Source organism: Sphingomonas bacterium (assembly GCF_028289855.1).
Classification (GTDB): domain Bacteria; phylum Pseudomonadota; class Alphaproteobacteria; order Sphingomonadales; family Sphingomonadaceae; genus Sphingomonas.
In genome coordinates, this window is sequence record NZ_JAQGKZ010000074.1 from 1 (window position 1) to 45,743 (window position 45,743).

At 65.6% G+C, this 45,743-nt stretch carries 47 protein-coding genes; 25 read left to right on the forward strand and 22 right to left on the reverse strand.

The window, feature by feature from the left end:
• Together JWM94_RS08335 and JWM94_RS08340 are read left to right on the forward strand one after the other, a co-directional pair.
• Positions 1-376: BRCT domain-containing protein (locus tag JWM94_RS08335; RefSeq protein ID WP_367185873.1), on the forward strand; the 376-nt coding region annotated here is incomplete at its 5' end.
• Between the two features lie 159 nt (positions 377-535).
• Positions 536-3,346, forward strand: a complete 2,811-nt coding sequence (locus JWM94_RS08340; protein WP_299424886.1) for a TonB-dependent receptor — start codon at positions 536-538, stop codon at positions 3,344-3,346.
• Between the two features lie 201 nt (positions 3,347-3,547).
• Here JWM94_RS08340 and JWM94_RS08345 read toward each other — a convergent pair whose 3' ends face one another.
• Positions 3,548-5,785: a TonB-dependent receptor gene (locus JWM94_RS08345; protein WP_299424889.1), complete on the reverse strand. Its 2,238-nt coding sequence runs from the start codon at positions 5,783-5,785 to the stop codon at positions 3,548-3,550.
• 51 nt (positions 5,786-5,836) lie between these two features.
• The gene (locus JWM94_RS08350; RefSeq protein WP_299424892.1) at positions 5,837-6,244 is read right to left on the reverse strand and encodes a hypothetical protein; all 408 of its coding nucleotides are present in this window, start codon (positions 6,242-6,244) and stop codon (positions 5,837-5,839) included.
• A gap of 92 nt (positions 6,245-6,336) precedes the next feature.
• On the opposite strand from JWM94_RS08350, the gene JWM94_RS08355 reads away from it, so the two are divergent.
• The 3 genes from JWM94_RS08355 to JWM94_RS08365 are packed head-to-tail and all read left to right on the forward strand — an operon-like array spanning position 6,337 to position 9,055.
• On the forward strand, positions 6,337-7,488 hold the full coding sequence (locus JWM94_RS08355; protein ID WP_299424895.1) for a sensor histidine kinase: 1,152 nt from the start codon (positions 6,337-6,339) through the stop codon (positions 7,486-7,488).
• Positions 7,485-8,285 (forward strand): LytTR family DNA-binding domain-containing protein, encoded by an 801-nt coding sequence (locus JWM94_RS08360; protein WP_299424898.1) that lies wholly within the window; start codon positions 7,485-7,487, stop codon positions 8,283-8,285. The genes JWM94_RS08355 and JWM94_RS08360 overlap by 4 nt, the downstream gene beginning before the upstream one ends.
• Before the next feature lie 17 nt (positions 8,286-8,302).
• Positions 8,303-9,055, forward strand: coding sequence for an isocitrate lyase/phosphoenolpyruvate mutase family protein (locus JWM94_RS08365; RefSeq protein WP_299424901.1), 753 nt, complete (start codon positions 8,303-8,305; stop codon positions 9,053-9,055).
• Between the two features lie 193 nt (positions 9,056-9,248).
• Here JWM94_RS08365 and pyrE read toward each other — a convergent pair whose 3' ends face one another.
• From pyrE to hisG, 9 genes are all read right to left on the reverse strand, one after another.
• Positions 9,249-9,842 (reverse strand): orotate phosphoribosyltransferase, encoded by a 594-nt coding sequence (gene pyrE, locus JWM94_RS08370; protein WP_299424904.1) that lies wholly within the window; start codon positions 9,840-9,842, stop codon positions 9,249-9,251.
• Positions 9,843-9,882: 40 nt separating this feature from the next.
• Positions 9,883-11,817 (reverse strand): prolyl oligopeptidase family serine peptidase, encoded by a 1,935-nt coding sequence (locus JWM94_RS08375; RefSeq protein WP_299424907.1) that lies wholly within the window; start codon positions 11,815-11,817, stop codon positions 9,883-9,885.
• A gap of 110 nt (positions 11,818-11,927) precedes the next feature.
• Complete coding sequence (locus JWM94_RS08380; protein ID WP_299424910.1) at positions 11,928-13,940, reverse strand: alpha/beta fold hydrolase; 2,013 nt, start codon at positions 13,938-13,940, stop codon at positions 11,928-11,930.
• A 116-nt stretch (positions 13,941-14,056) separates the two neighbouring features.
• A complete protein-coding gene (locus JWM94_RS08385; protein ID WP_299424913.1) occupies positions 14,057-16,171 on the reverse strand; it encodes a sodium-translocating pyrophosphatase in 2,115 nt (704 codons plus the stop codon).
• A 103-nt stretch (positions 16,172-16,274) separates the two neighbouring features.
• A complete protein-coding gene (gene thiL / locus JWM94_RS08390; protein WP_299424916.1) occupies positions 16,275-17,168 on the reverse strand; it encodes a thiamine-phosphate kinase in 894 nt (297 codons plus the stop codon).
• A complete protein-coding gene (locus JWM94_RS08395) occupies positions 17,165-18,013 on the reverse strand; it encodes a cupin-like domain-containing protein (RefSeq protein ID WP_299424918.1) in 849 nt (282 codons plus the stop codon). The genes thiL and JWM94_RS08395 overlap by 4 nt, the downstream gene beginning before the upstream one ends.
• A gap of 27 nt (positions 18,014-18,040) precedes the next feature.
• A complete protein-coding gene (gene nusB / locus JWM94_RS08400; protein ID WP_299424921.1) occupies positions 18,041-18,499 on the reverse strand; it encodes a transcription antitermination factor NusB in 459 nt (152 codons plus the stop codon).
• Between the two features lie 17 nt (positions 18,500-18,516).
• Complete coding sequence (gene hisD / locus JWM94_RS08405) at positions 18,517-19,809, reverse strand: histidinol dehydrogenase (protein WP_299424923.1); 1,293 nt, start codon at positions 19,807-19,809, stop codon at positions 18,517-18,519.
• 16 nt (positions 19,810-19,825) lie between these two features.
• Positions 19,826-20,476, reverse strand: a complete 651-nt coding sequence (gene hisG, locus JWM94_RS08410; protein ID WP_299424925.1) for an ATP phosphoribosyltransferase — start codon at positions 20,474-20,476, stop codon at positions 19,826-19,828.
• A gap of 58 nt (positions 20,477-20,534) precedes the next feature.
• On the opposite strand from hisG, the gene JWM94_RS08415 reads away from it, so the two are divergent.
• Entirely contained in the window at positions 20,535-21,638 is a 1,104-nt protein-coding gene (locus JWM94_RS08415; protein ID WP_299424928.1) for a DUF2332 family protein, read from the forward strand.
• Here JWM94_RS08415 and JWM94_RS08420 read toward each other — a convergent pair.
• Positions 21,635-22,531, reverse strand: a complete 897-nt coding sequence (locus JWM94_RS08420) for an alpha/beta fold hydrolase (RefSeq protein WP_299424930.1) — start codon at positions 22,529-22,531, stop codon at positions 21,635-21,637. The genes JWM94_RS08415 and JWM94_RS08420 overlap by 4 nt on opposite strands.
• A 183-nt stretch (positions 22,532-22,714) precedes the next feature.
• Here JWM94_RS08420 and JWM94_RS08425 point away from each other — a divergent pair, with 183 nt between their 5' ends.
• Positions 22,715-23,140: a DUF5990 family protein gene (locus JWM94_RS08425; RefSeq protein WP_299424933.1), complete on the forward strand. Its 426-nt coding sequence runs from the start codon at positions 22,715-22,717 to the stop codon at positions 23,138-23,140.
• A gap of 14 nt (positions 23,141-23,154) precedes the next feature.
• On the opposite strand, the gene JWM94_RS08430 is transcribed toward JWM94_RS08425, so the two are convergent.
• The 4 genes from JWM94_RS08430 to JWM94_RS08445 all read right to left on the reverse strand — a co-directional run bounded on the left by JWM94_RS08430 (position 23,155) and on the right by JWM94_RS08445 (position 25,656).
• Positions 23,155-23,964, reverse strand: a complete 810-nt coding sequence (locus tag JWM94_RS08430) for a putative phage abortive infection protein (protein WP_299424936.1) — start codon at positions 23,962-23,964, stop codon at positions 23,155-23,157.
• 71 nt (positions 23,965-24,035) lie between these two features.
• Entirely contained in the window at positions 24,036-24,938 is a 903-nt protein-coding gene (locus JWM94_RS08435) for a pirin family protein (protein WP_299424939.1), read from the reverse strand.
• A complete protein-coding gene (locus JWM94_RS08440; protein WP_299424941.1) occupies positions 24,935-25,375 on the reverse strand; it encodes an NUDIX domain-containing protein in 441 nt (146 codons plus the stop codon). Before JWM94_RS08440 ends, JWM94_RS08435 begins: the two co-directional genes overlap by 4 nt.
• Positions 25,372-25,656, reverse strand: coding sequence for a BolA family transcriptional regulator (locus JWM94_RS08445; protein ID WP_299424944.1), 285 nt, complete (start codon positions 25,654-25,656; stop codon positions 25,372-25,374). Before JWM94_RS08445 ends, JWM94_RS08440 begins: the two co-directional genes overlap by 4 nt.
• Before the next feature lie 35 nt (positions 25,657-25,691).
• Here JWM94_RS08445 and JWM94_RS08450 point away from each other — a divergent pair, with 35 nt between their 5' ends.
• From JWM94_RS08450 to JWM94_RS08485, 8 genes are all read left to right on the forward strand, one after another.
• The gene (locus JWM94_RS08450; RefSeq protein ID WP_299424946.1) at positions 25,692-26,297 is read left to right on the forward strand and encodes a J domain-containing protein; all 606 of its coding nucleotides are present in this window, start codon (positions 25,692-25,694) and stop codon (positions 26,295-26,297) included.
• A 52-nt stretch (positions 26,298-26,349) separates the two neighbouring features.
• Entirely contained in the window at positions 26,350-27,558 is a 1,209-nt protein-coding gene (locus JWM94_RS08455; RefSeq protein ID WP_299424949.1) for an aminotransferase class I/II-fold pyridoxal phosphate-dependent enzyme, read from the forward strand.
• Positions 27,559-27,563: 5 nt separating this feature from the next.
• Positions 27,564-27,962 (forward strand): Co2+/Mg2+ efflux protein ApaG, encoded by a 399-nt coding sequence (gene apaG / locus JWM94_RS08460; protein ID WP_299425011.1) that lies wholly within the window; start codon positions 27,564-27,566, stop codon positions 27,960-27,962.
• A gap of 15 nt (positions 27,963-27,977) precedes the next feature.
• Complete coding sequence (locus JWM94_RS08465; protein ID WP_299424952.1) at positions 27,978-28,769, forward strand: LysR family transcriptional regulator; 792 nt, start codon at positions 27,978-27,980, stop codon at positions 28,767-28,769.
• Positions 28,766-29,317, forward strand: a complete 552-nt coding sequence (locus JWM94_RS08470; RefSeq protein WP_367185874.1) for a GNAT family N-acetyltransferase — start codon at positions 28,766-28,768, stop codon at positions 29,315-29,317. The genes JWM94_RS08465 and JWM94_RS08470 overlap by 4 nt, the downstream gene beginning before the upstream one ends.
• Positions 29,281-30,495, forward strand: a complete 1,215-nt coding sequence (locus JWM94_RS08475) for a hypothetical protein (protein ID WP_299424955.1) — start codon at positions 29,281-29,283, stop codon at positions 30,493-30,495. Before JWM94_RS08470 ends, JWM94_RS08475 begins: the two co-directional genes overlap by 37 nt.
• 92 nt (positions 30,496-30,587) lie before the next feature.
• Positions 30,588-31,145 carry a phage tail protein gene (locus JWM94_RS08480; RefSeq protein WP_299424958.1) on the forward strand — a complete coding sequence of 186 codons (558 nt, stop codon included), beginning with the start codon at positions 30,588-30,590 and terminating at the stop codon, positions 31,143-31,145.
• Between the two features lie 113 nt (positions 31,146-31,258).
• Positions 31,259-31,816, forward strand: coding sequence for a phage tail protein (locus JWM94_RS08485; RefSeq protein WP_299424961.1), 558 nt, complete (start codon positions 31,259-31,261; stop codon positions 31,814-31,816).
• 36 nt (positions 31,817-31,852) lie between these two features.
• Here the strand turns inward: JWM94_RS08485 and JWM94_RS08490 are convergent, their stop codons facing one another.
• On the reverse strand, positions 31,853-32,170 hold the full coding sequence (locus JWM94_RS08490) for a hypothetical protein (protein WP_299424964.1): 318 nt from the start codon (positions 32,168-32,170) through the stop codon (positions 31,853-31,855).
• A 74-nt stretch (positions 32,171-32,244) separates the two neighbouring features.
• Here JWM94_RS08490 and JWM94_RS08495 point away from each other — a divergent pair, with 74 nt between their 5' ends.
• On the forward strand, positions 32,245-32,775 hold the full coding sequence (locus JWM94_RS08495; RefSeq protein WP_299424967.1) for a GNAT family N-acetyltransferase: 531 nt from the start codon (positions 32,245-32,247) through the stop codon (positions 32,773-32,775).
• On the opposite strand, the gene JWM94_RS08500 is transcribed toward JWM94_RS08495, so the two are convergent.
• Positions 32,772-34,079: a serine hydrolase gene (locus JWM94_RS08500; protein ID WP_299424970.1), complete on the reverse strand. Its 1,308-nt coding sequence runs from the start codon at positions 34,077-34,079 to the stop codon at positions 32,772-32,774. The two genes, JWM94_RS08495 and JWM94_RS08500, sit on opposite strands and share 4 nt — an antisense overlap.
• A gap of 144 nt (positions 34,080-34,223) precedes the next feature.
• Between JWM94_RS08500 and JWM94_RS08505 the strand changes: the two genes are divergently transcribed.
• Positions 34,224-34,781 carry a phage tail protein gene (locus JWM94_RS08505; protein ID WP_299424973.1) on the forward strand — a complete coding sequence of 186 codons (558 nt, stop codon included), beginning with the start codon at positions 34,224-34,226 and terminating at the stop codon, positions 34,779-34,781.
• 84 nt (positions 34,782-34,865) lie between these two features.
• Here the strand turns inward: JWM94_RS08505 and parE are convergent, their stop codons facing one another.
• Together parE and JWM94_RS08515 are read right to left on the reverse strand one after the other, a co-directional pair.
• Positions 34,866-36,848 carry a DNA topoisomerase IV subunit B gene (parE, locus tag JWM94_RS08510; RefSeq protein WP_299424976.1) on the reverse strand — a complete coding sequence of 661 codons (1,983 nt, stop codon included), beginning with the start codon at positions 36,846-36,848 and terminating at the stop codon, positions 34,866-34,868.
• A 59-nt stretch (positions 36,849-36,907) separates the two neighbouring features.
• A complete protein-coding gene (locus JWM94_RS08515; protein ID WP_299424979.1) occupies positions 36,908-37,570 on the reverse strand; it encodes a GcrA family cell cycle regulator in 663 nt (220 codons plus the stop codon).
• Between the two features lie 71 nt (positions 37,571-37,641).
• Here JWM94_RS08515 and JWM94_RS08520 point away from each other — a divergent pair, with 71 nt between their 5' ends.
• From JWM94_RS08520 to queE, 8 genes are all read left to right on the forward strand, one after another.
• On the forward strand, positions 37,642-38,490 hold the full coding sequence (locus JWM94_RS08520; RefSeq protein ID WP_299424982.1) for an ABC transporter permease: 849 nt from the start codon (positions 37,642-37,644) through the stop codon (positions 38,488-38,490).
• A gap of 94 nt (positions 38,491-38,584) precedes the next feature.
• A complete protein-coding gene (locus JWM94_RS08525) occupies positions 38,585-39,022 on the forward strand; it encodes a hypothetical protein (RefSeq protein WP_299424985.1) in 438 nt (145 codons plus the stop codon).
• A 138-nt stretch (positions 39,023-39,160) separates the two neighbouring features.
• Positions 39,161-40,357 (forward strand): aspartate aminotransferase family protein, encoded by a 1,197-nt coding sequence (locus JWM94_RS08530; protein WP_299424988.1) that lies wholly within the window; start codon positions 39,161-39,163, stop codon positions 40,355-40,357.
• On the forward strand, positions 40,350-41,279 hold the full coding sequence (argF, locus tag JWM94_RS08535; protein ID WP_299424991.1) for an ornithine carbamoyltransferase: 930 nt from the start codon (positions 40,350-40,352) through the stop codon (positions 41,277-41,279). Before JWM94_RS08530 ends, argF begins: the two co-directional genes overlap by 8 nt.
• Positions 41,280-41,438: 159 nt before the next feature.
• Complete coding sequence (locus tag JWM94_RS08540; protein WP_299424994.1) at positions 41,439-42,344, forward strand: Hsp33 family molecular chaperone HslO; 906 nt, start codon at positions 41,439-41,441, stop codon at positions 42,342-42,344.
• A 44-nt stretch (positions 42,345-42,388) separates the two neighbouring features.
• Positions 42,389-42,799 carry a hypothetical protein gene (locus JWM94_RS08545; RefSeq protein ID WP_299424997.1) on the forward strand — a complete coding sequence of 137 codons (411 nt, stop codon included), beginning with the start codon at positions 42,389-42,391 and terminating at the stop codon, positions 42,797-42,799.
• Positions 42,800-42,967: 168 nt separating this feature from the next.
• Entirely contained in the window at positions 42,968-43,654 is a 687-nt protein-coding gene (gene queC / locus JWM94_RS08550; RefSeq protein ID WP_299424999.1) for a 7-cyano-7-deazaguanine synthase QueC, read from the forward strand.
• Positions 43,651-44,292 (forward strand): 7-carboxy-7-deazaguanine synthase, encoded by a 642-nt coding sequence (queE, locus tag JWM94_RS08555; protein ID WP_299425002.1) that lies wholly within the window; start codon positions 43,651-43,653, stop codon positions 44,290-44,292. Before queC ends, queE begins: the two co-directional genes overlap by 4 nt.
• 266 nt (positions 44,293-44,558) lie before the next feature.
• Here queE and JWM94_RS08560 read toward each other — a convergent pair whose 3' ends face one another.
• Together JWM94_RS08560 and JWM94_RS08565 are read right to left on the reverse strand one after the other, a co-directional pair.
• Positions 44,559-45,233: a hypothetical protein gene (locus tag JWM94_RS08560; RefSeq protein ID WP_299425005.1), complete on the reverse strand. Its 675-nt coding sequence runs from the start codon at positions 45,231-45,233 to the stop codon at positions 44,559-44,561.
• A gap of 178 nt (positions 45,234-45,411) precedes the next feature.
• On the reverse strand, positions 45,412-45,648 hold the full coding sequence (locus JWM94_RS08565; RefSeq protein WP_299425008.1) for a hypothetical protein: 237 nt from the start codon (positions 45,646-45,648) through the stop codon (positions 45,412-45,414).
• Between the last annotated feature and the right edge of the window lie 95 nt (positions 45,649-45,743).

Here is a 45,743-nt window from a genome sequence, read left to right on the forward strand (position 1 = left end):
CTTCGCGTTGATCGACGGCGTTGGCCCGGTGGTGGTCGAGGCGCTGGGCGATTTCTTCCACGAGCCGCACAACCAGCAGGTCTGGGACGATCTGCTCGCCCAAGTCTCGCCCGCGCCATTCGTCGTCGAAACGCGCGAGTCGCGCGTCAGCGGCAAGACCATCGTCTTCACCGGCAGCCTCGAGACGCTGAGCAGCGACGAGGCCAAGGCGCAGGCCGAAGCGCTCGGCGCGCGCGTCGCGGGATCGGTGTCGGCCAAGACCGATCTGGTGGTCGCCGGGCCGGGCGCCGGATCGAAGCTGAAAAAGGCCGCGGAACTTGAAATCGAGGTCATCGACGAAGCTGGCTGGGCCGCCATCGTCGCGGCTGCGGGCTAACCCGACAGTGATGCTTTTTTGCAACGCAACATGATGATTCCGAAGCTGTCCACAGCCCCGGCTTGCACTGTCATCTAAGCGACATATTGTGCCGTCATTGGCGCGGGGAAGGTGTGCGGATTCGGCGCATCGAGCGAACGGCGCTCAAAGGGGAATACCATGCGAACTCAATTGCTTATCGGCGCGGCAGTGGCTGCGATCATGCTCCCGGGCGCAGCTTACGCTCAGTCGAGCGGATCGACCGACTTCGACAATACCGACATCATCATCACATCGACGAAGGCGCAGGGTGTCGGCGGCGTCCAGATTCCCGACAGCAGCAAGGCGAAGGGCGTCCTGACGCAGGAGTTCATTTCGCGCCAGACCCCGGGCAACTCGATCCTCGATACGATCAACTCGCTGCCGGGCGTCAGCTTCCAGAACAACGATCCGTTCGGTTCGGCCGGCGGCACGCTGACGATTCGCGGCTTCGACGCGTCGCGCATCGGCCTGACGTTCGACGGCGTTCCGCTCAACGACACCGGCAACTACGCGCTCTATTCTAACCAGCAGCTCGACCCCGAGCTGATCCAGCAGGTCAACGTCAGCTACGGCTCGACCGACGTCGACAGCCCGACCGCCGCGGCGTCGGGTTCGACCGTCAACTATACGACGATCGTCCCGACCGATAAGTTCGGCGTGCGCCTGCAGGGCTCGGTCGGCGACTATAATTTCTTCCGCGTGTTCGGCCTGCTCAATACCGGCACGTTCACGCCGTGGGGCACCAAAGCGTGGATTTCGGCGAGCAACGCCAACAACGACGTCGTGTTCAACAACTTCGGCAAGATCCGCAAGTCGCAGTACAACGCCCGCATCTATCAGCCGATCGGGTCGAACGGCGACTTCATCTCGCTGGCGGGCAACTACAACGTCAACCGCAACAACTTCTTCGGCTCGGCGCCGCTGCGTCTCGACAGCAACGTGTTCTCGCAGACCGGCACCGGCACCGGGCCGGCCGCCGGCACGGTAAACAATCCTATTCTGAATACGGGTGCGGTGCGCGTGGCGGGTACCGGTACGCCGAACCGTTTCCCGCTCGGCCGCGACGAGCTGCCCTATCCGATCGCGCGTTGCCTGACGACGGCGGGCGTGAACGGCACTGCTCAGACGCCCGGCACGGTCAGCGCAGCCGGCGCGTCGAACAACGGCCTTGCCTGCGGGAGCAGCTTCGACGAGCGCTACAACCCGTCGAACACCGGCAGCATCCGCTTCGGGTCACGCTTTACGCTGGCGAAGGGTCTCGTGTTCACCGCCGACGCCAGCTTCCAGTACGTCAAGGCGAATGGCGGCGGCACCGTGACGGGCCGTGAAACCGTTGGCTACACGCAGACCGCGAACGCGACGCGCGGTGCGATCACCACGCCGCTCTATGGCTTCGTCGGCGGCACGTATTTCTTTGGCCGCGACCTGAACGGTGACGGTGACACGCTCGACCAGGTCACCCTGCTCGCGCCGAGCCAGACGGTCACGCACCGCTACGGCCTCATCACCTCGTTGCGCTACGATATCGACAGCAACAACACGCTGCGTATCGCCTATTCGCACGATTACGGTCGCCATCGGCAGACCGGCGAGGTCAACCAACTGGCGCCGGATGGTTATCCGACCGACGTGTTCCCGATCAACAATCCGCTACGCGACACGAACGGCTTCGTCGTCGAGAAGCGCGATCGCCTGTCGTTCGCGATCCTCGACCAGGTGGCCGGCGAATATCGCGGCACGTTCGGCAATTTGACCGCCAGCATCGGCGTGCGTGCGCCGTTCTTCGTTCGCAAGCTGAACAACTTCTGCTTCACGACCAGCGCGAGCGGTTTCCTCGATTGCTTCGGTCGCGGCAACGCGGCGGCGAACGCCACCTACGCGACGGCCAACCCTTACACGTATACTCCGGCGTCGGGCAGCACGGCGGCGAGCGTTATCGGTTTCGCGCCACCGCAATCTCGGACGTATCGCTACAACCGCGTGCTGCCGAACGTGGGCTTCACCTACAAGTTCGGTGGCGGTGCCACGGCGTACATCAACTATTCGAAGGGCCTGCAGGTCCCGGGTACCGACAATCTGTACAACGCCTTCTTCTACCCGGTCGGGTCGCCGCAGGCGAAGCCGGTGCCGGAAACCTCGGACAATTTCGATGCCGGTTTCCGTTACACGACCAGCAAGATCCAGGCGTTCGTGGGTCCGTGGTACACCCGGTTCACCAACCGTCTGGCCAGCTCGTTCGATCCGGACACGCAGACCACCTTCTACCGCAACCTGGGTCGGGTCGATAAGTACGGCATCGACGGCAGCCTGTCGTACAAGCCGATCCCCGAAGTCGTGGCCTATATCTACGGCTCGTACATGAAGTCGGAGATCAAGAATAACATCGTGCTCGGCAATTGCACGGTCGCGACGACGAGCAATTGTTCGACCGTCGGGGCACCGGTCTATGCGTTTACGGCCGGCAAGCGCGAATCGGGCGCACCGGTCTATACGTTCGGTGCACGTCTGCAGGGCACGTTCGGCCCGGTCGCCTTGGCGATCCAGGCCAAGCGCACCGGTCCGCGCTACCTGAACGATCAGAACGTGCCGAACCTGCAGTGCACCGCGGCGGTCGTGAACCAGATCTGCCCGACCGCGGCGGCCACCACGCCGACGACGTTTACGGGTAATACGCCGACCGGCGGTTACCTCGGTACGCGCGGGTTCGAATACCAGGTGTATGGGGCCAAGACGCCGGCCTATACTACGGTCGATCTCGACATGCGCGTGAGCCTGGAATGGGCGGGTCTCAACAAGACCACCTACTTCCAATTCAACGTGCAGAACGTGTTCAACGAATTCTACGTCGGTGGTTTCTCGGGTGGTTCGACCAGCCAGTATACCTCGCCGCTGTTCACGCAGATCGGCAGCCCGCGGGCATTCATCGGGACGCTCAACGTTCAGTTCTGATCGATCTCGACGCGTAAGAAATCGGCCGCCGCCCCACCCGGGACGGCGGCCTTTTTCTTGGTTCGCCGGAACGAAATAGCGTCGCTCTTTCATTCCCGGCCGCAAACCCGGCCAGCATCGCGTGAGCGATGACCGGCGATGCGGCCCTTCGACTGCCTGCGAGGCAGGCGCTCAGGACATGCTTCGCCGCGTCGCCCTCCGCTACAACCGCAGCGTCAGGTCGGCGTGGAACGTGCGCTGCGGGAACGGGTGAAACAGGAAATAGCGGTCGTTGGTGACGTTATCGACGCCGATCCCGAGCGTGTATTTCTTCCCCACCGCGAATTGCGCGCGCAGATCGACGACCAGGAATTTGTAGAACCCCTGATAGGTGTTGCCGACCACATCGCTGTTGTCGAGCGTCCCGTAAAGGCGGCTCGAATAGCGTCCCGCCGCGGTCAGCGCGACGCCATCCACCGGACGCCAGGTCGCGACTGCGGTCGCCTTCCAGCGCGGCACGGTGGGGATCAGTTTGCCCACCGACGCCGGCAGCGCCGCGTTGGCGCGCGTGGTCGCGTCAGCATAGGTGACGCTGCCCGACAGGTCGAACCGCGGGATCAGGTCGTTGCGCACCACCGCCAGTTCGACGCCGCGCGCGCGGGTACGATCGACGTTCTGGACGAAGGTCGCCAGCGCCGGCCCGCCATTGAGCGGCCCGGTCTGCGAAATAAGCGCGTCGGTCACCACTTCGTTGAATAGTGACAGCCGGATCGATCCCCGCTTGCCGGTGCGTTCGATCGACACTTCGGTCGATCGCGCGCGTTCGGGGCGAAGGTCGGGGTTGGGCACCGCCGCAACCGGCGTCGTGACGATCTGGTAGAGTTCGCCGACGGTGGGAAAACGCCACGCCTGGCCGAACGCCAGCTGCGCTTTCCACCCCGCAGCTGGCTCCCACGCCAGCGCTGCCTTGGGCGAGAATTTCGCCGCCGATCGCTCGGGCTGGTTGACCGCAATCGCGGGGGACAGCGAGAAATTGACCCCGTCATAGGCGCGCCACCATTCGTAGCGCCCGCCCAAAGTCAGCGTGACCGATGGAAGGATTTTCCACGCATCCTGCACCCACAATGCCGCTGTACGGGTCTTGCCCAAAGATTGCAGGTTAAGCGCGCCCGCGCTGCCGGCGACCCAGTCGGTCGTTGTGAAGCGGTTGCTGGCGATCCTGAACCGGTCCCAATGCGCGCCGAAGCTCAATGCGCTGGGACCGGAGCGCCAAACCGCCTTGGCGTCGAGCGTGATCCAGCCGGTACCGTCGAGCCGCGTGATCGTCCCCGCACCGCCGGTCGCCGCCGCGGGCAAGGCGGTGGCCGCAATCCGCTGTTCGTCGCGATCGACGATGTAGCGTGTGCCGATGACCTGCCAGTCGAACGCCTTGCCCGACCCGCCAAGCGACAGCGCGTGCGACCAGTGGCGCTGATCGGTGCGGTACACACCGGCGCTCAGCGCGAGCGGCCAGTTGGGCGCGCCCGTCGCGATCGTCGTGAGATACGTCTGTGACGACGAATCGGTGCGATTGAGGAACAGCCCGCCGACATAGGTCAGCCGCAGCGACGACGTCAGATCGATCGCTGCCTTGAGCTTGAGCCGGTCCTGGCCCTGATCCTCTATCCCGGTCGCGCCGAGTACGCGGAGCGGTTGCCCCACGCGATTGACGTCGGCGGGTCCGCCTTCGGTACCGGCGGGTGCCGTGGTCGCGGTGGCGAACCCGAGCGGCTGGCCCCGGCTCTTCACATGGTCGTAACTGGCGAACAGCGCGAGCGGCCCGAACCGGTCGCCGACGGTGGCGCCGACCTGATACGCCGCAAAGGTGTCGTTGCGCCCGTACAAATCGGAGGTCTGGACGCTCGTGCCCGCGCTCAGCGTCGCTTCTAATGCGTCTGGCAAGCGCGTGGTGATATTGACCACCGCGCCGATCGAATTGCCCGGATAGGCGGCCGAGAACGGGCCATACAGCACGTCGATCCGCGCGATCTCCTGCGGCGACACCGCGCTCCAGCGGGGGCTGGCCGAGGTGTTGTTGTTGCCGATCAACGCCGACAGCAACGCGCCATCGGCGTAGATCAGACTGCGCGCGCTGGCGCCCAGCCCCGAGGTTCGCGTCGCGAGCGGCGCTTGCGTGTCGCCAATGTGACGTTTGCGGACGATCAGGCTGGGCAGATACTTGACCGTATCCTCGACGTTCATCGCGTTGACGGTGCGCGCGATTCGGTCGGCATCGACCGACGCTGCGGCATTGGGGGTATTCTCGATCGTCTGCTTCTGCCGCTGCGCGACGATCAATATGTCGTCCTTGCCCGGATCGGTGTCCGGGACGGAGTCGTCGGCAGCCCAGGCGGGCATGGCGGCGGTGCTCGCGAGCACGGCGAGCGAAGCGCGCAGCAGTGCGCGCGTGGAGATGGTCATGAAGGAATTTCCTTGCTCAAACACGATTGGCCGCGCGGACGCGGCAATGGTTCAGGCCAGGGTAGGAGGTCCGGTTGCGGGCGGCGGCGGTGCGGCGAGGCCACGGCCGGGGACGGTGGCCGCGGCCGGGCGGTCCGGTGCGACGGTAAAGGTACGCGCCGGCGCAAGGATTGCCGGCAAGGGCGGCGGCGCATCGGCGATGCCGACTCCGGCAAAGGCACAGGGATGGTCGCCAGCTTGTCCGTTGGCCGGCGCCTTACGATGCAGCTTACCGTCGAACGTCAGCACCATCACGTCGTCGGGCCCGTGGCCGTTGCACAGCGCAATCTCGATCCCGCCCGCCGCATTGGCGACCGGCATCCATCCCTCGGGCGCCAGGCCGCGCACAAGCAAGGCCCCGACCAGAAGCATCAGCCACGCAAAGCGATGGCGCGGCAGGGCGGACGAGCGGAACGGCATTGCGGCTTTCCCTAGTCGAGGCGCCGTGCCGAGGCCATCCCAAACCCCGCGCCTTTTCGCGCGGCGCTCAGCGGGTATAAGGGCGCCGCTCCATGCCCAACCTTCCCGTCCCCGCCGATCCGCCCGAAGCGGTTGCCACGCGCCGCTTCTGGCGCCCGGCGATCTTCTCGCGCCCGTTCTTCGAGGACAAGGGCAAGGCGTTCTGGCGGCTGCAGGCGGCGGGGTGGACCGGATATCTGCTGCTGCGCTCGGTCTCGGCGATCTCGAACAATCAACCGGCCTCGGCGCTGATCTCCGTGATCATCGAATCGATCATCGGCTATTGCATCACGCTGCTGCTCTCGACGCTGTACGGCTATTACCGACGGCTGCCGCGGATCAGCGGCGTCGTCATGACGATCGTCACGCTGGCCGGCGCGACCTTGCTCGGATCGGTGCTCAACGCTTTCTCGTTCAGTTTCATGAAGCTCGACAATCCCGGCATCAACCTGACGCTGGTGCTGGGTCAATTGTTCCTGATCTTCACCGTGCTGGCGGGCTGGTCGGCACTCTATTTCGGGATCAATTTCTACCTGATCGTCGAGGAGCAGAACGACCAGCTGGAGACGCTGGGCAACCAGGCGTCGACCGCGCAGCTGGCGATGTTGCGCTATCAGCTCAACCCGCACTTCCTGTTCAACACGCTCAATTCGATCTCGACGCTGGTGCTACTCAAGGAAACCGAGCGCGCCAATGCGATGCTGTCGCGGCTGGCCGATTTCCTACGTTTCACGCTGATCTACGAGCCCACCGCGCACGTCACGCTGGCGCAGGAAGTGCAGACGCTCAAACTCTATCTCGAGATCGAGAAGATGCGCTTCGAAAGCCGGTTGCGCCCGGTATTCGAGATCGATCCGCGCGCCGAACGCGCGCGATTGCCGTCGCTGCTGCTGCAACCGCTCGTCGAAAACGCGATCAAATACGCCGTTACGCCGAGCGAGGAGGGGGCGGAAATCGCGGTTTCGGCACGGCTCGTCGGCGAACGCGTGCGGATCGCCGTGTCCGACACCGGTCCCGGCTTGATCGAGAACAAGTTAGGTCCAAGCCTTTCAACCGGCGTGGGGCTCGCCAATATAAGAGACCGGCTGGTTCAGGCGTACGGGCCCGACCACCGATTCGACAGTCGATCGACGCCAGGGGGCGGCTTTGTCGTGGAGATCGAGATTCCGTACCAATTGGACGATCCGAATAGAGAGGCCGCATGACGATCAGAACGATTTTGGTGGATGACGAGACCTTGGCGATCCAGGGGCTCGAGCTTCGCCTGCAAGCGCATGACGATGTCGAGATCATCGACCGTTGCGCCAACGGCCGCGAGGCGATCCGCAGCATCAAGACCAACAAGCCCGACCTCGTCTTTCTCGACATCCAGATGCCGGGGTTCGACGGCTTTTCGGTGGTGCAGGGGCTGATGGAGGTCGAACCGCCGCTGTTCGTGTTCGTGACGGCCTATTCGGAGCATGCGTTGCGGGCGTTCGAGGCGCAGGCGGTCGATTATCTGGTCAAGCCGGTCGAGGAATCGCGCCTCGCCGATACGCTCGAACGCGTCCGCCAGCGGCTGAGCGAGAAACGCGGCGCCGAGGAAGTCGAGAAATACAGGGAAGCGCTCGCCGAGGTTTCGCCCGAAGCGGCCGAGGAGATTTCCGACGGCGGCGGCGATCATTCGTCGAACCGCTTCGAAAAACTCATCAACATCAAGGATCGCGGCAAGATTTTCCGCGTCGATGTCGACACGATCGAGGTGGTCGAAGCGGCCGGCGATTACATGTGCATCAAGACCGGCGACAACACGCTGATCCTGCGCCAGACGATGAAGGACCTCGAGAAGCGCCTCGACCCGCGCCGGTTTCAGCGCGTTCACCGCTCGACGATCGTCAACCTCGACCTCGTGCGTCAGGTCAAGCCGCACACCAATGGCGAGTGCTTCCTGGTGCTCGATTCGGGCGGGCAGGTGAAGGTCAGCCGGAGTTATCGCGACGTGGTGGCGCGGTTCGTTCACTAAACGCCGGGGAGGGCGCGATGAGCAGCAACTACGAAACCTTCGCCGCGCTGCATGTCCCCGGCGACCCGCTGATCATCTATAATTGCTGGGATCCCGGCAGCGCCGTCGCGATCGCCAAGGCCGGCGCGAAGGCGATTGCGACGGGGAGCCACGGCGCCGCCGAATCGCTCGGATTTCATGATGGCGAAGAACTCCCGCTCGACCTCGCGCTCGACAATGCGCGGCGGATCATGGGCGTCGTCGACCTGCCCGTGTCGATCGATTTCGAAAGTGGCTACGCGTCCGATCCCGAGGGCGTCGCTGCGAACCATGCCAAGCTCGCCGCGACTGGCGCGGTCGGATGCAATTTCGAGGATTCGGTAATCGGCGGCGAGGGGGTTTACGGCCTCGCGCAGCAGGCCGACCGCGTCGCGGCGGCGCGCAAGGGCGCGGGCGATGCCTTTTACATCAACGCGCGGGTCGATCTGTATTTGCGCACGCCCAAGGATCGCCACGACGCGTCGCTGGTCGACCAGACCGTCGAGCGCGCGCAGGCCTATATGGCGGCGGGCGCGAGCGGCATCTTCGTTCCCGGCCTGCGCGACGTCGCGGCGATCGCCGATATCGTCAAGCGCACCGGCGCGCGGATTAACATAATCCCGGGCGCGACTCAGCTTGCCCGTGAATTCGCCGACGCTGGCGTGGCGCGGGTCAGCTACGGCGGCGGGCCATGGTTCGCGGCGATGGCGTGGCTGGAGGAGCAAGCGCGCCCGGCGATCAACTGGCGCTAGGGCAAGGTGATGGGCAAGCGCAGCGGCGTAGCCGACCACGAGGCTGACTTGGCGAAGCTGAGTTGGGCGAATTGGACGCCGAAATAGGTCGCTGTCGGATGCGTCTTTCAATCGCCGCGAATACTCGTCAGCGAAAAGACTTCTAAAGCCGCATCCATCGGCTCGAGCGATTTAGAGCCCGTCGGATCGACAACTAGTCGAGCGGCCTGCGATCCTCGTCGGTCACGCCGAGGTCGGTCGCGGTGAACAACGTATGCAGCGTGATCCCGCGCTCGGCCAGCATCTCGCTCGCGCCCTGCTCGCGGTCGAGGATGACGATCGCGTCGGTCATCACGCCCCCCGCTTCGGCGATCTGGTCGGCCGCCTTCAGGATCGACCCGCCGCTCGTCGCGACATCGTCGATCAGCACGACGCGCTTACCCGCCAGCGTCTCGCCGCCAGTATCGTCGAGCCCTTCGACCATCAGCGACGTGCCATGAGCCTTCGCCGCTTTCCGTACGAACACCGCGCCGATCGGGCGCCCGGCGTCCCAGCTCGCCGCGGCGATCCCGCCGAGCAACGGCACCGCGCCCATCTCCAGCCCGGCGACGTAATCCGCCTGCAGCCCGTCGAGCACCGACAGCAGCCCGCGCGCGCATTGCGCTGCGCCTTCGGGGGTCATCATCGTCGCCTTCATGTTGAAATAGATCCGGCTGCGCTTGCCCGACACGAGCAGGAATTCGCCCCGCTTGAAGGTGCGGGCGGCGAGCAAAGCGCGCAGCGCCTCGCGGTCGTACGATCCGGTCATGGCGGCTCTTTCGGTCAGCGCCGCCGGAGCGTCAACCGCGCTACGACGGATTATATTTGGTCAGGAACGCTTCGAGTTCCTGCAGGAATTGCAGCCGGTCGGCCTCGCGCGTGAAATGATGGTCGCCCAGCGGCTGTTCGACGTAGCGATAGACGGCCTTCACCGCCTTCAGCCGCTCGACCATCTCGCGCGATTGCCTGACCGGCACGGTCTGGTCGGCCTTGCCGTGCATGATCAGGATCGGGGTCGAGAAGTCGCTCGCATAGTTGATCGGCGAGACCGCTTTCAGGTCGGGCGCCTGGAGCCGCAGATAATCCTTGGATCGTCCGCCGTTGAGGAACGACGAATCGTACCGCACCATCGCGGTCATGTCCGACACGCCAGCATAGGAGACCGCGCAGCGATACACCCCCTTGTCGCGTTGCGCCGCGCGGAACGCGGCATAGCCGCCATACGACGCGCCGACGATGCACACGCGTGCCGGGTCGACGATGCCCTGCTTCGCCGCCCAGCCGACCGCGTCGGTCAGGTCGTCCTGCATCTTGAGGCCCCATTGCCCTTCGCCGAGCTTGCCGAACTTGGTGCCGAACCCCGACGATCCGCGATAATTGGGCTGGAGCACGGCATAGCCGCGGCTGGCCAGGAACTGAACCCACCAGTCCCATTCCTCGTCGTCGCGCGCGAACGGGCCGCCGTGCGGCATCAGGATCAGCGGCAGGCTCTTGGCCTCGCGTCCCATGGGCAAGGTAAGCACGCCCGACATTTCGGTCCCATCGCGCGCGGTATACGTGATCGTCTTGACCGCAGCGTAGCGCTTCAGACCCAGATCGGCGTTCTGTGTGGCGAACAGCGACATGCGCCCATCGGCGGGGCGATAGATGTAATAGCCGCCCGGGCTGTCCGCCGCGCCGACATGGACGATCAGCACCGACAGATCCTTGCTCCACGACACGATATCGGGCCAGCGGTCGCCGATCGCCTTGTCGAGCTCGTCCTGGACCTGCGCGAGCTTCGGGTCGGTCCATTTGGTCCGCGACCGCGTGTCGGTATAGGTATAGCCGAGCAATCCAGTGCCCGCCGGGTCGGTGATCGCGCCGCCGATATCATAGCCCGGCGACCCGAACATCCTGGCGCCGACCTTCATCGCGTCGAGGTCGAAATCATAGACCGCGTCGTATCCGTCGGTGTCGTCGATCGCGATCGCCTTGCCCGATTGCGGCAGGATCAGCGCGGGGAGCGTCGCGAGCGAATCGCCCTTGCGCGCCCGCGCGATGGTGCGGAACGACGAATTCGCGTCGCCGCGATACAGCGCGCGATAGGACCGGCTCGAATCGTCATATGCGATGCCGAGCCGGACCACGCCCGCGGTGTCGGCATACCAGTCCATCACGCCCGCCGACGGCCCCTGTACGCGCACGCTCTTGCCGGTCGATACGTCCCAGTCGCGGATTTCGGGCCAGAAAGCGACATTGTCAGAATAGATCGAACCCTGTGCGGCGATCAGCACATGCGGCCGGCCGTCGCGCGCGACCCACAGGACATCGTCGGCGTTCTGCCCGGTGTCGGGGGTCGCCAGCGCGTTGATCTTGGCGCCATCGGCGCTGACCCCGAACGTGCGGCGCACGTACCAGCTATCGCCCTCGACCGGCTGCGTGTTGCCCGCGGTGACGACCAGCCATTGGTCATTGACCCACGACCAGCTGTTGAGCTCGAAATTGCCGGGATCGATCAGCGCGGTCTTGCTCATGTCGCCGATCGTGATGATCGCGAGCCGCGATTTGCCCTGAACCGCGACGCGGGTCGCGACGCGGGTGCCGTCGGGCGACAGTTTCGGGCCTTCGAGGAAGGGCAGTTTCGCAAACGCCGTTATCGGCGGGGGAGCGGTGCGCGCCGCGGCCGGCTTCGCGTCCTGCGCGGCGGCGGTGATGGCAATCGGCAACAGCGCGACGACGACCGCCGCAATAAGGCTACGCATGAACAGACCCCCCGTTACGCATCAACCTAGCGCGAGGGACGGACGAAGCAAGCACCCAACGGAGGCTTTATGCCCCAAAGGCAATGCGATAGGCCGAACGGCGGATTGGCTCAGGCCGGATTGAAGCGGGTCAGGAACTTGGTCACTTCCTGCATCAGCTGGACGCGATCGGCCTCGCGCAGCAGATTGTGCGTGTTGAGCGGCTGTTCGAGATAGAAGAAGTCCTTGCCTTCGACTTTGCCAACCCTCTTGAACCGGGCGACCAGATCACGTGCCTGCGATGGCGGGACGCGAACGTCTTTCGCGCCCTGCACGATCAGGATCGGTATAGTGTATTTTTCCGGGTGCAGGCCGGGCGACGCATCGACCAAATCGCCGCTGGCGGTGCCCATACCCATCTTCGCGCCATAGCGGCCAAGATAGCCCTTGTCGTATCGCATCATGGCCGGGAGATCGTGGACGCCGGCGCCCGAGATCGCGCAGCGATATTTGTCGCCGTCGCGCTCCGCCGCGCGGCTGGCGGCGTAACCGCCGTACGACCAGCCGAACATGCACACGCGCTTGGGATCGACAATGCCCTGGCCGGCGAGCCACGGGATCGCGTCATTCAAATCGTCCTGCATGCGATAGCCCCACGCTTTTTCGGACGCTTTTTCCCAATCGCTGCCGTAACCGGTCGAGCCGCGATAATTGGGCTGGATCACGACATAGCCCAGCTCGGCAAGCGATTGCGCCCAGCCATAGGCATCCCAATCCATATCGTCGCGCGCCCATGGGCCACCATGCGGCAGCACGACGAGCGGCAGGTTATTTTCCCCGGCGCGGTGTCTCGGCATCGTCAGGATCGCCTCGATCGACTTGCCGTCGGACGCCGGATAGCGGACCGCCGACACCGGGTTGAGCATCGCGTTCTTCAGCGTTTCGTTGCCATAGGCGAAATGCCCGATGCCGCCTGATTTGGTGTCGAACACGTACCACGCTTCGGCTTGACCGGGCTTGGCGACGCGGAACAGGATCGTCTCGCGTGCGGCATCGGCGGTGGCGATCAGCACGTTGCCCTTGCCGTACGATTCCTCGAGGACCTGCTGGATTTCCTTCATCCGCGCATCGAAATAGGCCCAGTGCGTGCGGTCGCTGGTATAGACGACGCCGAGCAGCGCGCTGCGATCCGACGTCAGCGCGGCATCGTCCACGTCGTAGCCGGGCGTACCGAACACCTTCTTTCCCAGCTTCATGGTCGTCAAATCATATTCGAACAGTGCGCGATAGCCGTCTTGGCGGCCAAAGGCATAGGCTTTCGTCCCCCCCGACAAAAACAGCGACGGCATGGAGATATCGGCATACCGGTCGGGGATGCCGTCATAGATTTTCTTGACCAGCTTATCGGCACTGGGCCGGTAAAACACCTGGACGCGGCCGGTATCGGCGTCGCCCGACGTGCCGAGCCGCACGACACCGTCCGAATCGGCCGTCCAGCTGGTCACACCCGAATTCTGCGCCTTGACCTTGACGTATTTGCCGGTGTCGAGATCGATATCGATCACCTCCGGATTCCGGATCATTTCGGTGTCCGATGTCCGCGCATAGCGCGGATCGTACGGAACGCGCTGCAACAGCATGTGCGGCCTGCCCGACACCGACGACCACAGTTCGCGGGTCGGGCCAAACGCCACATCCCAACCCATCGGGACGATGGTTTTGGTCGCGCTATTGTACGCCGCGTAGCGGATGTTATCGAACCAGTCGCCGTAGAAATTGTCGCGGGACGAGAACGCGATCACCAGATGATCGGAATCGGCCCAATGGTATCCGACAATCTGGCGAGCGCCCTGTTTATTGGTCGCTGCCTCTTCATTGCGCGCGACGATAACCGTTTTGCCATCGGCCGGATGGACGGGGACGATCGCCAGCATCTGCCCGCCATTCGCGCGAATGCGCGTCGCGACCCACTTGCCGTCGGGGCTGAGCCGCGGCTGGCTGATCATCGGGAATTGAGCGAAAATCTCGATCGGAACTGGCTTGCTCGCCCAATCGGAAGCAGCGGGCTGTTCCGCCTCTCCTCCCCCTGCGGTCGCCAGAAGCGTTGCGCCGGCCAGCGCCATCAACCAAAACCGTAACGTCATCGTCCGCCCCCAAACGGTTATCTGACCAGTCTATCGCGGGCGGCGGTCAGGGCAAAGGAAAACCCCGCCCGGCGACGAGCCGGACGGGGCTTTCCCACCACAGTCGATATTCTGTGTCAGCCGGCGGCGTGCTGCGCCGCCAGCGCCGCGAGCAACAGCAGCGCGACGATGTTGGTGATCTTGATCATCGGGTTGACCGCGGGACCCGCCGTATCCTTGTACGGATCGCCCACGGTGTCGCCGGTGACCGCGGCCTTGTGCGCCTCGGATCCCTTGCCGCCGTAATTGCCGTCCTCGATATACTTCTTGGCATTGTCCCATGCGCCGCCGCCCGAGGTCATCGAGATGGCGACGAACAGGCCCGAGACGATCACGCCGAGCAGCATCGCGCCCAAGGTCGCGAAGCCTTCGTCACGCCCGGCGACCGCCTGGATGATGAAGAACACCGCGACGGGGCTGAGCACGGGGAGCAGCGACGGCACGATCATTTCCTTGATCGCCGCCTTGGTCACGATGTCGACCGTGCGCGCATAGTTCGGGCGGCTGGTGCCGGCCATGATGCCGGGATCGTCGCGGAACTGCGCGCGGACGTCCTCGACCACCGATCCCGCCGCCCGGCCGACCGCGGTCATGCCGAACGCGCCGAACAAATAAGGCAGGAGCGCGCCGAGCAGCAGCCCGACGATGACGTATGGATTGCTCAGCGAGAAATCGACCACGCCGATCCCGAGCTCGGTCGCATAGCGCGTGAGGTCGGTGGTGTAGGCGCCGAACAGCACGAGTGCCGCCAGCGCCGCCGAGCCGATCGCATAGCCTTTGGTCACCGCCTTGGTGGTGTTGCCGACCGCGTCGAGCGCGTCGGTGCGGTGGCGGACGTCGTCGGGCAGGCCCGCCATTTCGGCGATGCCGCCGGCGTTGTCGGTGACCGGGCCGTAGGCGTCGAGCGCGACCACCATGCCGGCCAGCGCAAGCAGCGAGGTCGCGGCGAACGCCACGCCGATGATGCCCGCGAGCTGGAACGTCGCGATCACCGCGATGACGATCACGAGCGTCGGCAACGCGGTCGATTCGAGGCTGATCGCCAGCCCCTGGATGACGTTGGTGCCGTGCCCGGTGGTCGACGCCTTGGCGATCGACTTGACCGGGCGATAGTTGGTGCCGGTGTAATATTCGGTGATCCACACCAGCAGCCCGGTGACGACCAGACCGATCATCATGCACCAGAACAATTTGGCGCCGGTGAAGGTCTTGGCGGTGGTCACGATCGGCGCGGCCATGTCGCCGAGCACATATTGCGTGGCGAAGAAGATCGCCGGGACCGACAGAATGACGGTGGTCCAGAACCCCTTGTACATCGCGCCCATGATGTTCTGGCTCTTGCCGAGACGGACCATGTAGGTGCCGATGATCGAGGTGACGATGCACACGCCGCCGACGATCAGCGGCAGCGTCATCAGCTGGAGCAGGTTGCTGGCGTCGGGCAGCAGCAACGCGATCGACACCATCGTCAGGCCGATCGTCACGACATAGGTTTCGAACAGATCGGCCGCCATGCCGGCGCAGTCGCCGACATTGTCGCCGACGTTGTCGGCGATGGTCGCGGGGTTGCGGGGGTCGTCCTCGGGAATGCCCGCCTCGACCTTGCCGACCAGGTCGGCGCCGACGTCGGCCGCCTTGGTGAAGATGCCGCCGCCGAGACGCGCGAAGATCGAAATGAGCGATGCGCCGAATGCCAGCGCGGTCAGCGCGGCGACGATCTGGTGGTCGCCGGGAGCGAGGCCTTTATGGCCGACGAGATACCAGAAGATGCCCGAGATCGAGAGCAGGCCAAGCCCCGCCACCAGCATGCCGGTGATCGCGCCCGAGCGGAACGCGAGCGTCAGGCCACCTTGAAGTGAAGTGCGCGCGGCCTCGGCGGTGCGCACGTTGGCGCGGACCGAGATGTTCATGCCGATATAGCCGGCAATGCCCGACAGGATTGCACCGATCAGGAACGACACGGTCGACAACGCGCCGAGCGTGAAGAACACGACGGCCGCGACGACGACGCCGACGATCGCGATGGTGGTGTATTGCCGGCCCAGATAGGCCTTGGCGCCTTCCTGAATGGCGGACGCGATGTCCTGCATCTTTTCGTTGCCGGCGGGTGCGCGAAGCACTTGCTGGCTGGTGATGATGCCATAGAGTACGGCGATCAGGCCGCAGACGATGGCCGCATACACGATCGTCATTATTTCTTCCCCTGCATATTTATTGCCCGGACTTGCCGCCCGTGCGCTTCCCTAGGTGGCGCTTGCCTATAAAGACGCGGGCGCGGCGCGCAAGCGCCTCACATCAGTGCTGAAAGCCCAGTCTGGACGGCAGGTCGATCGAACGGCCATTGTCGGTCAGCGTCAAACCACTGCCCTCGGCGAACGACCCGACCCGCGTCACCGGGACCGGAGACGCGAAGTCGGCGGGAGCGGCGAACAACAATTGATAGTCGTCGCCGGCGGTCGCCGCCTCGATCCGCGCCCATCGGTCCTCGCCGACATAGGCGCGATAGCTGGCGGACAGCGGGATTTCGGCGACGTCGATCGAGACCGCAAGCGCGCTCGCCAGCGCCATGCGCTGGGCGTCGATCAGCAGCCCGTCGGATACGTCCATCATTGCGTGGACGAGAGGCGCAAGCGCGCGACCCTCAGCGACTAGCGGCGTCGGCCGGCGATACGCGGCGAGCAAATCGGCGGGGCCGTCGATCCCGCGCGCGATCTTCAGCCCAGCCCCGGCGTCGCCGATCGTGCCGGTCACCCACAAGCCATCGCCGACCTTGGCGCCCGACCGCGCGACGGCGCCCGCGTCGCTGCCGATCGCGGTCAGCGACAATACGCGCAGCGCGCGCACCGGCAGCGAGACGGTGTCGCCGCCGAGTAGCGCGCAACCGTAAGCGGTCAGTGCTTCGCCGAACCCCTTGAGAAACGCCCGATCCCACTCATCGTCGCCGCAGGGATGGTTGAGCAGGACGGCTTGCGGAACGGCGCCTTTGGCGGCGAGATCGGACAAGTTCACCGCAACCAGCTTCCACGCCACGTCTTCGGGGGAATCGTCGGACAGGAAATGGACGCTTTCGACGATCGTGTCGGTGGTGATCGTCAGCCCGGCGAGGCTGGCGGTGTCGTCGGTTAGTCCGTCCGCGCCCGGATGGAGCGGCAGCGCGCGCAGCGCGGCGATGAATTCGGCTTCGGTCATGCCGACCGGCGGGCGGCTCGTTTCACCCCGGCCGCGCGGATCGCCTCCAGTGTACGGTCGCGGTTGCCGTCACCCGGTGCGTTGTCGAGCCGCGCCTTGAGCAAAGCCGCCAGCCGCCAGTCGCGTGGGCCGTCGCTCCGGACGATGTCATCGACGAGCGCATCGGTCGGGCCAAGCCCGATCGACACCGACGCCGCATCGTCGAGATAGGTGACCGCGTGCCACCAGAACGGTGGCTGAATCAGCATCTCGCCGGGGCCGATGATGCAATGGTACCCGCCATGGTCGGCGACCATCGTCGCCCAGTCGTCAACGCTGAACGCGCGCAGGTCACGGCGCGCGAAGTTGCCGCGCGGATCGAGCTGCTCGGCGGCAGGTAACGGCAGGAATGCGAAATGCTTGCGGCCGAACAGCGCAACCTGGAACAGCCAGTGGCTGCTCCAGTCGAAGTGCATGTCGGTGAACGAGCCCCGGCGACCCGCGAACAAGCGCGCCTCGCGGATCGGCAACAGCGTCGCGGGCAATGCCAGGCGGTCGAGCAGCGTCTGCGGCACCGGCGCCTCGGTCATCAGCTCCAGCGCGCTGCCGCTATCCGCCGCGGGCCGGGGCGCGGCGAGGTAGGCGCCGAGCGTCGCGGGGCGCGGGTTTGACCCCATCGTGCGGCCGGCGAGCAGATCGTCGAGGTAGTTGTTGACCACCGGAAAGCGCTGGGCGTGAAGGTCCGCGAGGAAATCGGCATCGGTCACCGTCGCCTGGTCGGCGCCCGTGACCAATGTCGGGCGATCGAGCGCGGCCAGCCCGTGCTGTTGCAGTTCGCTGAAATCGATCGTGGGCAGTGCGGTCATCGCTCGATCCTAGCACCGGGCGCGGGGCTAGGCGCGCACTTCCTTTGCCACGGCGTCGAGGATGCCGTTGACGAACCCCGCCTCGCGGCGGTCGTAGAACGCCTTGGCGACATCGACATATTCGCTGATGATCGTGCCCGTCGCGGTGTCGGCGCGGGCGAGCAATTCGTAGGTCGCGGCGCGCAGCAGCGCCTTCATCGGCTTGTCGAGCCGCTCCAGGCTCCAGTCGTTGCTCAGCTTGGCGGCGACGAGCTTGTCGATTTCCTCTGACCGCGCCAGCGCGCCGGCGACGATATCGTCGAAATAATTCTCGTCGGCCTTGGCGTATTCAGCATCCTCGATCGTCGCGCCGAGCCGGTGCTGGTGGAATTCGTGGAGCAACGGCGCCAGCGCCATGCCCTCCATCTCATGCTGATAGAGCGCTTGCGTGGCGGCGAGGCGCGCGGCGGCGCGGGCTTTGGATCGGGCGGCGGTTCGGCGGGACATGGTCGCGCGCCTATCGGTCAGCGCGGCGCGAGGCGCAAGGCCACCGACTTGGCATGTGCGGGCAAGCCCTCGGCTTCGGCCAGCGTCACCGCGGCGGGGCCGATCGCGGCGAGTGCGGCCTCGTCGAGCGACAGGAAGCTGGTGCGCTTCATGAAATCGAGCACCGACAGCCCGCTCGAAAAGCGTGCACGGCGGCCGGTGGGGAGGACGTGGTTCGGCCCCGCGACGTAATCGCCGACCGCCTCCGGCGTGTGCCGGCCGAGAAACACCGACCCGGCATGCTTGACCAGGTCGAACAGACTTTCCGCCTCGTCGCACGCCAGTTCGAGATGCTCGGGCGCGAGCCGGTTCACCAGCGGCATCGCCTCGGCCAGATCGGCGGTCACGACGATCGCGCCGTTCGTGTCCCAGCTTTCGCGCGCGACCTTGGCGGTCGACAGTTCGCCGATCTGCAGATCGACCGCGTCGGCCACCGCGCGCGCCAGGGCGGCATCGTCCGTGAACAGGATCGACTGGCTCGACGGGTCGTGCTCGGCCTGGCTGAGCAAGTCGGCGGCGATCCATGCGGGATCGTTCGCGCCGTCCGCGACGACGACGATCTCGCTCGGCCCCGCGACCATGTCGATCCCGACCACGCCGAACAATTGCCGCTTGGCCTCGGCGACCCACGCATTTCCTGGCCCGCACACGACATCGACCGGCGCGATCCGCCCGGTGCCGTAGGCGAGCGCCGCCACCGCCTGCGCGCCGCCGATCCGCCAGATCTCGTCCACGCCGGCGATATGCGCGGCGGCGAGCACCAGCGGGTTTACTTCGCCGTCCGGCGTCGGCGTGACCATCACGAGCCGCTCGACCCCCGCGACCTTGGCAGGGATCGCGTTCATCAGCACCGAGCTAGGATAGGCGGCACGCCCCCCGGGCACGTAGATCCCCGCCGCATCGACCCCGCGCCACCGCGCGCCGAGCCGCGCGCCGATCGCATCGGTGGTGTCGCTGTCTTCGGGCTTCTGCTTGACGTGGAACGCGACGATCCGCTCGGCGGCAAGTTCGAGCGCCGCGCGCAGGTCGGGCGCGAGGCCGTCATACGCCGCGACCCACTCCGCCTTTTCGATCCGCCAGCCGGTGTCGTTGAGGTCGTGATTGTCGAACTTGCGCGTGAAGGCGTGGACCGCGGCATCGCCCTCGTCGCGCACGCTGGCGACGATCGTGCGGACATCGCGCGCGACGTCGACATCGGCCTCGCGGCGCGCGTCGACCAGCGCGGCGAACTGGCGCTCGAAGCCCGGTTCGGAGGTGGAGAGCTTGATCATCCGGCCACCGTCAGCGTCATCCGGCCACCGCCCGCCGGAACGCATCGACCAGCGGCACCAGCTCGGGCCGCGTCTTGAACGCAGCACGGTTCACGATCAGGCGGCTGGTCACGTCCATGATCCGCTCGACCTCGACCAGCCCGTTCTCCGCGAGCGTGCGCCCCGACGACACCAGATCGACGATACGGGGGGCGAGGCCGAGCGTCGGCGCCAGCTCCATCGCGCCGTTCAGCTTGACGCACTCGGCCTGCACCCCGCGCGCCTCGAAATGGCGCTGAGTCAGGTACGGATATTTGGTCGCGACGCGGACATGGCTCCAGCCGCGCGGATCATCGGTCGCGGCGAGTTCGGCGGGCTCGGCGACCGACAGGCGGCAATGGCCGATGCCGAGATCGACCGGGGCGTAGAGTTCGGGATAATCGAACTCCGCCAGCACGTCCGATCCGACGATGCCGAGCTGTGCCGCGCCGTGCGCGACGAAGGTCGCGACGTCGAATGCGCGGACGCGGATCAGGTCGATGTCGGCGCGGTTGGTGGAGAACCGCAGCGCGCGGCTGTCCTCGTTGGTGAACGCCGCTTCTGGCTCGATCCCGGCGCGCGCGAGGAGCGGCGCGGCCTCGGCGAGGATGCGGCCCTTGGGCATTGCGATGACGATCGGGGCGGCCATGGCGGGGGCTTTACTTGTGCAGGTGCGAAGGAGCAATGGATCGCCGACGGAGGCGATCATGGCTGGCGAAGAGAATAACCGGGGCGCGTTTCGGATCCAGGAATTCTATTGCCGCCACATGGACGCGCCGATGTACGCGCGGCTGTGCACGGCGGTGGCCGAGGGCCTGACGCGCGAGAGCCGCACGGGCGCACGCATCCTCGACTGGCCGGGCGAGCCGACGCGCGATGCGTTGCCGCTGCGGTTTTTCGGCGGGCTGCACGCATTGGTTCGCGCGGGCCAGGGTGAGGGGCTCGCCGCGGTGTTTCGCGGCGAGGTGACCGACCGGGACGCCATCGCCGCCGCGCTCAACGCCGCATTGGTCGCGCATGACGATGTGGTGCTGCCGTGGCTCGACGGCCCGCCGCAGACCAACGAGCCGGGCCGCTCTGGCGCGCTGATGCTAGGGCTGACGGCAATCGCGCGACAGCATGGCCCGAAGATCGAGTTGCTCGAGATCGGGTCGAGCGCGGGACTCAATCTGCTGATCGACCGCTACGCTTTCGATCTTGGCGGGACGAGGGTCGGGCCGGCCGACGCGCCCGTGACGATCCGGCCCGAATGGAAGGGCGATCCGCCCGCGCCGACGCCCGTCGATATCGTCTCTGTGCGCGGGTGCGACGTCCAACCGCTCGACGCGACCGACCCGGCGGTCGAGGAACGGCTGCTATCCTATGTCTGGCCCGAAACGCCCGTTCGGGCCGAGCGGTTGAAAAAAGCGATCGCGATGCAGCGCGAACGCCATGTCGATCTGGTTCGCGCCGACGCCGCCGACTGGATCGAGGCGCGATTGGCCGAGCCTCAGGACGCGGGCGTTACGCGCGTGCTGATGCACTCGGTCGTGTGGCAATATCTGCCCGCCGCCGTCGCCGACCGCATCCGCGACGCGATGCGCGCGGCGGCGGAGCGCGCCACCGCGGAACGCCCGCTAGGCTGGGTGATGATGGAGCCTAACCGCGCGTTCGCACAGCAAATCGTGCGCGTGCGGAGCTGGCCCGGCCATGCCGACTGGGACGTGCTGGCGACCGCGCATGCGCACGGCACCTGGGTCAAGATGGGGATCGGTGAGGAAGACCGGCGGCCGTACGATTTGCCCGATTCGGCGAAGGTCGAGGCGGGCTAGGCGCCCTGCGCCGCCAGCCACTCGCGCATCGCTGCCGTCACCGCTTCGGGATTTTCCCACGGCACGAAATGCCCGGCGTCGATCTTTTTCAACGTCATATTCGGCACGTATGCCTCCAGGCCGTCGAGGTTCGATGGCAACAGCGCCTTGTCGCCAGTACCCCAGATGACGAGGGTCGGCGTGTTGAGTGGCGGGAACGGCCCGTCGAGATAGGCGGGCCGCTCGGGCGTCTCGTCCATGCCCGGCACGACGAGCGCGCTCGCGCGGTACCAGTTGAGCATCGCCGGCATCGCGCCGGGCTGGCTCCATTGGTCGAGATAGACGGGTTTCTCGTCGCGCACCTTCTCGAAATCGGTGTGGCGCATGAAGCTGCCGTCGAAGAATTCGCTGAGCCCGATCTTGTCGATATGCGCGTCGAGTCCGGGATTGCGGAACGCGGTGATGTACTGGCTTGCTGCGCGCTGATCCATGTCGTCGAACAACAGCCGCTGGAAAACGAACGGATGCGGCGCGTTGACGATGATCAGATGCTTGATGCGGCCCTGGTTCTGCAGTGCCGCCATCCACGCGATCGCGCCGCCCCAGTCGTGCCCGACCAGCGTGAAGTCGGCGATCTCGAAATGGTCGGCCAGCGCGAGCAGGTCGGCGACCGGCTTGTCCGGCGTGTAATTCTCGACGCCTTCGGGCTTGGACGACCGCGCGAAGCCGCGTTGATCGGGCGCGAGGACGAAATGGTCCTTGGCGAGCTCCGGGATCTGATGGCGCCACGTCCGGTGCGATTCGGGAAAGCCGTGGAGCAGGACGATCGGGGCGGACGCTGGATCGCCCGCGACCGCCACGTCGAGTTCGACCCCGGTGGCGAGGGCAACGCGTTGCAGCTCGAAATCGCTCATTCTATCCTCCTGACGAAGGCGCTAAATCCGCGAATGTTCCCAATGTTCGCAGTGGCCATGGACTTCACCAGTGCAGATTTTTGCGACGCAAGCGCGTGATGGTTCTCGCCGTCACGCTGTCGGACGAAATCCTACATTGCAAGCGAGGTTTTACGGAACCGCGAGCGGCCGCTATATCGCATCATGGCCAAGGCCGACCAGACCGAAATCCGCGCCCGGATCGTGATCGAGCATCCGGTGCGGGACGTACTCCACAGTCTGCAATCGGGTGACACCGACATCCTCGATCCCAAGCGGTCGAAGGCGGGCGAGCCCCTGGCGTTCGACTTCCCGCTGCGCGTCGCGCCCGGCCCCAAATTCTTCGGCGATCAGGTGCGGCGCGAGGGGCCGGTGCGCCGCTTCGTCTATATCCGCATCGGCCAGTCGGCGGGCGATCATTCGTCGGAATGGTCGCGGCGCATGAAGATCGACGTGCACGACACGCCGCAGGACTTGCTCGACCGCGCGATGGCGGGGGAGGGGGTGGTGGAATTGACGGTCAATGGGACGGGGAAGGACGGGTCGCCGGCTTGCGCGACGGTGAAGGTGGTGGGGAGGCAGATTACTTAGCTAGCGGCCCAAGATCAACTTCGTTCTTTGAAGGCATCAGGGTCGAAGTTCCCCTCAATCCGAGATCTACGCTTACCGTCAGGCATATACTTGAAAATTCTGAAATAAACTAGCAAGCTTTCAAGATCTTTTGATACTTTATGTGTTGAATTGTAGGCAAGCAGATATAGTTCTCGAGCGGTAAGCTGACTTCTAATGAGATTGCCATAAGAGAATTTTTCTTGTTCTGTCAGAACCTTATCATTCTTAATTTTGTATAGAACGGAATATATTATTCTAAAATACGCAGAAAAGGTATCTCCATTTGGAGAAAGAACGGAGGAATCATAAAGCTCCTGCATTCTTTCTCTAGTAGATGACGATAATTCTCCCGCCTCTTTGTGCCAAAAAAATATTTCAACTAATGCGTAGGCAATGGCATCCAGACCTCTATAAGTTCTTCTAAGTGAAAGAGTTGGTGCCCCTCTGCTTATTCTGATACTTCGATATTTTATGGAGTGCTTAAAAGTCAGTTCGTTTCGAACTTCTCGCATAAGGCGCATTAGTTCAAAAAAAGAGCTTTCAAATTGTTGTTTGTGGGTATCGATCGCTTGGTATCGTATGGATCGCTGCTGAAGAGTCAGTGTCGCGATGACCACGATCGCTCCGATCGTGGATACGAAGGCATTAAAGCCGCCAAAGCTGTCACCCCAAGTGCCCGCGCCTTGCAAATTGAGGCTGCTGTCTTCCGTGAAGTAGCGAGCCAAGCCTAAGCTGTAGTCGGCATAGACAGCCCAGAACAGGACGACACCGAAGAACCCGAATATTACCGTGCGAACGCGCATTCGGCGGTTGTGCATTTCTCAAGTCGAACTGGCTAGCCATCGCGCTCCAACGCCGTCGGGAAATGCGTTCGTTACGGATACGTCGCCGTCAGCGGAACCTCGGGGATCGGGATGAATTCCTTCTCGTCCCCGGGCACCAAAGCAAACCGCCCCGCTTTCCAGTCGGCCTTGGCCTGATCGATCCGGTCCTTGCGTGAGCTGACGAAATTCCACCACACGTATCGTTCGGTGCGGAACGCCTCGCCGCCGCACAGCATCACGCGGCCGCCGGTCGCTGAGTGCAGCGTCATCGCGACGCCGGGCTGCAGTACATATAGCGTGTTGAGCGTCATCGGCATGCCGTCGATGCTTGCTTCGCCCAGCGCGAGGTACACCGCGCGTTCGTCGGCGCCCTTGTCGATCGGCGCGCTTGCGCCAGGCTCGAGCAGAATGTCCGCGTAGATTGTCTCGGCATAGGTTGTGGTCGGCGCGGCCTGGCCCCACAGGCTCCCCATAATGATCCGCGCGGTCGCACCATGGCCGTCGATTACCGGCAAGTCCGCCTTGGCGACATGCTCGAACGCGGGGTCGATCTCTTCCTTGTCCTCGGGCATGCCGAGCCAGGTCTGGATCCCCGACAGCTCCGGCCCGTGTGCGCGCTCGTCACTGGGGGAGCGTTCGCTATGCGCGATGCCGTGCCCCGCAGTCATCAGGTTGACCGCGCCGGGCTCGATCCGCGCGAACGTGCCGAGCGAATCGCGATGGTCGATCGCCCCGGCGAACAGATAGGTCACGGTCGACAGGTTGATATGCGGGTGCGGGCGGACGTCGATGCCGGTGCCGATATCGAGGTGCGCCGGACCCATCTGATCGAAGAAGATGAACGGCCCGACCATCTGGTGCGGTTTCGACGGGAGCGTGCGGTGGACCTTGAAACCGCCCAGATCGTGCGTGGTCGGCGTGATCGTGCGCAGGATCAGATCGTCGTTGGTCATTTCAGCACCTTTGTCAGGATATCGCTCAAGTCTTCGGGGAAATGTTGCTCGCGCAAGCTGGCGAGCTCGGCGGCGGCGAACCAGCGCCATTGCTGCATCACGCGCTGCTCGAGCTCGGTATGCCCGCCGACGTCGATCTCGCGCGCGTCGGTGCGAACGAGGAAATAGCGTTCGTCGGCGGTCACTTCGACACCCTCGATTGTCAGGAAATCGACCTCGCGGCGCAGCACTTCGGGGCCGGGATCGGCGACGATGCCGGTTTCCTCGTACAGTTCGCGGCGCGCGGCCTCGGCATAGCTCTCGCCCGGATCGACCGCGCCGCCCGCGGTGCACCAGAAAGGCGGGCGGCCATCCTCCGGCGTGAAGCGGAACAGCAGCACGCGGCCCATCTCGTCGACCAGCAGGATGCGCGCGGCGGGACGGGGCGCGCGGGTCATTCCCCAGGCACCCGCGCCTTGATCGCCAGCGCGTGGATGCGCGTCGCGAGCAAGTCGGCGAGCGCGCGATTGACCAGCCGCTGGCGCGCGACGCGGTTGAGTCCCGCGAACGCCGCGCTCTCGACCACGACCGTCCAGTGCGATTCGCCGGTGCCGTCGTCGCCCATATGGCCGGCATGGTGGTGGCTGTCGTTGATCACTTCGAGATGCGACGGCGAGAGCGCATCGGTCAGGCGGGCCGTCATGATTTCGCCAAGGGGAGCGGTGGAAGCATTTGTCATCGCGCCTATATAGCGGGCTTTTCGCCGGAGACACCGTGGCGCGTACGCCCCCCACCGATCGCCCCAATGCCCGCTTCCACGGCCGCGTCGAGGGGACCGGCCGCGACTGCGATGCGGACGGGTGCGACCAGCCGGGCGAGTTTCGCGCGCCGCTCATGGACAGTCCCTGGCTGCGCGGCGACGGGCCGGGCGGGTATCGCTATTTCTGCCTCGATCATGTCCGCGAATTCAACGCCAAGTACAATTTCTTCACCGGGATGAGCACCGACGAAATCCATGAGGCGCAGCGCCCGTTCGCGGGCTGGGAGCGCGAGACTCGCGCGTTCGCATCGAACGGCGCCGACCGGCCGCCGAAGTGGAGCGATTTCAGCGATCCGTTGGATGCGATCGGCGCGCGGTTCCGCGAGCGGATGGCGGCCGAGCGCAAGGACGGCAGGCCGCTGTCGAGCGACGACCGGCGCGCGCTGAAGGTGCTCGGGCTCGCCACCGACGCCGACCGCAAGGGGCTGCGCACGCGCTATTCGGAGCTGGTCCGCAAGTTCCACCCCGACCGCAACGGCGGCGACCGCAGCATGGAAAAGGCGCTGCAGGACGTGATCGCGGCGTATCAGCAACTGAAGGGGTCGCCTGCGTTTGCCTGATAGTGGTTGTTGCCTTGACCTCTCCCCCCTCGTCGCCGCAAAGCCGCGCATAATGAAACGCCGCACCGGACAGGACCGCGCGATCACCGCGAAATGGCGCCCCGCGACGCAAGCGGTGCGCGGCGGCACCGCGCGTTCGGAGTTCGGCGAAACTTCCGAAGCGCTGTTCCTGACCTCGGGCTATGCGTACGATTGCGCGGGCGACGCCGCGGCGCGGTTCGCGGGCGATCAGGTCGGCATGACCTATTCGCGGTTGCAGAACCCGACGGTCGAAATGCTCGAACAGCGTGTCGCGTTGATGGAGGGGACCGAGGCCGCGCGCGCCACCGCGACCGGCATGGCGGCGATGACCGCGGCGCTGCTGTGCCAGCTCCAGACCGGCGACCATGTCGTCGCGGGGCGCGCGGCGTTCGGTTCGTGCCGCTGGCTGGTCGATACCCTGCTGCCGAAGTTCGGCATTGCGACCACCGTGATCGACGCGCGCGATCCGCAACAATTCATCGACGCGACGCGGCCCGAGACCAAGGTCTATTTCTTCGAAACCCCCGCCAACCCGACGATGGACATCGTCGATCTGGAAGCGGTGTGCGGTATCGCGAAAGAGCGTGGCATCGTGTCGGTCGTGGACAACGCCTTCGCCACCCCCGCGCTACAACGCCCGGTCGAATTCGGCGCCGACGTCGTCGCGCATTCGGCGACCAAGATGATGGACGGGCAAGGCCGCGTACTGGCGGGCGTGGTCTGCGGGACCGAGGATTTCATCAACAACACGCTGCTGCCGTTCCACCGCAACACCGGGCCGACGATCAGCCCGTTCAACGCCTGGGTGGTGCTCAAGGGGCTCGAGACGCTCGACTTGCGCATCCGGCGGCAGAGCGAGAACAGCATCAAGGTCGGTAAATTCCTCGAAGGCCGGGTACCGCGCATCCTGCATCCTGGGCTGCCGAGCCACCCGCAGCATAACCTCGCGATGCGCCAGATGGACGCCGCGGGATCGATCTTCGCGTTCGAGCTGGATGGCGGACGCAGCCAGGCGCACGGCCTGCTCGACGCGCTCAAGCTGATCGATATCTCGAACAATATCGGCGATTCGCGATCGCTGATGACGCATCCCAGCTCGACCACGCATTCCGGGGTCGATGAGGCCAAGCGGCTGGAGATGGGCGTGACCGAGGGGATGATCCGGATCAACGTCGGGCTCGAAGACCCGCAGGACGTGATCGACGATCTCGGCCAGGCGTTGAAGGCGGTCGGGCTGTGAGCGTGATGAAGGCGCTCTTTCCCTATGTCGCGGAAACTCGCGGGGTGGTGGTGCGCGTGTCGGTCAGCTTCCTCCCCGAACAGTCCGAGCCGGCGCGCGGGCGGTGGTTCTGGGCGTATCACGTGCGGATCGAGAATGAAGGACCGGCGACGGTTCAACTGCTCACGCGCCACTGGGTCATCACCGATGGCCGTGGCGCGCGGCATTCGGTCGAGGGTGAGGGCGTGGTCGGCGAACAGCCGGTGATCGCGCCGGGCGGGTCGTTCGATTACGTCTCCGGCTGTCCGCTCGCGACGCCGACCGGACAGATGCAGGGCAGCTATCACATGATCGCCGAGGACGGATCGGCGTTCGACGTCGATATCCCCAAATTCGCGTTGCTCGCGCCGGCGGTCGGGGTTTAACGTGGAGCAGGGGGCATGAAACGCACGCACCTCCCGCTCAACGGGCTACGCGTGCTCGATGCGGCGGCGCGGCATTTGTCGTTCACGCGCGCCGCCGACGAGCTGGCGGTGACCCCGGCGGCGGTCGGCCAGCAGATCCGCGCACTCGAGGATACGCTTGGCGTCGTGCTGTTTCGCCGCACCACCAAAGGGCTAGAACTCACCCCCGAGGGCGAAGCCGGACTCGCTGCGCTGCGCCACGGGTTCCTCCAGTTCGAGGAAGCCGTCCGCGCGATGCAGGCGGGGCAATCGTCCAAGTCGCTGACCATCGCCGCGCCGCGCGACGTGTTGCATTGCTGGCTGATGCCGCGCCTCGCCGAAATCGCGCGCGACGATGGCGAACTCCGCTTCGTGCTGATCGCCGCCGATGAGGATCTCGACTTCACCCAGGCCAATCTCGACCTCGCGGTGCGCTGGGGCGAGGGGCCTGGCGAGCATGAGGGCGAAGCGCTCGAATCGGACGGCATGGTGACGGTCGAGCGACCCGGCGGCGGGGCGGACACGCGGATTTCGTGGCCGGGCTGCCTCAACGACGATGCGGTGTCGCTGGTTCGCGTGGCCGATGCCGGGCTCGCGATCGACGCGGCGGCCGAAGGATTGGGCCGCGCGACCGTGCCCGAACTGCTCGCGCGCCGCAGCCTGGCTGGGGGCAGCATCGTCGCGGTCGGCGAGGCCAAGCCTTACCGGCTCGGCTATTGGCTGGTCGCGCCGCTCCCGCAATGGCGGCAGAAGAAGGTCAAGGCGCTGGTGGAGGCGCTGGGAGCGTGAGCCTGCCGGTGATGGAGACCGAGCGGCTGGTGCTCCGCGCGCTGCGGGTCAAGGATGCCGAGGCGCTGCATCCGATGTATTCGGACGTCGACGCCAATTATTACGGCTCGCACCCGGCCACGGTGACGCTCGATGAGACGCGGGTCTCGCTGGAAAAAAAGGTCGGCGACACCGCCTGGCGCGGCTGGGCGATCACGCTGAAGGGCGACGACACCGCGATCGGCAACGTCGCCTGTTACGAGAAGCGCCAGGGCAAGGTGACCGAGATCGGCTACATGCTGCGCCGCGATCACTGGGGTCACGGCTATGTCACCGAAGCAGTTGCGGCGATGATCGACCTGTTGTTCGCCGAGGGGCAGCGCCGCATCTTCGCCGACACCGACCCCGACAATAAGCCATCGATCGCGGTCGTCGAGCGGTTGGGCTTCACGCTCGAAGCGACGTTGCGCGCCGAGTGGGAGACGCACATCGGCGTGCGCGACAGTTTGATCTTCGGGCTTCTGGAGGACGAATGGCGGGCATCGCGCGAGAGGCGCAACGCATCGTGACACCGATCGATGAATTCATGGCGCGGGTGCTCGACGATCCCGCTGCGCAGGCGCGGCTCGCCGCGCCGACCGCCGTCCCGGACTATGTCGAGATCGCGGTCGCGCTGGCGGCGGAATACGGTATCGCGCTACCGCCGGGCGACGTGGAGGCGCTTCTGCAGCCCGATCCATTGGGGCTCAGCCGCTTTGCCCCGGCGCCGGTGACGCTCGACCGCTGGCCTGGGCCGGGCTGGCTGCCGACGCGGTCGGTGCCGCACGCCAATCCTCCGGCGTTCGATTGGGCGTGGTTCGGCGACGCGCCGCTGCGCGAGCCGATGTACGAGGATTCGGTGCGGAACGCGGCGGCCTTGCCGTTCAACCGCATGTTCCGGACGCGGACATCGCTCGACGCTCTGATTGGCGATGCCGCCCATCACGACGTCGCCGCGCCTTCCGGGTTTGTCTTCCATATGTCGCGCTGCGGATCGACACTGGCGGGACGGATGCTGATGGCGGTTCCCGGGCATGCCGTCGCGTCCGAGCCAGAGCCGCTCGACGCGGTGATCCAATGGGCGACGCTGTCGGGCGCGTCGCACGACGATCGGGTCGCCGCGTTGCGCGCGATCGTCGGCGCGCTCGGTCGCGACCGCACGGTCGGCCAGCGGCGTTTCTTCATCAAGTTCGATGCGTGGCACGCGCTGGCGTTGCCGCTGATCCGGGCCGCGTTTCCCGATGTGCCGTGGATATTCCTCTACCGCGATCCGGTCGAGGTGATCATGTCGCACCAGGCCGAGCCGGGATTGCATTACGTACCCGGCGTGCTGCCGCCGGCACTGATTGGCATCGACACCGCCGACTCGACCAGCCCGGCCGATTACACCGCACGGATACTCGCCAGGATTTGCGGTGCGGCGGTTGACCATTGGCCGCTCGGCGGCGGCCTGGCGGTCCGGTTCGACGATATCTACGCCGCGATGACGACAACCGTTCCGGCCCATTTCGGCTTCCGGACGGAAGCGGATGAGCGCGCGGCAATGACGGCGGCGACGGCGGTCGATGCCAAGCGGCCGTCGGCGCCGTTCACGCCCGACAGCGTGGCAAAGCAGAAGATGGCGTCGGCCGACGTGATTGCCGCGGCGGCGCATGTCGCGCCGCACATCGCATCGCTCGACAGGCTCCGCCGGGATAGTGTACGGTGACGTAACTATTCGTGACTCGAGCGGGCCGAACGTGAAGACGGTCGGTTCGGCAACGACGACAATCTGCCGTCAGGGCAAGTGGGAGGAATATCATGGCAACGCCGTTCATTGGTGAGATCGTCGGGTTTGGCGGGAATTTCGCGCCACGCAATTATTCGACGTGCCAGGGCCAGCTTCTGTCGATTTCGCAGAATACGGCGTTGTTCTCGATCCTGGGCACGACCTATGGCGGCAATGGCCAGACGACGTTCGCGCTGCCCGATCTTCAAGGTCGTGCGCCGATCGGGCAGGGCCAGGGGCCGGGGCTTCAGAACTATGTGCTCGGTCAGAATGGCGGCACCGAAAACGCGACGCTGCTGACCGGCAACCTCCCGTCGCACACGCACGCCGGCACGCTGAACGCCAACCAGGTCAAGGCGACGGCACAGACGCCGCAGACCGGTTCGCTGCTGGCCCGGGCGGCGGATCCGTCGAACGCCGGTTCGACCCCGGAGATCTACGTTCCCACCGGGACCGCCGGTGCGCAGGTCGCGCTTGGCGGATTGACGGTTGGCAACACCGGCAACAACCTGCCCTTTTCGATCCTCAGCCCTTATCTGACGATCACCTGGCTGATCGCGCTGTTCGGCATATTCCCGTCGCGTAACTGACGATTGCAGGAAGGCTGTTCGGGACTCGGACCGTCGGCCTTCGCCATCCCTGAGACGATGGTTTTTTCCGAGGATGGTAGATGTAGATCGGGACGATCAAGGGGAGACATATAATGGCAACGCCGTTTATTGGTGAGATCATCGGGTTCGGCGGGAATTTCGCGCCGCGCAGCTATGCGCTGTGCCAGGGCCAGCTTCTGTCGATCGCACAGAACACGGCGTTGTTCTCGATCCTGGGCACGACCTATGGCGGCAATGGCCAGACGACCTTCGCGCTGCCCGACCTGCGCGGTCGCGCGCCGATCGGGCAGGGCCAGGGGCCGGGGCTTCAGAACTATGATCTTGGCCAGGTGGGCGGCACCGAAAACGCGACGCTGCTGACCGGCAACCTCCCGTCGCACACGCACGCCGGCACGCTGAACGCCAACCAGGTGAAGGCGACCGCGCAGACGCCGCAGACCGGTTCGATGCTGGCCCGGGCGGCGGATCCGTCGAGCGCCGGTTCGACGCCGGAGATCTACGTTCCCACCGGGACCGCCGGTGCGCAGGTAGCACTTGGCGGATTGACGATCGGCAACACTGGCAACAACCTGCCTTTCCCGATCCTCAGTCCCTATCTGACGATCAACTGGCTGATCGCGCTCGAGGGCATCTTCCCGTCGCGCAATTGACGAACCCCGACCGATCCGGCCGGGCGACCGGCCGGATCAGTTGAACACCGCCTGATAATAATATCCGGGCGCGGCGCCGGGCTGGGCGATGGTCGGCGCGATATAGATCGTATCGGGACCGAACTTCCCGCTTTTCATCACGTACAGGCCGTCGACCAGCAGGATGTCGGGCGACGAGTGGAAGATCAACGTGAACGGCGGCCGGTCATCGAACGCGCGCTGGCGCCCGGGGGTCGCTTCGACCAGCTTGAGCAACACGTTCTTCGGGTCGCAATGCACCTCGAACGTCTGGCCGACCAGCGGCAGGAATTCTTCGATCTTGATCTGGCGCGGAAGCGGTTGAGTATCGGTCATGACGTCCCGCGTAATCGGATGCCGGGAAGCGTTCAAGCATTCAGCGCCAATTTGGTATCGGGAAAGGAGAAGCCATGGCTCACCGCGACGCAGAGCCGGATGCGGGCCACATGTTCGATCGGTTTTTTGCGCGCCGCGCGCCCGGGCTTCGGGTCGTGGCGGAGGAGGATGCGCATCGGCCGTTTCTGAGCGACCTGTTCGTCGCCTGCTCGCCCTTGCGCGGCATGTTGCCCGAGCCGGTGGTGCTGCAACAGGCGTCGCTCCGCGAAACCGCTTATCGAACCGATTACCCGTCGGCGATGCGCCGGATCGTGCTCGCGCAGGATAGGCCGATCGGGCGCATCATGGTCGATTGGTCCGCCGACGATGCGGCGATGCTGATCGATATCGCGGTAGTGCCCGACAAGCAGGGGGCCGGAGTCGCGACAGCTGTGGTGGGCGCGTACCTGGATGTCGCCGACCACCGGCGCCAGTCTGCCGCCTTGCAAGTGATGCGCGATAACCCCGCGCTCCATTGGTACGCGCGGCTGGGCTTTGCGCCGGTCGAGGCGCAGGATTTCGCCCCGTATATCGACATGACCCGCGAGCCGCGCGGCGGCGATTAGGGCAGTGTCGTGCTCGATGCGAGCACCAGCGCGCGCGTCATCAACTGGCTGAATGCCAATGTCTCGACCCCGGCATCGGCGCGGTGCCAATTGCCCACCACCGCGAGCCAGCGACCGTCCTTGCGCCGCACCAGATAGTTGAGCGTGATGACGCCCGGCTCCGACCCGCCCTTGAACCCGACATAATCGAACTTGGCGCGGGTGCCGGCGTCGGTGCCCGGATTGACCGCGAGCAGCGCCAGCGCAGTTTCGCCACTCTTGGTTCGCAGCCAGTCGAGCACCCCCGCGGTCTGCGCCGGGCTGGCGAACCATTCGAGCGTGTCGATCGAGACCGGTTTGCCGCCGAAGATCGACGGATCGACCACGGTCGTGGCGAGGCGCGGCGCATTGGCGGCGAGCAGCGTGCGCCGCTCGACGGGCGCTGCCTTGGCCCAGGCTGCGGCAAGTCCGGCATTGGCCGGCGACTTGATCGCGAACATCTGGCGCGTGGTCAGCATCGGCGCGAGCCCCGGTGCGCCCGCCGCCGTGACGAACCCGTCGAGCTTCGCACCTTCGAGCGACACCAGCGTGTCGGTCGCGGTATTGTCGCTGATCGAGATCATCAGCGTCGCGAGCGTCTGGAGCGTGACCGGGCTGCCCGCGGGCCAGCTTTGCGTGATGCCCGACGGCAGCGAGGGTGGGCCGACCGGGACGACATCGGCCCATTTGCGCTCGCCCGCGGCGACTTCGCGTGCGAGTTCGCCCAGCACCCATAATTTGAACGCCGACCCGAGCGGCGCGGTGCGGTCGGGCTCGGCCCCCGCGACCAGTTTGGGCACGCCTTCGCCCAGCGCATAAATGCCGAACCCGCTCGCGCCGGGCAGCGCGCGGAAATCGGCGGCGAGCTTGTCGACCGTGTCGCCCGCGATCTCGGTGCCGGTGAAGAGCAGCCCGATGGCCGCATGCGGCGGGGCGGGATCGACCGCCAATTGCACGGTGACGATCCCGCGTTCGAACCGCAGCCGGACGGTCGCTGCCCAGGCACTTATCGCGACGATCGATTCGACCGCGATCGGCTTGCCCATCTGCGCGGTCACTTGCGCCACCACGGCGTCCCATTTGTCGCGCGGCAAGGCGGCGTGGAAGGCGGGTGAGAAATAGGCGTCGAAATCGCCCGCCCCTGCAATCAGTCCCACCAATTCGCCCGCGCGCGCGCCCAGTGCCGGATCGGCGACTGTCGTCGATGTAGAGGGTATGGGCGCCGGCGTTTGCGCGAATCCGGGTTGAGAAATGCCCAGTAATAGAACGGCGATCAGCGTGCGCATCTTTCCCCTTTCATGCCACCGCGTCGACCGAGCAGGCGAGGCGGCACAACCTAACGCATAATAACCCTTGCGATCCATGGATTACGGCAACATTGTCGATCCGAACGGGCCGCCGCCCGTCGATTCATTTCAGGGGAGCGTACTATGTCGAACGTGTATCTCGGCCAGATCGTCCAGTTCGGTTTTCAGTTTGCGCCGCAGGGGTTCCAATATTGCAACGGCGCGACGCTGCCGATCTCGCAATATTCCGCATTGTTCTCGCTGCTCGGCACGCAATATGGCGGCAACGGAACGCAGACGTTCCAGTTGCCCAACCTGAACGGTCGTGCGGCGATCGGACAATTCCAAAGCCCCGGCACGTCGAACTATGTGATCGGCCAGTCGGGCGGAAGCGAATCGGCCACGCTGAACATCACCAACCTGCCGGCGCACACCCACACCGGCACGCTGAGCGCCAATCAGACCAAGGCGACACTGCAGACGCCGCAGGCCGGTGCGCTGCTGGCCCGGGCGGCCGACCCGTCGAGCGCCGGTTCGACGCCGGAAATCTACGTCCCCGCCGGTACGGCAGGGACGCAAGTCGCGTTGGGCGGGGTGGTCACCAATCCTACAGGCAACAACGTGCCGTTTTCGATCATCCAGCCGTATCTGACGATCAACTATTGCATCGCCACGTCGGGGATTTACCCGTCGCGTAACTAGATCGTGTTCGAGCCGGCCGGGCGACCGGCCGGCTCGATCGGCAAGCGTCGGCGGGTAACGGCCGGGCGCGAAGCTCCGCCGCACTCAGGCGTCGATCTCTTCCTCGTCGAGCCGTGCGGCATTTTCCTGGATGAACGCGAAACGGTGCGCCGGGTTGGTGCCCATCAGCCGATCGACCAGGTCCTTGACCCCCGCTCGCTCCTCATATTCCTGCGGCAGCGTGATGCGCAGCAACCCGCGCGTCTTCGGGTCCATCGTCGTTTCCTTGAGCTGGCCCGGGTTCATCTCGCCCAGCCCCTTGAAGCGTGACACTTCGACCTTCTTGCCCTTGAACACGGTCGCCTCGATCTCGGCGCGGTGGGCGTCGTCGCGGGCATACTCGCTCTTCGCGCCGACCGTCAGGCGATAGAGCGGCGGCTGCGCCAGATAGAGGTGCCCGCGCCGCACCAGATCGGGCATTTCCTGAAAGAAGAACGTCATCAGCAGCGTCGCGATGTGTGCGCCGTCGACATCGGCGTCGGTCATGATGATCACGCGTTCGTACCGCAGGTTGTCGGGTTCGCAGTCCTTGCGGACGCCGCAGCCGAGCGCGAGCGTCAGGTCGGCGATTTCCTGGTTGGCGAAGATCTTGGCGCTGGTCGCCGACGCGACGTTGAGGATCTTGCCGCGGATCGGCAAGATCGCCTGGGTCTTGCGGTCGCGCGCCTGCTTGGCAGATCCGCCCGCCGACTCGCCCTCGACGATGAAGATTTCGGTCCCCGCGGGGTCGTTCGCCGAACAATCGGTCAGCTTGCCGGGGAGCCGCAGCTTGCGCGCCGAGGTTGCCGACTTGCGCTTGACCTCGCGCTCCTGCTTGCGCGCGAGCCGCTCGTCCATCCGCTCGATCACATAGCCGAGCAGCGCCTTGCCCCGCTCCATATTGTCGCTGAGGAAATGGTCGAAATGGTCGCGCACCGCGCGCTCGACCAAGGTCGTCGCCTCCGGACTGGTCAGCCGGTCCTTGGTCTGGCTCTGGAATTGCGGATCGCGGACGAACACCGAGAGCATCAATTCGCACCCGGTCATCACGTCGTCGGCGGTGATGTCCTTCGCCTTTCTCTGCCCGACCAGCTCGCCGAACCCGCGTATCCCGCGCACCAGCGCCGCGCGAAGGCCGGCTTCGTGGGTGCCGCCGTCGGGCGTCGGGATCGTGTTGCAATACCAGCTGTACGATCCGTCGCTCCACAGCGGCCAGGCAACCGCCCATTCGACGCGGCCCTGCTGTTCGCCGGGAAAGTCTTGGCTACCGCTGAAGAATTGCGCGGTGGCGCAGTCGCGGTCGCCGATCTGTTCGCGCAAGTGATCGGCGAGTCCGCCGGGAAACTGGAACACCGCCTCGGCGGGCGTCTCGTCGGCGATCAGCTCGGCCGTGCATTTCCAGCGGATCTCGACCCCGGCGAACAGATACGCCTTCGACCGCGCCAATTTGTACAGCCGCGCCGGCTTGAAATGCAGCTCGGGCCCGAAAATCTCCGGGTCGGGGGTGAACGCGACCGACGATCCCCGCCGGTTAGGCGTCGAGCCGAGATGTTCGAGCGGCGCCAGCGTGCGTCCCTGGCTGAAGCGCTGGCGATACAGCTGCCGGTCGCGCGCCACTTCGACCACGGTGTCGATCGACAGCGCGTTGACCACCGAGATGCCGACCCCGTGCAAGCCCCCCGACGTGGCATAGGCCTTGCCCCCGAACTTGCCGCCCGAATGGAGCATCGACAGGATCACCTCGAGCGCCGATTTGTCGGGAAACTTGGGGTGCGGATCGACCGGAAAGCCGCGCCCGTTGTCGACAATGGTCAACCGGTTGCCGGGCTCCAGCGTGACCTCGATCCGCGTCGCATGCCCCGCGACCGCCTCGTCCATCGCATTGTCGAGCACTTCGGCCGCCAGGTGATGCAGCGCGCGCTCGTCGGTCCCGCCGACATACATGCCCGGCCGCCGCCGGACGGGCTCGAGCCCCTCCAGCACCTCGATCGAGGAGGCGGTGTAATCGGATGTCGGCTTGGCGTTGGACGCGAACAGGTCTTCGGACATGGCCTGCTATACGAGTCCGCGAATCCCCGGCGCAAGCGCGCCGGGTCGCTTATCCACAATTAGCGGACTCTCGGCCCGCCGAACGGCAGCGGGGGCGGGGGGCGGCGATCGCGGCGGGGCAGCTGCGCCTGGTACGCGTGGCCGCAATGCGCGACGCAATAGGGGAAGCCGGGGTTCACCTTGTCGCCGCAGAAATGGAAATCGGGCTCGCCGGGATGACCGAGCGGCCATTTGCAGATCTTGTCGTTGAGATCGAGCAGCGAGGTCTTGTCGGCCATTTCGGGCGACGGCTTGGCCGGGACCAGCCGGCGCGGCGGGGCGGGGGTGATCGGCGGCTGCTGCTCGCCCGGCGCCTGGCGCACGAAGCCGCCGGGGCCGACCGAGCGCATCATCGGCTGCGGCGTCGCCGGCGAGGTGTCGGTGGTGACGTTGATCGGCGCGGACGAGATCGCGCTGGGCGCGGGCGTCGGCGCAGGCGCGGGGGTCGGCGCGGGACGCGGCGCGGCCTCGACCGGCGTTGCCTTCTTCGCCGGGGCCGGCGCGGCACCGGCGGGCTCGTTGGGCTTGACCGGCGACGGACGCGATTGCAGCCCGAGGCGGTGCGCCTTGCCGATCACCGCGTTGCGGCTGACGCCACCCAGCGCCTCGGCGATCTGGCTCGCGGTCTGGCCCGCTTCCCACATGGTGCGCAACGCGTCGATCCGCTCGTCGGTCCAGCTCATGGTCGTCCTTCTCAAATCATCATGCCGGGCGGTTGCGGGAGCCAGCGTCCCGGCCTACCTGCGGGAAGACCATGGACGCGCCCACCACTCCGCCCGAAAAAATCACGGCGATGCCACCCTTCGGCGTTCCGGTGATCCGGAGCGTGAATTGGGGTGGCCTGGGAACCCTCTATGTGAAGGAGGTGCGCCGGTTCTTCAAGGTGCACCTGCAGACTATCTGGGCGCCGGCGATCACGACCTTGCTGTTTCTGGTGGTTTTCACGGTTGCGACGGGGGCGAAACGCCCGGTTCTGATTGGCAATACCAGCGTGCCGTTCGGCGATTTCATCGCGCCCGGGCTGATCATCAGCCAGGGAATGATGGGTCCGGCGTTCGCCAATGCCAGTTTCTCGCTGCTGGTCGGCAAGATCCAGGGGACGATCGTCGATTATTTGATGCCGCCGCTCTCGACGATGGAATTGCTCGCGGGGCTGGTCGGCGGCGCGATGACGCGCGCGTTCATCGTCGGACTGGTCGTGTGGGCGGCGATGGCGCTCTACGGTGTCGGGGTGTGGCCGCAGCATCTGTGGGCGGTATTGTGGTTCGGCTTCCTCGGCGCGATGTTCCTGTCGCTGCTCGGCGTGCTGACCTCGATCTGGGCGGACAAGTTCGACCATGCCGCCGCGGTCAGCAATTTCGTCATCATCCCGCTGGGGCTGTTGTCGGGCACCTTCTATTCGGTCACCAACCTCGCCCCCGCGTTCCGCACGATCAGCCACTTCAACCCGTTCTTCTACATCATTTCGGGGTTCCGCTACGGCTTCCTCGGCACCGCCGACTCGCCGATTCTGGTCGGCAGCATCGTGGTGTTCGCGCTCGACGCGGTGTTGGCGCTGACATGCTATTGGCTGTTCAACACCGGCTGGAAGATCAAGAGCTGACGGCTTAACCGCGGCTGCAAGCCGCGTTCAGCATCGCCGCAGCTCGAATCGCCTAAAACGGCCTCCTCACCATGATGGTGGGTGGAGGTACAACATGCGTAAGCTCATCGTTTCAGTCGCTGCCCTCGGCGTGGCCCTGTCGGCCGCACCGGCGATGGCGCAATCCTATCCGGGCGGTTACGACCAGCGCGGTGGCTATGACCAGCGCGGGTACGACCAGCGCGGCTACGGCAATGACGATCGCCGCGGCGGGACGTCGGTCGACCGGGTCCGCTTCGCGGTCGAGCGCGCGATCCGCAGCGGCCAGGTCTCGCCGCGCGAAGCGCGCGCGTTGCGCAACGCGGTCGAGGATCTGCAGCGCCGCGATTATCGCGCGCAACGCGACGGTTACAGCTGGGGCGAGCGCCGCGACATCGACAATCGCGCGCGCGAAATCCTGCAGCGGTTGCAGTACAGCAATGGCAATTACGGCGGGTACGACAACGGCTATGGCCGCGACCGTGACCGCGACGGCCGCTACGGCGACCGGTAACTGAAGGCGGGACGGCGGGTGGCGACACCCGCCGTTTCCCGCATGCTGGGTGGTGTTGACGCTCCCCACCTGCACCAAGTAAATGCGCGCTCCGGGCGGTCCATCGGGCCGCCTTTCTCGTTTGAAGGAGCCAACGCCGTGACCATCACCGCCCTCATGCCCGTCTACCCGCGGTGCGGCGTGCGGCCGGTGCGCGGCGAGGGGTGTTACCTGATCGGCGAGCGCGGCGAGCGCTATCTCGACATGGCCGCCGGGATCGCGGTCAACGCGCTCGGCCACGGCCACCCGAAGCTGGTCAAGGCGATCGCCGACCAGGCCGCGACCTTGATGCACGTGTCGAACCTGTATGGGAGCCCGCAGGGCGAGAGCCTGGCGCAGCGTATTGTCGATATGAGCTTCGCCGATACGGTGTTCTTCACCAACTCCGGTGTCGAGGCGATCGAATGCGCGATCAAGACCGCGCGGCGCTATCACGACGTCAACGGCAATCCCGAGCGCTACAAGCTCATCACCTTCAAGAACGCGTTCCACGGCCGCTCGCTGGGGGCGATCAGCGCGACCGACCAGCCCAAGATGCGCGACGGGTTCGAGCCGCTGTTGCCGGGCTTTGATTATGCGCGGTTCAACGATCTGGAAGGCGCGCTGGCGCTGATCGACGATGAGACCGCCGGCTTCATGGTCGAGACGGTGCAGGGCGAGGGCGGGATGACCGCGGGCACCCCCGAGTTCATCAAGGGGCTGCGCAAGGCATGCGACGAGCATGGCCTGCTGCTGATCCTCGACGAAATCCAGTGCGGCTACGGCCGCACCGGCAAGATGTGGGCGTACGAGCATTACGGGATCGAGCCCGACATCATGACCGTGGCGAAGGGGATCGGCGCGGGCTTCCCGCTCGGCGCGTGCCTCGCGACCGAGGAAGCCGCCAAGGGCATGGTGATCGGCACGCACGGATCGACCTATGGCGGCAACCCGCTGGCGATGGCGGCGGGCGAAGCGGTGCTCGACGTGATCCAGGAGCCCGGGTTTCTCGATCACGTCACCAAGATGGGCGACCGGCTGCGCCAGGCGTTCGAGCAGCTGATCCCCAACCACGATCATCTGTTCGAGGAAATCCGCGGGCGCGGGCTGATGTTGGGCATCAAGATGAAGGAGCCCGCGGTCAGCCGCGACTTCGTGGCGCATTTGCGCGACAATCACGGGCTGCTGACCGTGGCGGCGGGGGAGAACGTGTTCCGCGTGCTGCCGCCGCTGATCATCGAGGAATCGCACATCGCCGAGTGCGTCGAGCGGCTGAGCGAGGGCGCGCGGACCTTCGCAGGGCCTAGCGATGACTAAGGGCTTTCGCCACTTCCTCAATCTCTCCGACCCCGGGCCGGACGGCGTTGCGGCGATCCTCGCCGACGCGATCGACCGCAAGGCGGCGCGCGCCGGGTGGCCAAAGGGCAAACCCGACGCCGACGCGCCGCTCGCCGGTCGCGTGCTGGCGATGATCTTCGAGAAGAACTCGACCCGCACGCGCGTGAGCTTCGACATGGCGATCCGTCAACTTGGCGGGCAATCGATCGTGATGGAAGCCGGGCAGATGCAGATCGGGCGCGGCGAAAGCGTCGCCGACACCGCGCGCGTGCTGTCGGGCTATGTCGACGCCATCATGATCCGCACCGACGACCACGCGAAAGTGGTCGAAATGGCCGAATATGCGACGGTGCCGGTGATCAACGGCCTGACCGATTTCTCGCACCCGTGCCAGATCGTCGCCGACCTGCAAGCGATCCTCGAGAGCGGGCACAATCTGCCGGGCTTGAAGGTCGCGTGGCTGGGCGACGGCAACAACGTGCTCGCGTCCTTGATGGAAGCCGCTGGGCTGATGCAGTTCGATGTCGTCGCGGCGTGCCCGCAGGGGTTCATGCCGTCGGACGAGGATGTCGCGCTGGGCGAGGGCCGCGCGCGTGTCGTCGGCACGGCGAAGGAAGCGGTCGAGGGCGCGGACGTGGTGGTCACCGACACGTGGATCTCGATGGGGCAGGACCATGCCGACACCAAGCTGGCGGCGATGATGCCGTTTCAGGTGACGAGCGATCTGATGGCGGGCGCGAAGCCCGACGCCAAATTCCTCCACTGCCTCCCGGCGCATCGCGGCGAGGAAGTGACCGCGGAGGTGATCGACGGCTCGCAATCGTTGATCTGGGCCGAGGCCGAAAACCGGCTCCACGCGCAGAAATCGATCCTGTTGTGGTGCTTCGGGCTGATCGGTTGAGTTGCGGCATACTGGCGGACTACCCACCTACCGTCATCCCCGCGAAAGCGGGGACCCAGCTTCTGCCGTTTGCCCAGATCACGACTGCCGTGATTGCCGAAACCGTTCGAGCTGGGTCCCCGCTTTCGCGGGGATGACGTAAGTGTTTGAGGACAGCGCGTGACCAACCCCACCGACATCGACGAAGCGCTCGGCTTCACGCTTCCCGCCCGCCACGCGCGCGGGCGCGTGGTGCGGCTGGGGCCGGTGCTCGACGAGATCCTCGACGCGCATGCGTATCCGCCGTCGATCGAAGCGCTGCTCGCCGAGGCACTGACGCTGACCGCGCTGATCGGGTCGACGCTCAAGGATCCGTCGGGGCAATTGACGCTCCAGGCGCAGACCCAGGCGGGCGTCGTGACGCTGCTGGTATGCGACTATCGCGGCGGCGAATTGCGCGGCTACGTCCAGTACGATGCCGACAAGCTCGCCGAAGCGCCGCAGGACCCGACCTTGTTCGCGTTGTTCGGCGAAGGCTATCTCGCGATCACCTTCGACCTTGCGAATACCAACGAGCGTTATCAGGGCATCGTGCCGCTCGATGGCGAGACGCTGGCGGAAGCCGCGCAGAGTTACTTCGTCCAGTCCGAGCAAATCCCGACGCTCATCAATTTCGGTGTTAAACGCGGGGCGGACGGCCGCCACGTCGCGGGCGGGCTGTTCCTCCAGCATCTGCCCGAGGGCGAGGACGGCCGCGAGCGGCTCCATACGCGGCTCGACCATCCCGAATGGGAGCATGTCGCGATCCTGGGGGCGACGATGGGCGCCGACGAACTCGCCGACCGCGACTTGCCGCTTGAGACGCTGATCTGGCGGCTGTTCAACGAAGAGGACGAGGTTCGCGTCCTAGCCCGCACGCAGCTGGCCAAGGGATGTCGCTGCGATGCCGACTACATCGCCAGCGTCCTCGCCAAGTTCACCCCTGCCGACCGCGCCGAAATGGCCGACGAGCAGGGCCTGATCCAGGTCGGCTGCGCGTTCTGCGCGAAGTCGTTCCCGGTCCCGGCGGGCGATTCCGTCCAATAAATATTGCCGCGGCTCTGCCATATTTCGCTGCGATGGGGCGATTCGTGGGGTTGGGGAATCGATATGTAGCCGCGGCGCTGGCCGTCGGGCTGATCGGCGGCGCAGCGATTGCGGCGGGGCCGTTTGCGGTGCTTGCCGGGCTCGACCGCGGGCGCTGGCAGTTCAAGGTAATCGGCGGCGCGGTTGCGCGCGAGGTGTGCGCGCCCGATCCGCTGCGGCTGGTCCAGCTCAACCATCCCGGCGCTCCTTGCGCGCGCTTCACGATCGAGGACGCGGCCGATCACGTCACGATCCAGTATAATTGCGGACCGCGCGGGTATGGCAAGACGACGATCAAGGTACAGGACCCCGGCCAGATCCGCCTCGATACGCAGGGGATTTCGAGCGATGGGCGGCCGTTCGACACCAGTTACGAAGGCCGCTTCGCCGGCGCGTGCGCGCCGCCGCCTCGTTAAGCCGGCGTTTATCCTTGGGCGCGTAGGGGTAGGGCGTGCAATTCGAGCACGCATTTCTCCCTAGTTGACGCTTGGAAGCGTCCAAACTGGGCCACCCGTCAAACGGTGGCCCGTTGTTTTTCGCGGCCATTGCCAGTCGGCATTTCAGCGCCTAGCGACGCCCAAATCATGGAAACCACACCCTTGGCGGTCGCGCTGATTTCGGGCGGGCTCGACTCGATGGTCGCCGCCGCGTCGATGCGCGAAGCCGGCTATCGCCTGCTGGCGTTGTCGATCGACTATAACCAGCGCCACCAGATCGAGCTCGCCGCGGCGCGGCGCATCGCGGGCGTGCTGGGGGCCGAGCGCCACGTCGTGCTGTCGCTCGACCTGCGCGCGTTCGGCGGGTCGGCGCTGACCGCCGATATCGACGTGCCCAAGGCGGGAGTCGGCGCCGACATCCCGGTGACATACGTGCCCGCGCGCAACACCATCTTCCTCAGCCTGTGCCTCGGCTGGGCAGAGGCCGCGCGCGCGCGCGACCTGGTGATCGGGGTCAACGCGCTCGATTATTCGGGCTATCCCGATTGCCGCCCCGAATTCGTCGCCGCGTTCGAGGATATGGCCGCGCTCGCCACCAAGGCCGGGGTCGAGGGCGAGCGCTTCCGCGTCCACGCCCCGCTCCAGCATATGACGAAGGCCGATATCGTGCGCGAGGGCATGCGGCTGGGGCTCGATCTGGGGCTCAGCTGGTCGTGCTACGATCCGGCGCCGGGGGGCTTGCATTGCGGGCTGTGCGACAGCTGCCGGCTGCGCGCCAAGGGGTTCGAGGAGGCCGGGGTGCCCGACCCGACGGTCTACGCGACTGCCTTATGAGCTACGCGGTCAAGGAAATGTTCCTGACGCTGCAGGGCGAGGGCGTGAACGCCGGGCGCCGCGCGGTGTTCATCCGCTTCGCCGGGTGCAATCTGTGGTCGGGCCGCGAGCAGGACCGCGCGACCGCGGTCTGCCGGTTCTGCGACACCGATTTCGTCGGCACCGACGGCGAGGGCGGCGGGCGCTTCGCCGATGCGGGGAGCCTGGCGGCGGCGGCGGCGGGTTTCTGGGGGCCGGACGGCGCCGAGGCCTTCTGCGTGCTGACCGGGGGCGAGCCGATGCTGCAGATCGACGACGCTTTGGTCGATGCGCTCCACGCGGCAGGGTTCGAGATCGCGATGGAGAGCAACGGCACGCTCCCCGCGCACCCCGGCATCGACTGGGTGTGCATCAGCCCCAAGGCCGGGAGCGAGGTGGTCCAGCGCCGCGGCGATGAGTTGAAACTGGTCTGGCCGCAACCGGGCAGCGACGTCGCCGCGATGGAGGCTTGGGAATTCGCGAACCTGCTGATCCAACCGCTCGACACCGGCACCGCCGACGGCAACGCGGCGAGCGAAGCCGCGGCGATCGCGCTGGTGATGGACCGTCCGCGCTGGCGCCTGACGCTGCAGGCGCACAAGCGACTGGGGTTGCGCTAGCGTTTTGGCCGCTCCCTTTCAGGGGAGGGGGCTATCTATCTGCGTGACCCAAGCTGGTGAGATAGATCACGAGTACAACAATCAGCATGAAGCCGAACAGGACGAGTTCGCCTTCCCACGTTTGCGGGCTTCGGCCTCGAAACCATGTGTTGACGGGATTGCGACCGCGCTTACGCATTCGTCGCTTTACCACGAAAAAGCCCGGCTGGTTAGGCCGGGTTTCATCGCGAGCGGTGCCGATGAAGCGCGCGAGCGCCTCGAACCCGCTAGCCCTTCTTCTTCCCGCAATACGCGATGTTGTACTTGCCCTTGCGCCAGCAGGTCGGCTGGAAATCGGGCAACAGCAGGTACGTGCGCGAATAGAAGGCGCCGGGGAATTGCTGTTCGCCGTACGGCACCAGGCTGTTGCGCATCTCGCGCATGTAATTGACCGCGACGTCGCCCAGATGGCCGCGTGGGGCGAAGTTGGTCTCGCTGCTGACTTTGGCGGCGGTCTGGCAAAAACCGTATTGCGCGCTGACCGTGGAGAAGGCCGAATAGGTGCGCGTGCCGAACCGGTCGAACGCGGTTTGGCCGGCGGTCTTGGTCTTGGCCATGCGGACGAAATAATTGTTCAGCGTGTCGAACGCGCCCTTCAGCTCGGCGCTATGATCCTTGATCATCGCATTATAGTGATCGACCGTCAGCAGCATCGGCGCGAAATCGCATTGCAGCGCCGCGACGTTGAGCGCGGAGCGCAGGTTCCACACCAAAGCGGCACGTACTTCGGCCGGGGTCGCGCCGGGCAAGGGCATGCCGAGTTCGGGTTCCAGACCGGTGACCGGTCCGCCGCGGAAATCGTACGATTTCAGGAAGAATTGGGCCGAAGCCGGCGCGCTTGAGAACAGGCCGGCGAACAGGCCGGCGGCGAGCAGTACGCTCGCCTTGATACGCTTATTCATTCTCGTCCCTTCGAACCTTCGCATTCCCCGTTGGTCAGGTACGTACGGGGATTTGACGTCACGCCCAAGCGCTTTTGTCCCACCGCCGTCACGGCGAATCGAAAGGGGGCCGCCCGACTAGCGGACGGCCCCCTCGAAACCCGACCATCCATTCCCGAGGGAACGGACGATCACAAGATTACATCTTGTTGGTCGTGACGGTGTTGGTCGTGGTGTTGGTCGTCGACATCGTGTCGTTGGCCATCATGTCGCCACCGTTCATGGTGCCGGCGTCAGGCGCCGTCATCGTGTCGTTCATCGTCTCCGTGGTGGTGTTCATCTCGGTGACGGTGTTGGCAGTTTCGGTCTTGGCACAGGCCGAGATCGCCAGCGCGGCGGCCGCGATCATGCTGCCCTTGATGATGAAAGAACGCATTTGGAAGCTCCCTAGATAAAGGATTTGGTCGGCTTTTTCCGGCCTTAATACCCAAATCGAGGTGGACATTAATCGGTAATGACACTTTGCTCAAG

What these genes read in the sequence shown, in the direction of transcription:
- JWM94_RS08340 (WP_299424886.1), top strand. Translation starts at nt 536, where the DNA reads ATGCGAACTCAATTGCTTATCGGCGCGGCAGTGGCTGCGATCATGCTC.
- JWM94_RS08345 (WP_299424889.1), bottom strand. Translation starts at nt 5,785, where the DNA reads ATGACCATCTCCACGCGCGCACTGCTGCGCGCTTCGCTCGCCGTGCTC.
- JWM94_RS08350 (WP_299424892.1), bottom strand. Translation starts at nt 6,244, where the DNA reads ATGCCGTTCCGCTCGTCCGCCCTGCCGCGCCATCGCTTTGCGTGGCTG.
- JWM94_RS08355 (WP_299424895.1), top strand. Translation starts at nt 6,337, where the DNA reads ATGCCCAACCTTCCCGTCCCCGCCGATCCGCCCGAAGCGGTTGCCACG.
- JWM94_RS08360 (WP_299424898.1), top strand. Translation starts at nt 7,485, where the DNA reads ATGACGATCAGAACGATTTTGGTGGATGACGAGACCTTGGCGATCCAG.
- JWM94_RS08365 (WP_299424901.1), top strand. Translation starts at nt 8,303, where the DNA reads ATGAGCAGCAACTACGAAACCTTCGCCGCGCTGCATGTCCCCGGCGAC.
- pyrE (WP_299424904.1), bottom strand. Translation starts at nt 9,842, where the DNA reads ATGACCGGATCGTACGACCGCGAGGCGCTGCGCGCTTTGCTCGCCGCC.
- JWM94_RS08375 (WP_299424907.1), bottom strand. Translation starts at nt 11,817, where the DNA reads ATGCGTAGCCTTATTGCGGCGGTCGTCGTCGCGCTGTTGCCGATTGCC.
- JWM94_RS08380 (WP_299424910.1), bottom strand. Translation starts at nt 13,940, where the DNA reads ATGACGTTACGGTTTTGGTTGATGGCGCTGGCCGGCGCAACGCTTCTG.
- JWM94_RS08385 (WP_299424913.1), bottom strand. Translation starts at nt 16,171, where the DNA reads ATGACGATCGTGTATGCGGCCATCGTCTGCGGCCTGATCGCCGTACTC.
- thiL (WP_299424916.1), bottom strand. Translation starts at nt 17,168, where the DNA reads ATGACCGAAGCCGAATTCATCGCCGCGCTGCGCGCGCTGCCGCTCCAT.
- JWM94_RS08395 (WP_299424918.1), bottom strand. Translation starts at nt 18,013, where the DNA reads ATGACCGCACTGCCCACGATCGATTTCAGCGAACTGCAACAGCACGGG.
- nusB (WP_299424921.1), bottom strand. Translation starts at nt 18,499, where the DNA reads ATGTCCCGCCGAACCGCCGCCCGATCCAAAGCCCGCGCCGCCGCGCGC.
- hisD (WP_299424923.1), bottom strand. Translation starts at nt 19,809, where the DNA reads ATGATCAAGCTCTCCACCTCCGAACCGGGCTTCGAGCGCCAGTTCGCC.
- hisG (WP_299424925.1), bottom strand. Translation starts at nt 20,476, where the DNA reads ATGGCCGCCCCGATCGTCATCGCAATGCCCAAGGGCCGCATCCTCGCC.
- JWM94_RS08415 (WP_299424928.1), top strand. Translation starts at nt 20,535, where the DNA reads ATGGCTGGCGAAGAGAATAACCGGGGCGCGTTTCGGATCCAGGAATTC.
- JWM94_RS08420 (WP_299424930.1), bottom strand. Translation starts at nt 22,531, where the DNA reads ATGAGCGATTTCGAGCTGCAACGCGTTGCCCTCGCCACCGGGGTCGAA.
- JWM94_RS08425 (WP_299424933.1), top strand. Translation starts at nt 22,715, where the DNA reads ATGGCCAAGGCCGACCAGACCGAAATCCGCGCCCGGATCGTGATCGAG.
- JWM94_RS08430 (WP_299424936.1), bottom strand. Translation starts at nt 23,964, where the DNA reads ATGCGCGTTCGCACGGTAATATTCGGGTTCTTCGGTGTCGTCCTGTTC.
- JWM94_RS08435 (WP_299424939.1), bottom strand. Translation starts at nt 24,938, where the DNA reads ATGACCAACGACGATCTGATCCTGCGCACGATCACGCCGACCACGCAC.
- JWM94_RS08440 (WP_299424941.1), bottom strand. Translation starts at nt 25,375, where the DNA reads ATGACCCGCGCGCCCCGTCCCGCCGCGCGCATCCTGCTGGTCGACGAG.
- JWM94_RS08445 (WP_299424944.1), bottom strand. Translation starts at nt 25,656, where the DNA reads ATGACAAATGCTTCCACCGCTCCCCTTGGCGAAATCATGACGGCCCGC.
- JWM94_RS08455 (WP_299424949.1), top strand. Translation starts at nt 26,350, where the DNA reads ATGAAACGCCGCACCGGACAGGACCGCGCGATCACCGCGAAATGGCGC.
- apaG (WP_299425011.1), top strand. Translation starts at nt 27,564, where the DNA reads ATGAAGGCGCTCTTTCCCTATGTCGCGGAAACTCGCGGGGTGGTGGTG.
- JWM94_RS08465 (WP_299424952.1), top strand. Translation starts at nt 27,978, where the DNA reads ATGAAACGCACGCACCTCCCGCTCAACGGGCTACGCGTGCTCGATGCG.
- JWM94_RS08475 (WP_299424955.1), top strand. Translation starts at nt 29,281, where the DNA reads ATGGCGGGCATCGCGCGAGAGGCGCAACGCATCGTGACACCGATCGAT.
- JWM94_RS08480 (WP_299424958.1), top strand. Translation starts at nt 30,588, where the DNA reads ATGGCAACGCCGTTCATTGGTGAGATCGTCGGGTTTGGCGGGAATTTC.
- JWM94_RS08485 (WP_299424961.1), top strand. Translation starts at nt 31,259, where the DNA reads ATGGCAACGCCGTTTATTGGTGAGATCATCGGGTTCGGCGGGAATTTC.
- JWM94_RS08490 (WP_299424964.1), bottom strand. Translation starts at nt 32,170, where the DNA reads ATGACCGATACTCAACCGCTTCCGCGCCAGATCAAGATCGAAGAATTC.
- JWM94_RS08495 (WP_299424967.1), top strand. Translation starts at nt 32,245, where the DNA reads ATGGCTCACCGCGACGCAGAGCCGGATGCGGGCCACATGTTCGATCGG.
- JWM94_RS08500 (WP_299424970.1), bottom strand. Translation starts at nt 34,079, where the DNA reads ATGCGCACGCTGATCGCCGTTCTATTACTGGGCATTTCTCAACCCGGA.
- JWM94_RS08505 (WP_299424973.1), top strand. Translation starts at nt 34,224, where the DNA reads ATGTCGAACGTGTATCTCGGCCAGATCGTCCAGTTCGGTTTTCAGTTT.
- parE (WP_299424976.1), bottom strand. Translation starts at nt 36,848, where the DNA reads ATGTCCGAAGACCTGTTCGCGTCCAACGCCAAGCCGACATCCGATTAC.
- JWM94_RS08515 (WP_299424979.1), bottom strand. Translation starts at nt 37,570, where the DNA reads ATGAGCTGGACCGACGAGCGGATCGACGCGTTGCGCACCATGTGGGAA.
- JWM94_RS08520 (WP_299424982.1), top strand. Translation starts at nt 37,642, where the DNA reads ATGGACGCGCCCACCACTCCGCCCGAAAAAATCACGGCGATGCCACCC.
- JWM94_RS08525 (WP_299424985.1), top strand. Translation starts at nt 38,585, where the DNA reads ATGCGTAAGCTCATCGTTTCAGTCGCTGCCCTCGGCGTGGCCCTGTCG.
- argF (WP_299424991.1), top strand. Translation starts at nt 40,350, where the DNA reads ATGACTAAGGGCTTTCGCCACTTCCTCAATCTCTCCGACCCCGGGCCG.
- queC (WP_299424999.1), top strand. Translation starts at nt 42,968, where the DNA reads ATGGAAACCACACCCTTGGCGGTCGCGCTGATTTCGGGCGGGCTCGAC.
- queE (WP_299425002.1), top strand. Translation starts at nt 43,651, where the DNA reads ATGAGCTACGCGGTCAAGGAAATGTTCCTGACGCTGCAGGGCGAGGGC.
- JWM94_RS08560 (WP_299425005.1), bottom strand. Translation starts at nt 45,233, where the DNA reads ATGAATAAGCGTATCAAGGCGAGCGTACTGCTCGCCGCCGGCCTGTTC.
- JWM94_RS08565 (WP_299425008.1), bottom strand. Translation starts at nt 45,648, where the DNA reads ATGCGTTCTTTCATCATCAAGGGCAGCATGATCGCGGCCGCCGCGCTG.